This window comes from Paenalcaligenes hermetiae (assembly GCF_039543645.1).
Lineage (GTDB): Bacteria > Pseudomonadota > Gammaproteobacteria > Burkholderiales > Burkholderiaceae_B > Paenalcaligenes > Paenalcaligenes hermetiae.
Window position 1 is genome coordinate 172,812 of record NZ_BAABKD010000009.1, and the last position, 57,138, is coordinate 229,949.

Annotated in this window: 54 protein-coding genes, 2 tRNA genes and 1 pseudogene (1 of these 57 cut by a window edge); 26 read left to right on the top strand and 31 right to left on the bottom strand. The window is 47.7% G+C overall.

Annotation, left to right across the window (positions count from 1 at the left end):
* On the bottom strand, positions 1 to 1,493 hold the 5' portion of the coding sequence (locus tag ABD980_RS06530; RefSeq protein WP_345370469.1) for an autotransporter assembly complex protein TamA. It extends 298 nt beyond the left edge of the window; 1,493 of the gene's 1,791 nt are visible here — the first part of the coding sequence; the start codon lies at positions 1,491 to 1,493; its stop codon lies beyond the left edge, outside the window.
* Positions 1,494 to 1,514: 21 nt separating this feature from the next.
* A complete protein-coding gene (gene apbC / locus ABD980_RS06535; RefSeq protein ID WP_345370471.1) occupies positions 1,515 to 2,600 on the bottom strand; it encodes an iron-sulfur cluster carrier protein ApbC in 1,086 nt (361 codons plus the stop codon).
* An 87-nt stretch (positions 2,601 to 2,687) separates the two neighbouring features.
* Here apbC and ABD980_RS06540 point away from each other — a divergent pair, with 87 nt between their 5' ends.
* From ABD980_RS06540 to ABD980_RS06555, 4 genes are all read left to right on the top strand, one after another.
* Complete coding sequence (locus ABD980_RS06540; RefSeq protein WP_300647202.1) at positions 2,688 to 2,972, top strand: hypothetical protein; 285 nt, start codon at positions 2,688 to 2,690, stop codon at positions 2,970 to 2,972.
* Between the two features lie 152 nt (positions 2,973 to 3,124).
* The gene (gene metG / locus ABD980_RS06545; protein ID WP_300647200.1) at positions 3,125 to 5,197 is read left to right on the top strand and encodes a methionine--tRNA ligase; all 2,073 of its coding nucleotides are present in this window, start codon (positions 3,125 to 3,127) and stop codon (positions 5,195 to 5,197) included.
* A gap of 99 nt (positions 5,198 to 5,296) precedes the next feature.
* Positions 5,297 to 6,202, top strand: a complete 906-nt coding sequence (locus ABD980_RS06550) for a cation diffusion facilitator family transporter (RefSeq protein WP_345370474.1) — start codon at positions 5,297 to 5,299, stop codon at positions 6,200 to 6,202.
* Positions 6,199 to 7,074 carry a PaaX family transcriptional regulator gene (locus ABD980_RS06555; RefSeq protein ID WP_345370476.1) on the top strand — a complete coding sequence of 292 codons (876 nt, stop codon included), beginning with the start codon at positions 6,199 to 6,201 and terminating at the stop codon, positions 7,072 to 7,074. The genes ABD980_RS06550 and ABD980_RS06555 overlap by 4 nt, the downstream gene beginning before the upstream one ends.
* Here ABD980_RS06555 and ABD980_RS06560 read toward each other — a convergent pair.
* The gene (locus ABD980_RS06560; RefSeq protein ID WP_345370478.1) at positions 7,071 to 8,408 is read right to left on the bottom strand and encodes a carboxylesterase family protein; all 1,338 of its coding nucleotides are present in this window, start codon (positions 8,406 to 8,408) and stop codon (positions 7,071 to 7,073) included. The two genes, ABD980_RS06555 and ABD980_RS06560, sit on opposite strands and share 4 nt — an antisense overlap.
* The gene (locus tag ABD980_RS06565) at positions 8,405 to 9,598 is read right to left on the bottom strand and encodes an acyl-CoA dehydrogenase family protein (protein WP_345370480.1); all 1,194 of its coding nucleotides are present in this window, start codon (positions 9,596 to 9,598) and stop codon (positions 8,405 to 8,407) included. Before ABD980_RS06565 ends, ABD980_RS06560 begins: the two co-directional genes overlap by 4 nt.
* Before the next feature lie 288 nt (positions 9,599 to 9,886).
* Here ABD980_RS06565 and ABD980_RS06570 point away from each other — a divergent pair, with 288 nt between their 5' ends.
* Genes ABD980_RS06570 through ABD980_RS06580 form a run of 3 tightly spaced genes read left to right on the top strand, consistent with a single transcriptional unit; the run spans position 9,887 to position 12,199 of the window.
* A complete protein-coding gene (locus ABD980_RS06570; RefSeq protein ID WP_345370482.1) occupies positions 9,887 to 10,402 on the top strand; it encodes a flavin reductase family protein in 516 nt (171 codons plus the stop codon).
* Positions 10,403 to 10,438: 36 nt separating this feature from the next.
* Positions 10,439 to 11,485, top strand: a complete 1,047-nt coding sequence (locus ABD980_RS06575; protein WP_300647320.1) for a 2,5-dihydroxypyridine 5,6-dioxygenase NicX family protein — start codon at positions 10,439 to 10,441, stop codon at positions 11,483 to 11,485.
* 51 nt (positions 11,486 to 11,536) lie between these two features.
* Positions 11,537 to 12,199 (top strand): EthD family reductase, encoded by a 663-nt coding sequence (locus ABD980_RS06580; RefSeq protein ID WP_345370486.1) that lies wholly within the window; start codon positions 11,537 to 11,539, stop codon positions 12,197 to 12,199.
* 18 nt (positions 12,200 to 12,217) lie between these two features.
* Here the strand turns inward: ABD980_RS06580 and ABD980_RS06585 are convergent.
* Positions 12,218 to 12,291, bottom strand: a tRNA-Gly gene (locus ABD980_RS06585).
* A gap of 67 nt (positions 12,292 to 12,358) precedes the next feature.
* On the opposite strand from ABD980_RS06585, the gene trmB reads away from it, so the two are divergent.
* From trmB to lysM, 3 genes are all read left to right on the top strand, one after another.
* Positions 12,359 to 13,084: a tRNA (guanosine(46)-N7)-methyltransferase TrmB gene (trmB, locus tag ABD980_RS06590; RefSeq protein ID WP_345370488.1), complete on the top strand. Its 726-nt coding sequence runs from the start codon at positions 12,359 to 12,361 to the stop codon at positions 13,082 to 13,084.
* Complete coding sequence (gene thiS, locus ABD980_RS06595; protein WP_345370490.1) at positions 13,085 to 13,282, top strand: sulfur carrier protein ThiS; 198 nt, start codon at positions 13,085 to 13,087, stop codon at positions 13,280 to 13,282. It abuts the gene before it with no gap.
* 111 nt (positions 13,283 to 13,393) lie between these two features.
* Complete coding sequence (lysM, locus tag ABD980_RS06600) at positions 13,394 to 13,840, top strand: peptidoglycan-binding protein LysM (RefSeq protein ID WP_345370492.1); 447 nt, start codon at positions 13,394 to 13,396, stop codon at positions 13,838 to 13,840.
* Between the two features lie 84 nt (positions 13,841 to 13,924).
* Here lysM and ffh read toward each other — a convergent pair whose 3' ends face one another.
* A complete protein-coding gene (ffh, locus tag ABD980_RS06605) occupies positions 13,925 to 15,421 on the bottom strand; it encodes a signal recognition particle protein (protein ID WP_345370494.1) in 1,497 nt (498 codons plus the stop codon).
* A gap of 99 nt (positions 15,422 to 15,520) precedes the next feature.
* Between ffh and ABD980_RS06610 the strand changes: the two genes are divergently transcribed.
* From ABD980_RS06610 to ampD, 3 genes are read left to right on the top strand one after another with little or no spacing between them, the layout of a single operon-like run.
* Positions 15,521 to 16,372: a cytochrome C assembly family protein gene (locus tag ABD980_RS06610; protein WP_260649389.1), complete on the top strand. Its 852-nt coding sequence runs from the start codon at positions 15,521 to 15,523 to the stop codon at positions 16,370 to 16,372.
* On the top strand, positions 16,365 to 16,601 hold the full coding sequence (locus ABD980_RS06615; protein ID WP_260649390.1) for a PP0621 family protein: 237 nt from the start codon (positions 16,365 to 16,367) through the stop codon (positions 16,599 to 16,601). The genes ABD980_RS06610 and ABD980_RS06615 overlap by 8 nt, the downstream gene beginning before the upstream one ends.
* Positions 16,601 to 17,176, top strand: coding sequence for a 1,6-anhydro-N-acetylmuramyl-L-alanine amidase AmpD (gene ampD / locus ABD980_RS06620; protein WP_345370498.1), 576 nt, complete (start codon positions 16,601 to 16,603; stop codon positions 17,174 to 17,176). The genes ABD980_RS06615 and ampD overlap by 1 nt, the downstream gene beginning before the upstream one ends.
* On the opposite strand, the gene ABD980_RS06625 is transcribed toward ampD, so the two are convergent.
* From ABD980_RS06625 to htpG, 5 genes and pseudogenes are all read right to left on the bottom strand, one after another.
* Entirely contained in the window at positions 17,173 to 18,285 is a 1,113-nt protein-coding gene (locus tag ABD980_RS06625) for an alpha-hydroxy acid oxidase (RefSeq protein WP_345370500.1), read from the bottom strand. The genes ampD and ABD980_RS06625 overlap by 4 nt on opposite strands.
* Positions 18,285 to 18,965, bottom strand: coding sequence for a Fe2+-dependent dioxygenase (locus ABD980_RS06630; RefSeq protein WP_345370502.1), 681 nt, complete (start codon positions 18,963 to 18,965; stop codon positions 18,285 to 18,287). Before ABD980_RS06630 ends, ABD980_RS06625 begins: the two co-directional genes overlap by 1 nt.
* Positions 18,966 to 19,029: 64 nt before the next feature.
* Positions 19,030 to 20,178: pseudogene (locus tag ABD980_RS06635) on the bottom strand (TonB-dependent receptor); the annotation flags it as partial.
* Positions 20,179 to 20,243: 65 nt separating this feature from the next.
* Positions 20,244 to 21,161 (bottom strand): TonB-dependent receptor, encoded by a 918-nt coding sequence (locus tag ABD980_RS06640; protein WP_345370504.1) that lies wholly within the window; start codon positions 21,159 to 21,161, stop codon positions 20,244 to 20,246.
* A 168-nt stretch (positions 21,162 to 21,329) separates the two neighbouring features.
* Positions 21,330 to 23,234, bottom strand: a complete 1,905-nt coding sequence (gene htpG, locus ABD980_RS06645) for a molecular chaperone HtpG (protein WP_345370506.1) — start codon at positions 23,232 to 23,234, stop codon at positions 21,330 to 21,332.
* A 158-nt stretch (positions 23,235 to 23,392) separates the two neighbouring features.
* Between htpG and ABD980_RS06650 the strand changes: the two genes are divergently transcribed.
* On the top strand, positions 23,393 to 24,577 hold the full coding sequence (locus tag ABD980_RS06650) for an RtcB family protein (RefSeq protein ID WP_300647316.1): 1,185 nt from the start codon (positions 23,393 to 23,395) through the stop codon (positions 24,575 to 24,577).
* A 1,421-nt stretch (positions 24,578 to 25,998) separates the two neighbouring features.
* Here ABD980_RS06650 and lhgO read toward each other — a convergent pair.
* Genes lhgO through ABD980_RS06665 form a run of 3 tightly spaced genes read right to left on the bottom strand, consistent with a single transcriptional unit; the run spans position 25,999 to position 28,566 of the window.
* Entirely contained in the window at positions 25,999 to 27,186 is a 1,188-nt protein-coding gene (gene lhgO / locus ABD980_RS06655; protein WP_300647314.1) for an L-2-hydroxyglutarate oxidase, read from the bottom strand.
* 31 nt (positions 27,187 to 27,217) lie between these two features.
* Entirely contained in the window at positions 27,218 to 27,877 is a 660-nt protein-coding gene (locus ABD980_RS06660; protein ID WP_300647313.1) for a GntR family transcriptional regulator, read from the bottom strand.
* The gene (locus ABD980_RS06665; RefSeq protein WP_345370509.1) at positions 27,874 to 28,566 is read right to left on the bottom strand and encodes an MBL fold metallo-hydrolase; all 693 of its coding nucleotides are present in this window, start codon (positions 28,564 to 28,566) and stop codon (positions 27,874 to 27,876) included. The genes ABD980_RS06660 and ABD980_RS06665 overlap by 4 nt, the downstream gene beginning before the upstream one ends.
* Positions 28,567 to 28,760: 194 nt before the next feature.
* Between ABD980_RS06665 and ABD980_RS06670 the strand changes: the two genes are divergently transcribed.
* From ABD980_RS06670 to ABD980_RS06680, 3 genes are all read left to right on the top strand, one after another.
* Positions 28,761 to 29,735 (top strand): TRAP transporter substrate-binding protein, encoded by a 975-nt coding sequence (locus ABD980_RS06670; protein ID WP_300647311.1) that lies wholly within the window; start codon positions 28,761 to 28,763, stop codon positions 29,733 to 29,735.
* Between the two features lie 64 nt (positions 29,736 to 29,799).
* Positions 29,800 to 30,351 (top strand): TRAP transporter small permease, encoded by a 552-nt coding sequence (locus ABD980_RS06675; RefSeq protein ID WP_300647310.1) that lies wholly within the window; start codon positions 29,800 to 29,802, stop codon positions 30,349 to 30,351.
* Entirely contained in the window at positions 30,351 to 31,652 is a 1,302-nt protein-coding gene (locus tag ABD980_RS06680) for a TRAP transporter large permease (RefSeq protein ID WP_345370512.1), read from the top strand. The genes ABD980_RS06675 and ABD980_RS06680 overlap by 1 nt, the downstream gene beginning before the upstream one ends.
* 500 nt (positions 31,653 to 32,152) lie before the next feature.
* Here ABD980_RS06680 and ABD980_RS11190 read toward each other — a convergent pair whose 3' ends face one another.
* Genes ABD980_RS11190 through ABD980_RS06705 form a run of 6 tightly spaced genes read right to left on the bottom strand, consistent with a single transcriptional unit; the run spans position 32,153 to position 37,666 of the window.
* Positions 32,153 to 32,317 carry a helix-turn-helix domain-containing protein gene (locus ABD980_RS11190; protein WP_377536119.1) on the bottom strand — a complete coding sequence of 55 codons (165 nt, stop codon included), beginning with the start codon at positions 32,315 to 32,317 and terminating at the stop codon, positions 32,153 to 32,155.
* Between the two features lie 3 nt (positions 32,318 to 32,320).
* Positions 32,321 to 33,145, bottom strand: coding sequence for an IclR family transcriptional regulator domain-containing protein (locus ABD980_RS06685; protein WP_345370514.1), 825 nt, complete (start codon positions 33,143 to 33,145; stop codon positions 32,321 to 32,323).
* The gene (locus ABD980_RS06690) at positions 33,142 to 33,933 is read right to left on the bottom strand and encodes an aspartate/glutamate racemase family protein (RefSeq protein WP_345370515.1); all 792 of its coding nucleotides are present in this window, start codon (positions 33,931 to 33,933) and stop codon (positions 33,142 to 33,144) included. The genes ABD980_RS06685 and ABD980_RS06690 overlap by 4 nt, the downstream gene beginning before the upstream one ends.
* Before the next feature lie 19 nt (positions 33,934 to 33,952).
* Complete coding sequence (locus ABD980_RS06695; protein ID WP_300647304.1) at positions 33,953 to 34,714, bottom strand: SDR family NAD(P)-dependent oxidoreductase; 762 nt, start codon at positions 34,712 to 34,714, stop codon at positions 33,953 to 33,955.
* A gap of 13 nt (positions 34,715 to 34,727) precedes the next feature.
* The gene (locus tag ABD980_RS06700) at positions 34,728 to 36,662 is read right to left on the bottom strand and encodes a TRAP transporter large permease subunit (RefSeq protein WP_300647303.1); all 1,935 of its coding nucleotides are present in this window, start codon (positions 36,660 to 36,662) and stop codon (positions 34,728 to 34,730) included.
* A complete protein-coding gene (locus tag ABD980_RS06705; protein WP_300647302.1) occupies positions 36,659 to 37,666 on the bottom strand; it encodes a TRAP transporter substrate-binding protein in 1,008 nt (335 codons plus the stop codon). The genes ABD980_RS06700 and ABD980_RS06705 overlap by 4 nt, the downstream gene beginning before the upstream one ends.
* 345 nt (positions 37,667 to 38,011) lie before the next feature.
* On the opposite strand from ABD980_RS06705, the gene ABD980_RS06710 reads away from it, so the two are divergent.
* Positions 38,012 to 38,096, top strand: a tRNA-Leu gene (locus ABD980_RS06710).
* 34 nt (positions 38,097 to 38,130) lie between these two features.
* Here the strand turns inward: ABD980_RS06710 and argE are convergent.
* From argE to ABD980_RS06740, 6 genes are all read right to left on the bottom strand, one after another.
* The gene (gene argE, locus ABD980_RS06715) at positions 38,131 to 39,300 is read right to left on the bottom strand and encodes an acetylornithine deacetylase (protein ID WP_345370519.1); all 1,170 of its coding nucleotides are present in this window, start codon (positions 39,298 to 39,300) and stop codon (positions 38,131 to 38,133) included.
* Positions 39,293 to 39,970: a DUF1028 domain-containing protein gene (locus tag ABD980_RS06720; protein ID WP_300648142.1), complete on the bottom strand. Its 678-nt coding sequence runs from the start codon at positions 39,968 to 39,970 to the stop codon at positions 39,293 to 39,295. Before ABD980_RS06720 ends, argE begins: the two co-directional genes overlap by 8 nt.
* Positions 39,971 to 39,983: 13 nt before the next feature.
* Entirely contained in the window at positions 39,984 to 40,409 is a 426-nt protein-coding gene (locus ABD980_RS06725) for a RidA family protein (RefSeq protein WP_300648140.1), read from the bottom strand.
* 23 nt (positions 40,410 to 40,432) lie between these two features.
* A complete protein-coding gene (locus tag ABD980_RS06730) occupies positions 40,433 to 41,719 on the bottom strand; it encodes a flavin-containing monooxygenase (protein WP_345370522.1) in 1,287 nt (428 codons plus the stop codon).
* Between the two features lie 105 nt (positions 41,720 to 41,824).
* The gene (locus tag ABD980_RS06735) at positions 41,825 to 43,234 is read right to left on the bottom strand and encodes a sodium:solute symporter family protein (protein WP_345370524.1); all 1,410 of its coding nucleotides are present in this window, start codon (positions 43,232 to 43,234) and stop codon (positions 41,825 to 41,827) included.
* A 20-nt stretch (positions 43,235 to 43,254) separates the two neighbouring features.
* Positions 43,255 to 43,461, bottom strand: coding sequence for a DUF3311 domain-containing protein (locus ABD980_RS06740; RefSeq protein WP_345370526.1), 207 nt, complete (start codon positions 43,459 to 43,461; stop codon positions 43,255 to 43,257).
* 187 nt (positions 43,462 to 43,648) lie between these two features.
* On the opposite strand from ABD980_RS06740, the gene ABD980_RS06745 reads away from it, so the two are divergent.
* Positions 43,649 to 44,587: a LysR family transcriptional regulator gene (locus ABD980_RS06745; RefSeq protein WP_345370528.1), complete on the top strand. Its 939-nt coding sequence runs from the start codon at positions 43,649 to 43,651 to the stop codon at positions 44,585 to 44,587.
* A gap of 74 nt (positions 44,588 to 44,661) precedes the next feature.
* Here the strand turns inward: ABD980_RS06745 and ABD980_RS06750 are convergent, their stop codons facing one another.
* Positions 44,662 to 45,321: a peroxiredoxin gene (locus ABD980_RS06750; RefSeq protein WP_300648132.1), complete on the bottom strand. Its 660-nt coding sequence runs from the start codon at positions 45,319 to 45,321 to the stop codon at positions 44,662 to 44,664.
* A 226-nt stretch (positions 45,322 to 45,547) separates the two neighbouring features.
* On the opposite strand from ABD980_RS06750, the gene ABD980_RS06755 reads away from it, so the two are divergent.
* Genes ABD980_RS06755 through ABD980_RS06765 form a run of 3 tightly spaced genes read left to right on the top strand, consistent with a single transcriptional unit; the run spans position 45,548 to position 48,384 of the window.
* Positions 45,548 to 46,552: a DctP family TRAP transporter solute-binding subunit gene (locus ABD980_RS06755; RefSeq protein WP_300648130.1), complete on the top strand. Its 1,005-nt coding sequence runs from the start codon at positions 45,548 to 45,550 to the stop codon at positions 46,550 to 46,552.
* A 60-nt stretch (positions 46,553 to 46,612) separates the two neighbouring features.
* Positions 46,613 to 47,089, top strand: coding sequence for a TRAP transporter small permease (locus tag ABD980_RS06760; RefSeq protein WP_300648128.1), 477 nt, complete (start codon positions 46,613 to 46,615; stop codon positions 47,087 to 47,089).
* Positions 47,086 to 48,384 carry a TRAP transporter large permease gene (locus ABD980_RS06765; RefSeq protein WP_345370531.1) on the top strand — a complete coding sequence of 433 codons (1,299 nt, stop codon included), beginning with the start codon at positions 47,086 to 47,088 and terminating at the stop codon, positions 48,382 to 48,384. Before ABD980_RS06760 ends, ABD980_RS06765 begins: the two co-directional genes overlap by 4 nt.
* Before the next feature lie 76 nt (positions 48,385 to 48,460).
* Here the strand turns inward: ABD980_RS06765 and ABD980_RS06770 are convergent, their stop codons facing one another.
* The gene (locus ABD980_RS06770; RefSeq protein ID WP_345370533.1) at positions 48,461 to 50,515 is read right to left on the bottom strand and encodes a TonB-dependent copper receptor; all 2,055 of its coding nucleotides are present in this window, start codon (positions 50,513 to 50,515) and stop codon (positions 48,461 to 48,463) included.
* Positions 50,516 to 50,556: 41 nt separating this feature from the next.
* The gene (locus ABD980_RS06775; protein ID WP_345370535.1) at positions 50,557 to 50,979 is read right to left on the bottom strand and encodes a DUF2946 family protein; all 423 of its coding nucleotides are present in this window, start codon (positions 50,977 to 50,979) and stop codon (positions 50,557 to 50,559) included.
* 143 nt (positions 50,980 to 51,122) lie between these two features.
* On the opposite strand from ABD980_RS06775, the gene ABD980_RS06780 reads away from it, so the two are divergent.
* Both ABD980_RS06780 and ABD980_RS06785 read left to right on the top strand, forming a co-directional pair.
* Entirely contained in the window at positions 51,123 to 52,538 is a 1,416-nt protein-coding gene (locus ABD980_RS06780; protein WP_345370537.1) for a GntP family permease, read from the top strand.
* A gap of 112 nt (positions 52,539 to 52,650) precedes the next feature.
* Positions 52,651 to 53,898: an O-antigen ligase family protein gene (locus tag ABD980_RS06785; protein ID WP_300646945.1), complete on the top strand. Its 1,248-nt coding sequence runs from the start codon at positions 52,651 to 52,653 to the stop codon at positions 53,896 to 53,898.
* Here the strand turns inward: ABD980_RS06785 and ABD980_RS06790 are convergent.
* On the bottom strand, positions 53,858 to 54,427 hold the full coding sequence (locus ABD980_RS06790; protein WP_300646944.1) for a DUF3617 domain-containing protein: 570 nt from the start codon (positions 54,425 to 54,427) through the stop codon (positions 53,858 to 53,860). The genes ABD980_RS06785 and ABD980_RS06790 overlap by 41 nt on opposite strands.
* 73 nt (positions 54,428 to 54,500) lie before the next feature.
* Here ABD980_RS06790 and ABD980_RS06795 point away from each other — a divergent pair, with 73 nt between their 5' ends.
* Both ABD980_RS06795 and ABD980_RS06800 read left to right on the top strand, forming a co-directional pair.
* A complete protein-coding gene (locus ABD980_RS06795) occupies positions 54,501 to 55,037 on the top strand; it encodes a DUF2478 domain-containing protein (protein WP_300646943.1) in 537 nt (178 codons plus the stop codon).
* An 84-nt stretch (positions 55,038 to 55,121) separates the two neighbouring features.
* A complete protein-coding gene (locus tag ABD980_RS06800; protein WP_300646942.1) occupies positions 55,122 to 55,940 on the top strand; it encodes a sulfite exporter TauE/SafE family protein in 819 nt (272 codons plus the stop codon).
* Here the strand turns inward: ABD980_RS06800 and ABD980_RS06805 are convergent.
* The gene (locus tag ABD980_RS06805; protein ID WP_300646941.1) at positions 55,909 to 57,060 is read right to left on the bottom strand and encodes an ABC transporter substrate-binding protein; all 1,152 of its coding nucleotides are present in this window, start codon (positions 57,058 to 57,060) and stop codon (positions 55,909 to 55,911) included. The genes ABD980_RS06800 and ABD980_RS06805 overlap by 32 nt on opposite strands.
* Positions 57,061 to 57,138 lie beyond the last annotated feature (78 nt).

Genomic DNA, 57,138 nt, shown 5'->3' on the forward strand with positions numbered 1-57,138 from the left:
GAACGGGCTCCCCCGGTTCTAAAACCAAAACCCATTGGGATACGATCGGCATTAGGCCATACTTTCCCAGCCTCTGCACGCAACATAAATACATCATTTTTCCCAATAGGAATCCACTGTTGCGCGCGCAACCCCGCTCGATATAAGGTTTTTTTACCCCCGGACAAAGGGTAGTTAACCCCAATATCCATATCAAATAAATTTCCCTCTCGTGGATCATATTTATTGTCCACATTGCGGCGCAAAACTTGCCAAGTCGCTTCTAATGAGGTGCCGCGCTGCGTAGCCGGCTCACCACTGACCTTGCTTTCATCCCACACCCCCATCAAACTCCATTGCGTTTCATAGTCAGCGCGGGTATTGGTATCAAACTCATATTTACTTTTTATCCCCGTCGCGGCACGGGTTTGCTTTAAGCCTTCAATATCCTGATGTTCATATAACACCCCAAAACTATTTTTAAATCCCTTATAAGTAGGGGGAAAATGCACATCAGAAAAAAACCGCTGTCGGTCTTTATCCACCCCTAGACCGGTTTCCGTCCAAACGGGCTGACCAAAAACAATATTCTGCCGATAAAATGCCTCTAAGCGAGGCCCATGATCACTATCTACCCCCAGAGAACCCGTGAAGCGTCGCGCTGGTGCCTCGGTAACACGAACGGAAACGGGCATTTCCACCTCGCCATCAGCACGAACTCGCTGCCCTTGCGCCTGCTCATCAAGCGTGACAAAAGCTCCCCTAAAAAATGTCGTAGATTGCAAAGCCTGCTGCCAATCATCCAACTTATCTTGATCATAAGGCTCGCCCGGCTCATAGCGAACATAACGCCGGATAAGCTTTTCTGGGACTCGTTTTAGACCCGAGGTATAGAGCTCCCCCATGCGCACTCGCGGACCACTACGAATCGCTAAATCCAGATCAGCGGTATTTTTATCGGCAGTAACAGTGGCTTGGGTGTGGGTATACCTCGCATAATAAAAATCTTTAGATTTAACGCTTTGAAGCAAGTCTGCTTTGGCATCAGACCAGTCCTTATTTAAGAACACATCGCCTTGATTTAACGGCCATGCCTCGCGAATTTTTTGTACTCGAGGGGCGAACTCAGGCTCGTTGATTTGACCACTAAAACTCAAATCCACGTGCCGAACTCTCGTTTGCTCCCCCGGCTCAATCAGAATATCCCACGTTTCCCCCTGGTAGTCCTCTCCTACCTCTAGGGTCACAATCGGATCATAATAGCCTTGAGTTTGCAAAGCCGAAACCGTGGCATCGTGCGCACGCCGCCGCAAGCGCGATATTTCGTCAAGATCCTGATCTTCCGCTAGCCGCGTAATAGCATCCACAGCGCCATATATGGCTTTTAAGGCCTGAGGACCTACCCCGCCTGGATCAATCACCACCTCTGGGGTGGACGTTGTTTCAGAGCTGGTTTCTGCCCACCCGATAACAGGCACCAAGCACAATATCGCAATTAGGGCGCGCACACGCATGCATTATCCCTTTAAATCAAATTACAAAGGACGAGGAACGACTTTAGGACGCTGCCAAGAGGTGTCCGCGGGTAAGGTGGCAATATGCGCAGCGACCTTGGTAGCAATTTCATGGTAGAGCTTCGCTTCAGTACTATCTGGCGCGGCCACCACCGTGGGATTGCCGGAATCAGTCTGTTCACGAATAGCCATCGCCAAAGGCAACGCACCCAACCACGGTACGTTGTATTTCTCAGCCATTTCACGCCCACCATGCTGACCAAAAATAGCTTCAGCATGCCCACAGTTGGTACAAATGTGCATCGACATATTTTCTACGATACCCAATACAGGAACATTCACCTGCTGAAACATTTTGAGCCCTTTACGCGCATCCGCTAATGCCATATCTTGCGGGGTTGTTACGACCACGGCTCCCACCAACGGGATTTTTTGTGCCATCGTTAAAGCAATATCACCTGTTCCGGGGGGCATGTCTACGATCAAATAATCCAAATCATGCCAGGCTGTTTGCGTAATCAATTGCGTTAGTGCCTGTGTCGCCATAGGACCACGCCAAATCGCTGGTGCATCCTCTTGCATTAAAAAACCCAGCGAGTTTGTCTGGATGCCATGCGCTTCTAGGGGCTTCATGGATTTACCATCAATAGAGCGTGGGCGCTCGTTAATTCCCAGCATGATTGGCGCACTCGGACCATAGATATCAGCGTCTAAAAGACCAACCTTAGCACCTTGTTGGGCTAAGGCTAAAGCCAAGTTCACAGAAGTTGTACTTTTACCAACCCCCCCTTTGCCCGACGCCACAGCAATGATATTGCGTACATTCGGTAAAGGGCGCAAACTATCTTGTACGGCGTGCGTTTGTATACGTGCATACACGCTGAGCTTAGCGACTTCCAAACCTAATGGAGTAACCGCCTCTTGAATTCGTTGCTTTAATACCCCATCTGCATCATATAGCGGATAAGATAATGTTAAGCTTAATGTCAGCTTGTTGTCCGTTAACTGAATTTCACAGCTCTGCGAGGACACATCCAGCTTTTTATGGGTATTGGGATCAATTACCGCAGCAACGGCAGATAAAATTTGTTCGTTAGTTACATTCATTGGTTAACAAACCCTAAAAAAATGACTAACACGCTAAAACTAGCGTACTAGAGGAATTATCTTCTTCAAAAAGTGTCATACACTATTATGAATACATTTAATCAGATTCTACGCTCTATCCTCTTCTTTGTATTAACGCTTGTAGGGATGTTCATGGCGGCTATCTTTATGGTGTCTACCGCCATTGCTGTCGCTATTTTATACATTGTAGCGCGCATCAGCGGGCGTCCTTTTGCGTTCAAATCCTACTGGGAAAAACGTCGTCCCCGTCGTTATAGTCCCTCTTCATTTAGCCCAAAAACGGCGGCTCGCGCCACAACGGCACGTAGCCCCCAAAACGTGACAGACATAGAAATGCGCGAAATTCCTTAAAAAACTAACGGTTTTTCGCGGCATCTGCTATGCTTGCCTAGCATAGGTTAGGCGAACTTACATCAGTCGCTACCTAGCTGTCATATATTTTTACCATTTTGTTTGATTGGCTCGCCTTTGGCGGGCTATAGCCCTTTATAGGTTTTAGATTTATGTCGCGCACGATATTCGTTACTACCGCACTCCCATATGCTAATGGTTCCTTCCACATCGGTCATATTATGGAATACATCCAAGCCGATATCTGGGTGCGCTCAATGCGAATGTCCGGCCATACAGTGCATTTTGTTGGGGCGGATGACGTTCATGGTGCGCCCATTATGCTCAAAGCCCAAAACGAAGGGATCACTCCAGAAGAGCTGGTCGCTAAAGTCGCAGCCGAACGCCCTTTGTACTTGAATGGCTTTCATATCGAGTTCGATCATTGGCACCGTACCAACTCCCCTGAAAACGTTCAACTCTCACACGAAATCTACAATAAGCTCAAAGCCGCTGGCTTTATCGAAAGCCGGGTTATCGAACAGTTTTATGACCCCGTCAAGGGCATGTTCCTGCCCGACCGTTATATTAAGGGCGAGTGCCCTTCATGTGGCGCCAAAGAGCAATACGGTGATAGTTGCGAGGCCTGTAGCTCTGTTTACTCGCCCACCGATCTCATCAACCCTTATTCAACATTAAGCAACGCACGTCCCGAACTACGTAGCTCCGAGCATTTTTTCTTTAAACTCTCGGACCCTCGTTGTGTGGCCTTCCTCCAAGAATGGACCACAGGCACCGACCCAAACGGACGTCCACGTTTGCAGTCCGAAGTTCTCGCCAAAACTCGCGAATGGCTAAGTAACGAAAATGGCGAAGCTGCTCTATCTGACTGGGACATTTCCCGCGATGAACCGTATTTTGGGATTCCTATCCCCGATGCCCCCGGCAAATACTTCTACGTTTGGCTAGATGCTCCCGTTGGCTACTTGGCCTCGCTCAAATCCTACTGCCAAGAAAAAGGCTTAGATTTTGACGCTTTAGTCGACCCAAACGGCAATACTGAGCAAGTCCACTTTATCGGCAAAGATATTGTGTACTTCCACGCCCTATTCTGGCCCGCTATGCTTAAGTTTTCTGGGCGCAAAACACCAGACTCTTTACGCGTACATGGCTTTATCACTCTAAGCGGCGAAAAAATGTCTAAAAGCCGCGGTACCGGCATTTCACCATTACGCTACTTAGAGCTTGGTTTAGATGCGGAATGGATGCGCTACTATATTGCTGCTAAGCTTAACTCCCATGTGGAAGACGTAGACTTTAACCCCGATGACTTTGTGGCGCGTGTTAATAGCGACCTGGTGGGTAAATACGTCAATATCGCCAGCCGAGCCGCTAACTTTATTGGTAAGTTTTTCGATGGCCAGCTCGGTTATGTTGGGGACACCAGCGCCATGCAGGCCGAATTCAAAGAGCTTGCCCAAACCGTTAGCCATAATCTAGAGATTGGCGAATACGGTCGTGCCGTTCGTCAAATCATGGGCTTAGCCGATAAGATCAACCAGGCTTTTGATAATGCCCAGCCGTGGGTTTTAGCTAAAGGCATTGCCGAGGCTTCTGAGCAAACCAAAGCCCAGTTGCAAGACATTTGCTCGCGCGCCATCGCCGGGTTTAAAGCCTTATCCGTAATGCTTAGCCCCATTGTGCCCGCGTTAACCCAGCGCGTTGCTACCGAACTCTTTGGCATGGATCGCCGCTTTGTCTGGGCAGATGCCGCTACCCTCCCCACATCGATCGCTCGCTTTAAGCACCTTTTACAGCGGGTAGATCCCAAGCAAATGGATGCCCTTTTTGAGCCGGCAGAAGTTGAAATGGAAACCCCTACTCCAGGCGGTGAAGCCATTGCCGAGACCATCGACTTCAAAGACTTCATCAAAGTCGATTTACGCGTAGCAAAAATTGTAGAGTGCACAGAGGTCGAAGGCTCTGATAAATTATTGCGTCTCATGTTAGATGCCGACGAAGGGCGCTTACGCCAAGTTTTTTCCGGTATCAAGTCTGCCTATAAACCCGAAGACTTAGTGGGCAAGCTCACTGTATTGGTGGCCAACCTAGCTCCTCGTAAAATGCGTTTTGGCGTATCTGAGGGCATGGTCCTAGCAGCTAGCCACGCAGATGAAAAGGAAAACCCGGGGCTCTACATACTGGAGCCGCACAGCGGCGCCAAACCTGGCATGCGAATTAGCTAATAATCATTCTCATTCAAGGCACTAATAAAAATTAGTGCCTTTTCTTTTACCACCATCGCCTCTGGCATTGATTGTTTTCTATTTATTCTGAATTACACCATGGAAAAAATCCGTACCCAAGACCTTAAACGCACGCGCGCAGCCACGCGCTCAACCATGGTTAGCGTAGTCGTCAACCTCATTTTATCGCTGCTCCAATTACTCATCGGGTTATTTGCCAAGTCACAAGCCTTAGTCGCCGATGCAATTCACTCCCTTTCCGATTTGGTGTCAGATGGCATTGTGTTAATCGCTAATAAACACAGTGCCAAAGGCCCGGATGAGAACCACCCCTACGGTCATCGGCGCTTTGAGACCGCCGCCACGTTAGCTGTTGGTGTCATTCTTTTACTGGTCGGAGCAGGCATGCTCTGGAATAGTTTTAGCAAACTACAAAACCCAGACCTGATTGAAAAAGTACACCTCATTGCCCTACCGGTCGCTATTATTGCCTTAGTCGCCAAAGAACTCCTATTTCGCTACTTATTACGGGTAGCCAAAAACGTACGCTCCACCATGCTTGCCGCTAATGCTTGGCATGCTCGCTCTGATGCGGCCTCTTCTTTAGTTGTTGCAATCGCCATTGTTGCTAATGTAATGGGCTTGCCCATTGCTGACCCGCTCGCCGCTCTAGTGGTTGGCTTAATGGTATTTAGAATGGGCTGGCGTTTTTCTGTGGACGCTTTTAAAGACTTAATGGATCAGGCCGTAGACGATGAAACCGAAGCTAAAATTAAACAGTTAATCCTAGAAACACCGGGGGTACTTGGTCTGCATGATCTGAAAACCCGTAAGCTCGGTGATATGATTTGGGTAGAAGTGGATTTAGAAATGAATGGCCAACTCACTATCTACGAAGGTCATGATATTGCTGAAGCCGCACGTAAGCGTGTGATGGAAGCTTTACCCGTATTAGATGTCATGACGCACTTTGATCCTGTAGAACACTATCAATCCTCAAAATGAACACCTCTACTGCTATTGATGAGTTTATTGCTGGGCGAGAAAGCTGGGGGCAAGAACAGCCAGCCCACCACCGCCATATTATTACCCTGTTTGGGTTATTTGGGCGTCCAGCGGGCAAAGCTTTTCCTGTTGCCGCCATTGTGCATCTTATTCATTTATTAGGTGCAGAGCCATCTAGCATACGCTCTTCGATTTCCCGCTTGAAAAAAAAAGGGGTTTTGGTCAGTAAAAAAACCCATACAGGTAACGGTTATGCCCTAAATGAAGAGCTAGAACCCCATCTTCAAGCAGGGGATGTACGTATTTTTACACCGACCTCAGCCAGTATTGGTGACCCCTGGCTCTTGGTCTCATTTTCAGTACCCGAAACCGAGCGCAAAAACCGTCATAAAATTCGTACAGGCTTATCACGTATTGGCTTTGGGGCGGTGGCCTCGGGCCTATATATAGGTCCAGCCCGTCTCAAAGCCGAAATCTCGGCCTATGTACGCGAACATGGGCTCTGGGACTATATGAATTTTTTTATTTGTCAGCCCAGTGGTTTAATGGATTTAAAAAACAAAATCCCTAAATGGTGGGACCTAGACGCCATAGCCCACGCTTATCAAGGTTTTGTGGATCAATATCAACCCGCTATTGCTCTATGGCAAGACAAAGTCAAACAAGGCCAAGTAGACCATGCAGAAGCCTTTAAGCTTTACTTGCCCATGATGACGCAGTGGCGTCGGCTGCCTTATTTAGACCCGGGCTTACCCGCGGAACTGCTGCCCCAGAACTGGATAGGGTTTGCAGCACGTAAAGTCTTTAATGACTTATATCGTTTACTGCAGGCACCCGCTACCCAGTATGTCATGCCGCTTATTACAGCTTAATCGTTGTCTTGCCCCCGCACAAAATCCACCAGATGCGTTCGCCATTTTTGCGACTCGGCTTCAAAAATCTCTGGGCTCAAGCCCTGTAACATAGGAGCATCAGCCCAATCCGCCCAATTACCAAACTGAAAAGGCAAATCAAAACAATGCCCACTATAAAAACCAGCAAGTGGGCTCTCTAGGGTAAAAGGCTGAAATACAACCCGTTTACCTTGGGCGCTTAATGCCTGCGCATACTGATAAGGAAAACGCTGAAACTGACGCCATGACGAGGCTTTTACAATCTGTCTGTAAGGGGTTAAACCCGATGCGGCACCCGCGTACTTGCCCTGTTTTTTTAACACAGGCGGTAAATCCTGCAATGACCAATGCTGTAACACCTGGTCCACCTGCTCTTGGGTTACGGTTTTGTAATCATCCCTGTCAAAGAAAAATGCAGAAGACTCATCCGCCGTGTAGCGAATATACCAAGCTTGAGCATGACTATGCTGCGCCGCCCACTCCGGCTCCAGAAAAGCAGGAGGAATATCAGGCCCTTCTGTAGGTAGAAAAGCAGAAGGAGCATAACCCAACTGAAATGGGTGCTGCGGTAAAGCCTGCATGCCTAGACGAAGAAGCGTTGTGGCAGAGCAAGCCAAAACATCCACGCCTGTCTGATTCATCCCATGCCAAACCGTTTGCTGCTGCGACACCGTCCAGGGCGCCCTTGTCCCCATACTTAGTAAAGCCACGCGATCGATCATGCCCTTGAACTCTGGCAAAGTCGAGAGTAAATGCGCATACCAGCCCCCTGCAGACTGCCCTGCCACACACAAGCGAGTCGGATCCCCCCCAAAGCCAGCAATGTGCTTGACCACCCAATGCAAACCTAGACGTAAATCATCAACGGGTAACGACCCTATTGCTGTGGTTTGTGCATGAGCTAAAGCACCAAGTCTATAGCTGACATTCACAACAACAATTCCCTGCGCAGCTAAACGCGCACCCTCGTACCATGGCATGGCACCGCCCCCAGTCAGCCAGGCGCCCCCATGAATAAAGACCAGCACTGGTAAACGCTCTGCCTGTGCAGGGGCCCAAACATTAACAAAAAAAGCATCCTCTGACTGGGGGTTAGCTTTAGCTGTTCCCATAGAGCTAGCTAAACGGCTCGGCAACTGCGGAAAAATGGGCACATCATGCAGCTGGCTCACTGCCAGCTGTCCCGACGCAGGGACAGCCGGTTGAAACCGTTCCGTGAGCTGCGCAAAGCGCACGCCATACCAACCATTTACCGTAACACCATCCAATACTTGCGAGGCGGATACTTGTGGGGAAAAAGGGCTAGGGCTCATAGCTTAGTGGAAATAAAAGGGGTCTCGGTGATAGCATTACCATGCAGCTCGTACCCCATAGGAGCCGTAATGGACGCATGGCGAGTGCCTGTATTCACATCGCGCCACATCCGCCCCAATACACTGTTCTCAGCAAAAGCGGCCGTACCGTGTAACCAACATAACTCATTCATGGCTGCGACAAGCTCATGACCAGCATGTCCAATACCAGCTCGGTGCCGCGCTCTTTGCTCTAAAGGCATTGGCTCATGCCCAGACGCCGCACGATCAATGGCCGCTGCGGAGCGCTCTAACAGCAACCGAGCCCCATCAATTTTAATACTTGTCGCACCCAGATTTTGTACAAACGCCCCCGAGTCAGACTGCTTTGTATAGTGTGTATACGTAATGCCGCGCTTATTAGCTAAGCCTGCCGTGTAATCAAACCCTGCATACGCTGCACCAACCGATGGGGCTTGAATGGTCGTAGACATGGTTAAATGCGGTGTTAAGCGTCTACCAAACGTTTCTTGCGCTTCGCGCTCGGGGTCCATGCCCATTAATGCTTCAAACGTAATGACTCGGTTATGCGGTACCCACAAGTCTTCTGCAATCATCGTATTTGATCCTGAGCCACGCATACCTATGGTGTACCACGTGTCTTGAATTTCAAACTCATCACGACGCATTAACACAAAACCCACTCGAGAGGTATCAGGGTCCTCGGCACTACGCTTGATATATAAAATGCCTAATGCCCAATGTGAATGATTACTATTCGAAGCAAAAGGCCATTTTCCTTTAATGCGCCACCCCTGTCCATCAGGCACCGCAGTTCCTTGAGGCTGAGCAAAAATAGAAGCAGAGCGTATCGGCCCATTCGCAAAGACTTCATCAAGCACTGCATCCTCATAGCGGTTCGTCAACATGACGGAGCCATTAGAAATCACCACACACCACGCGGCACTGGGATCGTAATAGCCAATAGTTCGCGCCACCTCAAAGAGCATTTGCGCCCCGCCCTCATAGCCACCATAACGCTTCAATGTAGAAATATCCCAAGCACCTATTTGCTCCAGCGCCTCGACCGAGGCTTGGGGCAATAGACGCTGACGATCGGCAACCACTGCCTGCTCTCTAAGCAAAGGGCCAATTTCGTGTACCCGCTGCACCATTTGCTCTACTTCTTCACGCGCAGGTGGCTGTGACATAACAATTCGATTATCAGTGGCTAAAAGCGACATTATCTTCCCCTAATAAAAACATGCAAAATATATACGACCGTCTGTTATATGCAATATTAGAACAAGATAGACAGATTCTATTACTATGGTTTTCCCTCAAATCTTTATTTATCAGTAGACCCAACTCCCCTTTAAGCATAAAGGTTTTCCCTAGGTTTGTTGCTATTTTCTGTTGATCGCACAATACTTGCACTATAAACCTATTAAAAACCTGTTTACTTTGAGCGCAATCGTTTTGGCATGAAGGATAAAGATATGACTGGAGACCACCACTTTGATCAGGCCCAACTACGCGAAGCTTTTGGACTGTTCCCATCGGGTGTAGCCGCTATTGCCGCACAACATGACCATGCACCGCACGTGATTGTGGCCTCTAGCTTTTCTGTGGGTGTTTCTTTACAACCACCTCTAGCGGCTTTCTTTGTTCAGAAGCACTCCTCTACTTGGCGCTTTTTACAACATGCGGAACGCCTAGGCGTATCCATTCTGAGTTATGAGCATGCACAGATTTGCCGTCAATTGGCAGGACAAGATAAAAACCAGCGCTTCGAAGGGGTGGATTATCACATCACAGCAACGGGTGCCATTCAACTCGCAAAAGCCCCCATTTGGTTTGAATGTTCTATTTACGATGTCCATCCTGCGGGGGACCATCTTTCTGTACAACTACTAATTCAAAAACTGAACATACAAAAAGACACCACCCCACTGGTTTATCATCAGTCACGCTTTTTCCCCTTAGACGCCACCACGACCGCCTTATCGGCCTAAATGTAATTTTATTATTGATAAATAGGAGACCGTCCCGTGCTAGTAGAACGTATCGAAGGTAAATGGATTGCTGATTTTGTAGAGGTTTTTCAATTATGCCAAGTCAAACCCGGTGAAAGCGCGGCGATCTTATCCGAATCCCAATCACGCCCTATCTTGCCTCAGCTAGCGGAACTGGCGCTTAGCCAACTGGGAGCGCAAGTCTTTCATATCACAATCCCATCACCCCGTAATCACGAGGCTGTACCCTTACGTTCTACAGGCACCTCGCTGGCTTTAGCTAATCACCCTTCTGTCATACAGGCATTAGCGCATACTTCCTTTGTCGTGGACTGCACTGTAGAAGGGTTATTGCATGCCGTAGAAAGAAATGCGCTATTAGCTCATGGTGCACGTATTATGATGATTAGTAACGAGCACCCAGAAATTCTTGAGCGTGTTAAACCCAGCCTAGAAGTCCACAAAAAAAGCCAAATCGGCGGGCAAATGATCAGTACTGCCAGCACCATGCATGTTAGCTCTGCAGCCGGCACCGACTTAACCGTGGATTTAACAGATGTTGTAGGAAGAGGCAGTGCAGGCATCGCCGATAAACCAGGCAGCTTTGGGTATTGGCCTGCCGGTCTTTGTATTTGCTACCCAAGCAACGGCAGCGTCAATGGCAGGGTCGTCTTAGACCGCGGGGATCTTAATCTAACGTTTAAGCGCTATCTGGAATCCCCCGTCACGCTCCATATAGAAAACGATTTTGTGGTGCATATTGAGGGCACAGGCGTGGATGCCGAGTTGATTCGCTCCTATTATGCCAACTGGAAAGAACCCGATGCCTATGCCGTCAGCCATGTCGGCTGGGGTATGGCTCCCGCAGCACGTTGGGACGCCATGGTCATGTATGACAAACGTGATACCAATGGCACCGAACAACGTGCTTTTGCAGGCAACTTTTTAATCTCTACGGGCGCTAATCCTGCCGCGAACCGTTTTAGCTCATGTCACTTTGATTATCCCATGCGTAACTGCACGGTGCGCTTAGACGATACGATTGTTGTGAAAGAAGGGGTGTTGCAAGGAGAGCTGGCGTAACCTTTTGCTTAAGCGTTTTCTTTAACCGCCTTTTTTACTATTCACCTTTGTATGTCTACTCGATATCGACTACTTAGCTTTCATCAAAGCCAAAGCTCAAGGCCTGCGTTTCTATCTCAAATGCGCAGCGCAACACATCAGCGCGACATGATATTACGCGCCACTTCTGCCCACGCCCTGCAATGGCGTTACGCTAGTGTTAAGACGGAGCACAGTGCCTTACCCAGCATCGCCCACTGGGTCAATGAGGTTGATTTTGCATCGCTTGCCCATGCCCATGCGTGGGCTGATGAAATTAAGCAGCTACCGATTTTGGCCTCGAGCTTAGTGTTCTACGCCATCGGAGAGGTGCTGATACCAAAACAACCCGATAACCACTCCACCCCACCGCTTTTGGTGTTTCGCTTTGCCAAAAAATCCGCTTTGCTGAACCATACCCAATTTAGTCAATACTGGCGTGACACCCATGCGCCCATAGCTTGTGCTAGCCCACATTTACAACGCTATGAACAAGTCCATACCATCGCGTCATCAGATTCAGCATGGCATTGGGACGGCTTTACGGTTTCGTGTTTTAATGGCATTGAGGAAATGCATCAGCATGCACAACACCCAGCAGGACAAGCAGCGGCATACGATACAAAGCATTTTTTAACGCCAACCGCCCAACCCTATGTGGTGAGCCACAAAGAAGGACAAATTCAGCTGGGTTAAGTAGGAAGATTAAGAAGATGGAGCGGGTGAAGGGGATCGAACCCTCGTCTCGAGCTTGGGAAGCTAGCGTTCTACCATTGAACTACACCCGCACTGATGATGCCTGCTAAAATAAGCAGTTAATTCAACCATTATAGCGCAAAGCCAACTAATTGCATCATGAATTCTGAAAAAAACCCAAAAAACTTTGGTCATATTAAAAGTTTTGTCTCTCACCGTGCCCACATGACGCCGAGTCAGCGCGATGCGTTTGAGCGACTTATGCCTGTATGGGGGCTTCCCTATCAGGATCACACCCTTGATCTCGAAGCCACCTTTAAACGCCAAGCCCCTACTATTCTTGAGATTGGCTTTGGCATGGGGGAAACAACCCTAAAAATCGCTCAAGCCCGCCCCGAGGATAATTTTCTCGGCGTGGAAGTTTTTCCTTCTGGTGTGGGTGCTTTACTAAAGCGCATCGAAGAACACCAGGTCGAAAACATTCGTATTATCCAACACGATGCGGTTGAAGTCCTGCGCGATATGATCTTGCCCGCTACACTTGCGGGCGTGCATATTTATTTCCCTGACCCGTGGCCTAAAAAGCGTCACCATAAGCGGCGCCTAATCCAGCCTCCATTTGTGCAACTACTAGCAAGTCGCCTAGCTCCTGGTGGCTACATTCACTGCGCTACAGATTGGGAAAACTATGCAGAGCAAATGTTAGAGGTCCTCTCGCAAAGCCCGCTACTTACCAATCAGCATGATGGCTTTGCCCCCCGTCCAGACTATCGCCCTCAAACTAAATTTGAGACCCGCGGGCTACGTTTAGGTCATGGCGTATGGGATTTGATCTTTACCCGAAACCAACACCCCAATCCCGACACCCTCATCTTGGAGAAATAGATGAACATCATTCTCAATGGTAAAAACCACCAAAGTCAGGCTGCAACCGTTTTTGAGCTCATCGAAGAACTCGGCTACGTGGGAAAGCGTATTGCCGTGGAACTTAACGGTGAAATTGTCCCCAAAAGCCAGCATGCAACCACGGCCTTAAACGAAAATGACCAATTAGAAATTGTCGTAGCAGTCGGGGGAGGCTAAGCGTCTCTAACAATCATTAACAATACCTCTGTAACACTTTTAACACAGAGTGCGCATAATAGTAGGTAATGGCGTTTTCACTAACGCCCCACCCACAATTAGGAGTCCATAATGAGCGTTTTTAGCTTTTTAAAAAATGTTGGCGCCAAAATCCTAGGTAGCTCTGATACCACACCTGCCACCCCCGATGAGCTCAAAAAAGAACTCGCCAAACACCAGCTCGATGCAGAGGGCATCGAAGTACAAGTCGACGGCGACAAAGTCACTGTAACAGGCCCCGCCGCCTCTACCGAACAAGCAGAAAAAATCGTCCTCGCTCTGGGCAATACCATGGGTGTTTCCTCCGTCGAGAACAAACTAGATGTTGCCCAACCTGCTGCCGAAGCGCGCATGTATACCGTAAAATCCGGCGACACACTATGGAAAATTGCCGAAGAAATGTACGGTAAAGGCAATGGCGCCAAATACAATGTCATTTTTGAGGCCAACACGCCTATGTTGTCCCACCCAGATAAAATCTATCCTGGACAGGTTTTACGTATCCCTGAACTTGGCTAATTTTTGTTTTACCCCTCGGATTTCAGGTGTAAAAAAACCCCAATCGTCTAAAGCGAACTGGGGTTTTTTATTAAAGGGCAGCCTTTAGCGGCGACGCTTGCCTTTGCCTTTGCCACGGCCACCACGCCCACCGCCTAGCAGGCCGCCAAGCCCACTCATCATGCCACCGCCCATGCCGCCCCCGGCTAAACCACCCAAACCGCCTAGGCCACCCATGGCGCGCATCATTTTTGCCATACCGCCGCCCTTCATCTTTTTCATCACACCTTGCATTTGCTCAAACTGCTTTAACAGCTGATTGACCTCTTGGACGGGCACGCCCGCTCCCATTGCAATACGCCGTTTGCGCGATGCTTTGATTAGCTCCGGTTTGGCGCGCTCTTCGGGCGTCATCGAATTAATGATGCCCTCGGTGCGACGAATGTGCTTGTCTGCTTCACCACCTTGTAATTGCTCGGCTGCAGAAGCAAATTGTGCGGGCAGTTTTTTTAGTAATGAGCCCATATCGCCCATTTTTTTCACTTGTTGAAGCTGATCTTTAAAATCATTCAAATCAAACCGGTCACCCGCTTTGATCTTTTGGGCCATTTTTTCAGCTTCAGCAATGTCAATATTGCGCTGAGCTTGCTCGACCAAGCTCACAATATCGCCCATACCTAAAATGCGCTGCGCCATGCGCTCTGGGTGAAAAGGCTCTAGACCATCTAGCTTTTCTGACACCCCAACAAACTTCAGAGGCTTGCCGGTGATATGTCGAACAGATAGCGCCGCTCCCCCACGCGAATCACCATCTAGCTTAGTGAGTACCACCCCGGTTAATGGCAATACCTCGGCAAAAGCTTTAGCCACATTCACCGCATCCTGCCCCTGCATGGCATCCACCACAAACAGGGTTTCAATGGGATTCACCGTGTCATAAAGCAGGCGTATTTCCTGCATCATGGCCTCATCAATACCTAAACGACCGGCCGTATCCACAATCAACACATCATAGTGATGGCGACGTGCATGATCCACGGCGCGCAGAGCAATCTCTTTAGGTTGCTCGGAAGAGCTGGAAGGCAAAAAATCCACGCCAACCTGTGCCGCTACGGTTTCCAGCTGATCAATCGCGGCGGGGCGATACACGTCCGCACTCACGACCAGCACTTTCTTTTTGCCCGTTTTACGGCCATTTTGTACATGACCGCCATCGGCGAGCCATTTAGCAAGCTTACCCGTTGTAGTGGTTTTACCCGCCCCTTGAAGCCCTGCCATTAAAATAACAGCAGGAGGCTGGGTGGCAAGGGATAACTCAGCGGCCTGCTCGCCTAAATCCCCTCCCATTAAGCTTGTCAACTCTTTATGAACCATCCCGACCAAAGTTTGGCCAGGGTTAAGAGAATCAGCGACTTCTTGCCCCAATGCCTGCTCTTTGACGTTCGCAATGAACTCTCGCACCACGGGCAGCGCTACGTCCGCTTCTAAAAGCGCCATGCGGACTTCGCGCAGCATCTCCTGCGTGTTAGATTCAGTCAATCGGGCTTGTCCACGCATTGTTTTTACAACACGTGCCATGCGCTGGGTAAGATTTTCAAACATAAGTCTGGTTTCGCTTAAACTATAGAATAGAGGAGACAGATTAAATATGGTTTACTGTGGCATCGTGCCTGAAAACTTTTACCTACCCTGTCAATAAATATGTCTGCAAGTATAGTATTTCATGGATTGGCGGCCATCGCCTATGCTGTATTGGCTTTGTCGTTGTGGCTGCCTATACAAAAATACCAACGCTCTCCAAAATTAGACCGTACTTTTAGAGCCGGCCTATTAGCCGCTATTATCATCCATGGTACGGGCTTGTTGTTAACCATTATTTTGCCACATGGGCTACATATTGGCTGGGCTTTAGCCCTATCCGCAGGGCTCTGGCTAGGTATGGTGGTATTTTGGTTTGAAAGTTTATATCTGCGGCTAGATAGTTTGCTGCTTATATTACTACCTACTGCCGCCCTCGTCAGCCTTATTGCCACCTTATTCCCAGAAGGCATTGTAGTCCATCATGCCAACAGCGAATGGCTACGTGTGCATTTACTGATCGCCTTATGTGCTTATGGCCTGGCAGGCGTAGCCGCTATGCATGCTATTTTAATTACCGTATTAGACCGACAGCTGCATCGTCCCGTCCAGGCTGCCGGTCAGCAAAACACATGGTATCGTGCATTGGACAGTATGCCCCCCTTAATGGTCCAAGAGGATTTACTCTTTAGACTGATTCGTATCGCTTTTTTTGTCCTAACCCTTACCGTAATCACAGGCATGGTTGTATCATTACGGTTAGCGAATCAGCTTATCCCTCTAGACCACAAAACCCTCTTTACCTTGCTTTCTTGGGTAACCTTTGGCGGGCTACTTATCGGGCGCCAGCTTCGTGGTTGGAGAGGGCGTATTGCACTTCGCTGGACGCTGGTGGGGTTTAGCTTTTTACTATTGGCCTATACCGGCAGCCGTTTTGTGTTAGATGTTATTTTACAGAGAGGTCCTTTTGGCTAAATTGCTGTTGTGGGTGGTAGTCATTATTGCAGCCCTGCTTGTCACTCGAATGATTACCCATAAAAAAACACTCGGGCAACGCCCTAAAAAACCCGTTTCTCGACACCAAGCCGAGCCCATGGTACGCTGCGCCCATTGCGGTATTTATCTTCCTCGCTCCGAAGCTCTAATGAGCAATGATCACACGTGGTGCAGCTTGGACCACGCTAAGCTTGGTCCCCGTCACTAATGCGTTATATCGATCGTCACGGCTGGCTCTGCCCCCAACCAGGCATACGTCACGCCCCCTCGCCTAATGCAAATGCTCGCCCTTCCGGCGTCGATCCTTATTTATTGGTGATTCACAATATCAGCCTTCCCCCCAATCAGTTTGAGGGGGACGCCATCATTCGTTTTTTTCAAAACCAGCTAGATTTTGATGCCCACCCATGGTTTGAACACATACGTGGGGTTCAGGTCTCGGCTCACTTTTTAATTCGACGAGATGGTGAAATCATCCAGTTTGTTTCTACCCTAGATCGGGCCTGGCATGCTGGGCAGTCTTTTTTTCAGGGAAAAGAAAACTGCAATGATTTCTCTATCGGTATTGAGCTCGAGGGTACCGACACCATCCCTTACAGTGATAGCCAATACGAACGCTTAGCCTGCCTGACCAACATACTGAGCCAGCGCCACCCGCTGCGAGCTGTCTATGGCCACGAGCATATCGCACCAAAGCGTAAAACGGACCCTGGCCCTGCTTTTGACTGGTGGCGCTACGCTAAGCTTTGTCAGCTGCCTTTGCGTTGTTTTGCGCTCGACTAATATGCGTCCCCCAAACAATCACGCTGTATAGCATCCAGGTTATGACACCCCGCTAAAGCCATTGTCACCTCGAGCTCTGTGCGCAAAATATGTAGCACATGCGCCACCCCTGCGGCTCCTGCAGCGGCTAACCCATACATATACGGGCGGCCAATCAACACCGCTTTTGCACCAAGCGCTAAAGCAATAAACACATCTGTACCACGCCGAATCCCACCATCAACCAATACCGGTATCGACGCCCCCACAGCCTGCACCACAGCAGGTAAAGCCTGTAATGGCGTAGGAGCAGTATCCAAAACACGCCCCCCATGATTAGACACCACAATACCCGCAGCGCCTATTTCCAGAGCCTGTCGTGCATCACCGGGGTGCAGTATGCCTTTTAAGAATACAGGCAAGGGGCAATCTTGGATAAACTCCGCCACCTGTGCCCACGTTGGTGCCGTCTGCAAAAAACCCGTACCAAACAATGGACTTTGCCCCGCTTGCGACACCAAAGCTGGCTGCGGTGCAAAACCACGTAAATTCACTGCCTCCACCCCTGCAGGCAAACAAAACTGGGCTCGCTGCTCTCTGTTACGTACCCCATTAACTGGCGCATCCACCGTTAATACGATTGCCTCGACACCTAACTGCACCGCCTGCGTTAATAAGCGTGCGCTCGCTTGTTGATCTGGTTGCCAATACCATTGCAGCCACTGCGGGCCAGGTGCTTGAGCAGCCAAAACGGCTAAATCCGTGGAAGACTGCATACTAACCACAAAAGGGGTTTGCATTGCCGCCGCCGCTAAAGCGGTGGCTAGCTCGCCCTCGGGATGCGCCAAGCGCTGATAAGCGACAGGCGCTAAGAAAATAGGATAAGCGTATTCTTTCCCTAACAGGCTCACTCGGGTATGGGCGGCAGTTAAATCACGTAAAACGCGTGGCCAGATCTGATAACGCTGATAAGCCGATTCATTACGGTGCAATAAACGCTCATCGGCCGCCCCCCCTGTTAAATAAGCCCAAGCTTGGGGCGTCATACGTGCCTGAGCATAAGAAATATAATCAGCAACCGTCACAATCTCTGCCGGAATCTGACTCAAAGGTGCTAAAGGAGTCGTCATCACAGCTCCGCCCACTCACGTAGTAGGTTATGGTAAACGCCACTTAATACCGCAAGCTGCGGATGCTGGCTATTCGTGGCGGCTATCGCTTGAATACTCTGATCCAAATCCCACAACATACGTCGCCGGTGCGCTTGGCGTACCATACTCTGCGCCCAAAAAAAGGAAGCCAGCCTCGTGCCAGCAGTTACTGGGTTCACTCTATGCAAACTGGTCCCTGGATACACCACCATATCGCCCGCATTTAATTTAATCGACTGTGTCCCATAGGTATTTTCAATCACCAGCTCTCCCCCCTCGTATTCATCGGCATCGCTCAAAAACAAGGTAGAAGATACATCAGTGCGTAAACGCGCCTCTGTGCCCGCAATAGGAAAAATAGCGTTGTCAATATGATTCCCATACGTACCACCCCCCTGATAGCAATTAAATCGAGGGGGCAGTATTTTTGCAGGCAAAGCCGCCGCAATATAAGTGGGGTTATTTTGCAAAATATGCAGTAAAAACTGCCCCACTTGCAAACCTACCGGACTGGTTAGCGGTAACTGTAGATTAGCTTTAACATGTTGTGCTAAATAGCCGGCTGTTTTTTTTCCGTCCTCCCATTCAGCGCTGAATAATGCCTGTCTACAATCTTGCACCTGCTCAGGTGTTAAAACATGTTTAATGGTGATCAGCATGGCTTTCCCTTAATGCAAAAGCCGCCCCAGATGGGGCGGCGTCTATGCGGTATCAATGCACGATTTACTCAAAGCGGTAGGTCGCATTCAACATATAAGAACGACCTGGCCCCACATTCGCAAATAATCCCACATGCGAAGCATCATACACCCGTGTGTTAGTGATGTTATTGACATTAAACTGGAGATTAAAGTTTTTAGTCACATCATAACGCACCATGGCATCATAAACCGTGTGCGATGGGAGTTGTAATACGTTAGCATCGTCAACAAAACGTTTACCCACATAAGTCACACCACCCCCAACGGTCCAATCAGGCTGGACTTTATAGGTTGTCCACAAAGAGGCGCTGTTTTTGGCAATGAATTTAATTTGGTTGCCATCATAAACGGCTTCTTTATTGCGGTATTTTTTGATCTTAGGATCTAAGTAAGTATAACCTGCCCAAATATCCCACTTGGGCGTGATCGCGCCTGTGGCACTCAGCTCCAAGCCGCGAACCCGATTGCTTCCAGATAGCGAGACATCCCCCGTAGCCGGATCGGTAGAACGCGCATCCGTTTTATCGGTCTGGAAAACCGCCGCGGTCAACGACAAACGCTCGTCCATCACATCCCATTTTGTACCGAGCTCCCAAGAACGACTTTTCTCGGGTTTTAAATCATGCAGTTGTGCCCCGCCCGCTGGACCATCGGCTCCACCAGCCTGCCCAAAGTTTTCCCCCGCTGGGTTAGCTGAAGTACCGTAGGACAAATAAATAGCACCATTTTGAGCAGGCTTATACACCACCCCCGCCTGATAGCTCCAAATATTGTCATCACGAGCAATATGTTTCTTTGTATCAGCGACTTTAAACTTATCGTAGCGCACGCCCCCATTCAGTGACCACTGATCATTTAGCTCAATCGTGTCAAAAACATACAGGGACTGCGTTTTGATATGGCCATCTTTTAGTTTAGGGCCGTAATTAATCTGGCTGTTATATTGACGATGAGGATTCGGATGCCAGAACGAGTCGGTATCCCCGCCTGGGCCGCCTTCCATGGCTTTAGAGTAAATTTCTTCCTTGCTGAACTCTAAACCAGCCGCAAAATTATGCTTTAGTGACCCCGTAGTAAAGGAGCCAAACAAATCCGTCTGATTGATCAAGGACTCACTTTTACGCCAGCGCATACGATCCGCTCGGGTAAACTGCAAGCCAGCGTCTTCAGTAGCACAAGAACCACCCGCACCCGCGGCACAATTATCAAATGAAGGACGCGTATAAAGGTAGTGGTTTAAGCTTGTGCCGTAGCGGTATCAAATTTATTTTCACGAAAATCCACCCCCGCACGGCCGTAGTAGTTATCACGATCCACCTTAATGGGAGTGACACGATCTGGATTTGCCGCATTACGGAAAGGAATCCCCCAATCTGGGGTATCTTTGTTTTCAATATGCGCGTAGCTAAGAGTCACACGTGTAGGTGTACCCAAACCGAAAGCAATAGAGGGCGCAACCCCCCAACGATCCATTTCTACTTCGTTACGCCCAGGCATATCCCCCCCTGTGCGCATCAGGTTCAGACGCACGGCCCCTGTGTCCGAAAACACGTAGTTCCCATCCAGCGTTAAGCGATGTTGACCGCCATTGCCCACACCAGCTGTCGCTTCCGCAAAATCCTCTAGCTTAGGCGATTTGGTCACAAGGTTGATGCTGCCGCCGGTGCCCCCGCGCCCCGTGTATGCTGAGCTGGGTCCTTTTATAACTTCGACAGACTCTAGATTAAAGGTTTCGTGGGAGCCACGCGCATAATCGCGTAGCCCATCAATAAAAATGTCCGTGCTGGCTTCGTAACCACGAATAAATGGACGATCGCCCGTAGGGGTACCGCCCTCGCCAGAACCTAACGTAATGCCAGGTGTGGTGCGCAGCACATCTTGTAGCGAGGTCGCGCCGCGATCTTTAATCACCTCTTCAGGAATCACATTGATAGTACGTGGTGTGTCTAACAACGGTGCCGTCATTTTAGGCGAAGTCACCTCATGCGTTTGGTAGCCATCGATTGCCTGCCCCTGTACAGAAATAGTTTGTAACTGCTGTACCGTTGTATTTTCTTCGGTTTGTGCTATGGCAGGCATGGTTAGTGCACTGCAAATAGCGGTATACAGCATAGACTGACGAAACGATATCACCGTTTGACGGGGGTTAGACATGAGGCTTCTCCTATGAGCGAAACAAAGCATTTGTATAAATCGTGACAAATGATAATCATTATCATTAGCAAACGCAAATGGAATTCGATTCGCTCTCTTTTTGTTGTGAGTAGCCAACAAAAAAGCGGTGCCTAAGCACCGCTTTAATCACTATATAATTATTTGAAACTATTGTTGTAGCAACAAACGATTCAAGCGCTGAACAAAAGCGGCAGGCTCATCCAATAAAGCCCCCTCTGCGAGCATGGCTTGTTCTAAAAGCAAAGTAGCCCAATCTTCAAAATCCGCCTCGTCGACCTCGCTAATACGACGCACTAATTGATGATCCGGATTGATCTCTAGAATTGGCTTCACATCGGGGGTAGGTTGGCCGGCGGCTTGCAACATGCGCAGCAAATGTGGACTCATTTCATGCTCATCCACCACCACGCAAGCGGGCGAGTCCACCAACCGCCCAGTGACCCGCACTGATTTCACTTTTTCTCCTAGCGTTTTCTCAAGACGCTCCACTAGCGGCTTGAATTCCTCAGCGACCTTTTCTTGCTTTTGTTTTTCCTCTTCATCGGCCAGCTCTGCCAAATCTAAACCACCTTTGGCTACGGATACCAATGTTTTCCCATCAAACTCGGTAAGAAAAGACAGCATCCACTCATCCACGCGCTCACTCAGCAGCAAGACTTCAATGCCCTTTTTGCGGAATACCTCTAGGTGCGGGCTGTGTTTAGCTGCCGCGTACGAATCAGCGGTAACGTAGTAGATTTTGTCTTGCCCCTCTTTCATGCGCCCAATGTAATCGCTCAGTGACACATCCTGCACACTGCTGTCATTGTGGGTGGAGGCAAAGCGCAATAAGCCAGCAATGCGCTCTTTATTTGAGGTGTCCTCGCCTACCCCCTCTTTAAGCACTTGACCAAAAGTCTGCCAGAACTGTGTGTATTTATCTGGCTCGTTTTCGGCCAAGTCCTCGAGCAAAGAAAGCACTCGGCGTGCGGAGCCATCACGTATTGCACGTACATCTCGACTCTCTTGGAGAATTTCTCGTGAAACGTTTAAAGGCAAGTCGGCCGAGTCAATGACCCCACGCACAAAACGCAAATAATTCGGTAACAGCTGCTCGGCATCATCCATAATAAAGACGCGCTTCACATACAACTTGACACCACGTTTTGCGTCCCGGTCCCATAAATCAAACGGAGCGCGCTTCGGAATATAAAGTAACTGCGTGTACTCGGTACGCCCTTCAACACGGTTGTGGGTCCAAGCCAATGGATCTTCAAAATCGTGCGCAATATGTTTATAGAACTCAATATATTGCTCATCTTCGATGTCGTTGCGCGCACGTGTCCACAACGCATTGGCTTGGTTTACGGTTTCCCATTCATTGGATTTGATTTGCTCTTGTTTTTCAGCATCCCAATCCTCTTTACGCATCTGAATGGGCAAAGAAATATGGTCCGAGTAGCGGCGTAAAATAGCACGTAAGCGCCAGCCATCGGCAAACTCAGCATCTTCTTCACGCAAATAAAGGGTAATAGCGGTACCGCGGTCCGCTTTTTCGGCGGGCGCTACACGAAAATCCCCTTGACCCTCAGATTCCCATAATACCCCTTCGGTTTCTGGGGTACCGGCGCGACGGCTCAGCACCGAAACTTTTTCAGCCACAATAAACGACGAATAAAACCCAACCCCAAACTGGCCAATTAACTGGGCATCTTTTTGCTTGTCACCGGTGAGTTGACTAAAAAACTCCTTAGTTCCCGAGCGGGCAATGGTACCTAGGTTTTTCACCGCCTCATCGCGGCTCATACCGATCCCATTATCCGAAATGGTAATAGTGCGTTGCTCTTTATCGTACTCCACACGAATACGCATCTCGCCATCGCCTTCGAGCAAATCTGGATTATCGATGGACTCGAAGCGCAACTTATCGCACGCATCCGAGGCATTAGAGACCAGCTCGCGCAGGAAAATTTCCTTATTGGAGTACAACGAGTGAATCATCAACTGTAAAAGTTGTTTGACCTCTGTTTGAAAACCAAGGGTTTCCGCATTTTGTTGTTCGACTTGACTCATGATGACTCTTTCTAAACAAGTGGGTTAATCACATTGCTTAGCTAAATGGGGGTGATTCGATACATTTCAAGGCTACGTTATACTGTAGGCTTCAATGGGTAGCTGCAACAACAATAAAAAGCGCACCCTCCTATCCCTCTTGATTCATCCATAAAACCATGAAACAGGTCATTCAAGAACAAAACGCGCGCCCCATTAAAATCTGGACTCATGACATTGATCCAGCTGCACTCGAGCAATTAAAAAACATCTCTAAACTCCCCTTTGTTCATAGCCATGGGGTTGTCGCCATGCCGGATGTACACGTAGGTATTGGTGCCACCGTGGGCAGCGTGATTGCAACGGATAGCGCCGTAATTCCGGCGGCCGTTGGTGTGGATATTGGCTGTGGCATCAATGCGGTGCGCCTCTCACTCAAAGCCACTGATCTGCCTGACAACCTCGCCCCTATCCGCCACCAAATTGAACGTGATGTGCCTTTAGGAGCAGGAGGCGCGCACAAACATAAGAACATGCCAAAATTTGATCCCGAGCTGGCACAGCGCCTTCAGCAAATCACCACCAAACACCCGCGCTTAGAAAAAAATAACGCCCAAAAACAAATCGGAACGCTAGGTTCAGGCAATCACTTTATTGAAATCTGCTTAGATCAAAATGACGATGTCTGGGTCATGCTGCACTCAGGCTCACGTGGCATTGGCAATCTGATTGGACGCTACTTTATCGAAAAAGCTAAAAAGCGCATGGAAGCATTTGGTATCCAGCTCCCTGACAATGATTTAGCTTACCTACCCGATGACAGCGATGATTTTAAAGACTACGTAGAAGCAGTCCAATGGGCTCAAGATTACGCTTTTGAAAACCGACGTGTCATGATGGAAAAAACCATCGCCGCCATGCGCCGTCATATAAAAAAACCGTTTCAAATCACCCAAGAAGCCATTAACTGCCATCATAATTACGTCGAGCAAGAGAAACATTTTGGCCGCAAATTGTGGGTGACTCGCAAAGGGGCCATTCGTGCTCGCGAGGGCGATCTGGGTGTCATTCCAGGCAGCATGGGGCAGCGCAGCTACATTGTACGTGGCAAGGGGAATCTTGACTCCTATTGCTCTTGTGCCCATGGGGCGGGGCGTAAATTTAGCCGTAGTGCTGCACGCAAACATTTTTCTGTAGACGATTTACGCGCACAAACCGAAGGCGTGGAATGCCGCAAAGACGCCGCCGTCCTTGATGAGCTGCCAGCCGCCTACAAAAACATTGACGAGGTCATGGATAATCAAAAAGACCTCGTCGAAGTGCTACATGTTTTAAAACAAGTGGTATGTGTTAAGGGCGCTTAAAAATCCACTGTCATGCCAACAAAATAACGGCGACCATCTACCGCATGTGCCTGTGGAATATAATGGCCGTGGCATCACTATTTATATCGTCTTGGGTGATAAGCACATACTTAAATACTTAAGTAGTAACATGGATAATGCGTTTGCTGAGGAAACGGCTTCACGCAGTTGAACGAAAGTATCGAGGTCTACTACTTGAAGAGAGTCAACACCTAAGCTGTTTTATACAACTAATTGTTGCGCTAACAAAGGGTCCAGCCCTAGTTTTAGCTTTCAGCTGCCAGAGCCTCACTAAACAAGTCTCAATAGGCAGGACTGCTGCTACTTAAGGCAGCAATGATATGTAGTTGAGCCTCGTCATTAACCCAGCAAGCGGTGCCCAACGACCTGAAAAGGGTGTCGATAGTTGAATGCAGAGTAGAAGATACGGTTAATCGAGTATAAAGCCCTACACATCCAGTGTCCACGAATACAGCCGTGTTCGGCATTACACATCCGATAGAAGTGGCGGAAAAGGCGCTGCTTAAGAAGTGAAATGGTTGTTGGGTAGCGATTGAGCGCCGAGGGCTAGAGCTGACCGAGCCTAACAGAATTTATCGAATGCACGTGATTGGCTGGATGCCCATCAGCAGATGAATAATGTGCAGCAATGGAGCAAGTTGAATGCGCAGTTTCATAACTGTCTATATACACCTTCAATAAGGTAAGTTAATTTGTAAACACGTGACCGAAGCGGCTGAACATGAACGCTCTTATCAGGCACATTTGAAAATGCTAACAGCCTATAAAGACGGTTATGCAACCCGTGCTGCGAACTTGTTACATAAGGTAACCCTCAGGAACGTCCCACATCATGCATTAAGCCTGTTTGAAATACAGGTGTACTCTGCATGCATCGACAGGATCAGCCCTCAATATGCTGTTGACGTATTGGATGTGAATCCCACTGGCAAATAAGAGTTCAATAATGCGAGGAAATACCATTGGCCAATAATGAGCAAAGACCAAGCAGGCATCGATCAAGTTTAGCAGTCCATCACCGCGGCGCCAATGAAGCGTACCTAGAGTCGCTCAACCTTATCAAAACTATTCATATACTTACTAAGCGACCAAATGCAATGCCCCATTAAGATAATCCGCCCACCCAGATTGGCGCAAAGTGTCTGCAGTTAGATATGCACAAAATTGGTATAAGTAAGGCCTGATTACTGATCTTTGCCCAGCATAACAGCCTTGAAATACAGTCATTGCACTTAAGGGTAAATCCAAATAGGAATGCCTTCAAAAAATGGCAGGCACAAAAAGACACAGCGCACATTAAGGATAACCGCACCATACGCACAAAGGTAGTGGTGGGTGATGCAGAAAGCAAAATGGCGTGTAGAACATTCTACACGCCATTTTGTCCTGTTGCTAATTGCTTACAGACCCAGCTCGTCTGCAATATAACGTGCAATGGGTATAGCACCTGTTGCAGCAGGAGACGGCGCATTCAAAATAGCGGTAAGGCCGCCTGAATGATTAATCAAAAAGTCATCCACTAAGGAACCATCGGGGCGTACGGCTTGAGCGCGGTTAGCGCTGCGGTAAACACGTAGGTCAGACAAGATCACAGAGGGACAATACTTACGCACAGCATCCAGATAGACTTGCTTGAACAATGAGCTTTTAAGCTCATTCCAGACGGCACGTGGGTGTTTGGCTAACATTTTCCACAGACCAGAGTAGCTCAAGGCAGACCACGCGTCGCGCATGTCTACACTGAAATGACTGTATTTTTCTCGCGCCAAGGCCAAAACAGCGTTGGGGCCTACGGTGATAGTGCCATCAATCATAGGTGTAAGGTGTACTCCTAAAAATGGCAAGGTGGGGTCGGGTACGGGGTAAATCAGACTGTGTACAACGTTGTTTAGGTGTGGTGGCAACACAAAGTATTCGCCACGAAACGGCAAAATCCTAATGCCTGGGTCCAGGCCCAGCATGCGGGCAACGCGGTCCGAAGCTAACCCCGTACACGCAATAATGTGCCCTACTTTGATATGCTGATTACCGGCTTGTACACTGTAGGCCGAACCCACTTGGGAGACGGATGTCACCGGGGCGTTAAGCAGCACCGTGCTGCCCGCGTTTTCTACATCGGCCAGTAAAGCTTTGGTGATGCTCGCGTAGTCAGTAATGGCAGTTTCTGGAATACGTAGTGCGGCCAACCCAGTAATCGCGGGCTCTAACCTACCTAAGTCAGCTTGGGTAAGTTGTTCGGTGTGCACCTCGTTTTCGATGGCGCGCTGCTCAAGCTTGTACAGATTTTCTTGTTCTTGAGGTGTCGTTGCTACCAACAGTTTGCCGCGAGCTTCATAGCCAATATTACGGGCTGCACAGAAGGCTTTGATTTCACCTAACCCTTCTCGACAAAAACGCGTTTTTAAGCTACCGGGGGTGTAGTACACCCCAGAGTGCACTACGCCACTGTTGCGGCCTGTTTGGTGAAACGCCGGTTTGGCTTCTTTCTCGGCCACCAACACTCGGACTTGGGGGCGGCGTTTGACGATTTCAGCAGCCAGCGCAGATCCAACAATGCCTGCGCCAATAATGAGGTAATCGTATTTCATAGGTGGGAGATTCCTGTGACATTCTTTGTGCTTAGCTTTGGCCGCGCATGGATTCCCAACGTCGTCGTGTGGGCTGCATGTGTTCTACGACAAGATGGGCCAAGGTGGTGCGGTCTTGCTGCTCAATGGCATTTACCATGGCTGCGTGCTCAGAAGTCGCTTGTTCTAACCACTGTCTATCGGTCATACCGTAAGAGCGTATGGGGTTAGATGCCTCGGTGTAAAAAGCAATGGCTTTGCACAGGGTTTCATTGCCGCACAGCGCAAAGATCTGGCGATGGAACTCATCATTCATTTGATGAATAAGCCGAGGATTCGCCCCAACCGATACGGCTGCTGCGTACTGTATGTGTAACGTTTTCAATGCATCTAACTTGGCAGCAGGCACAGGAAACGGCATGATCATGACGGCTTCTTTTTGCAGTAAAGCGCGCAGGTGGTACAGCTCTTCTACTTCTTGAGTTGTGAAGTCTTTAACGCGGGCAGAACGAGAACGTGGTTTCACCACGATTTGGCGCGCCACCAGTTCTTGAATGGCGGCGCGCACAACATGACGTTTGGCGTCAAAGCGTGCCATCAACATGTCTTCAATCAACTCTTGATGAGGCCGCAGATGGCCGAAAATAATATCGGCCTCCAGTTCTTGGACGATTAGCTCTACAGAAGATGGGGCAGGGGTTTCAGTACTCATCGGACAATCAATTCCAGCGTCGAGGGTTGGTTCCAGATCCAGCCGTGTGGTGTGCGATGCAGTTCAGGAAAATGTCCTGGCACGACAATGTCGGCGTTATCGGCGATCCACTGCAGTGTTTTACTGGATTGGCGGCCTGGGTCATATTCATTAGCAGCCGACAGTGTAACCAGTTCGCGGTAGGTTTTACAGGCATCGCCCGCTAAGACTACACGTTTATTTTCTGGGTTTACAAAGTGCAATAGATAGCTGCCTGTGGTATGACCGGGGGCTTGTCTATAGAACAGGCCGGAGGCCAGCTCACCTTCAGGCTCGTGGATGAGTTGCAGGTTTTGGCGCTGCAGGTATTCGTTCATGCCCTGACTGCCAAACACATCTTCAGAGGGAGGATGTTGGGAATAGGCCCATTCGGCCGAGCTGACGTAAATGGTGGCGTTAGGAAATAGATCAATGTTGTTGATGTGATCGAAATGCAAGTGCGACAAAAACACTGTTTTGATATCAGCAGGTCTAAGGTTGCGTTCTGCTAACGCACTCAACAACAGCAGTCGGGTGGAGTGATGGCCGGTATCAAACAAGATAGGGCTGTGGCCATCTACATTGACTAACACCACAGCCGAAAAACCAAAGAATCCACCTTTAAAACTGAGACAATTTCCTTCAACAAGAATGTCATGTTGCACAGTCATTTGCTCTCCTTATTATGATGACTTACCAATTATCAATATTACTATCAATATCTATATATTTACTCTAGATTTTGTCTATTTTAGGGTTTATTCTAATATATACATTGCATTTAAAGCATATTACACTACGATTCATATTATCAATAATATTATTAATAATATTAAAGATCGACTTTCCATACAACGGAGGAACCATGAACGCCTATAAAAGCATGGTCGCAGGTGCAGCATTGGCCCTAGCCTGCGCCACTACATATGCAGCAACAACGTGGCAGATGGCCACCCCTTATCCTGATGTTAACTTCCACACTCAAAACATCCAGCAGTTTGCTAAAGATGTGGAAACTGCCACAAACGGCGAGCTGAAAATCAATGTGCACCCCGCGGGTTCATTGATCAAGCACCAGGAAATCAAAAATGCGGTTCGTTCGCGACAGATAGAAATGGGTGAGTTCATCATTTCTAATTTGGCGAATGAGAACCCTATGTTCGCGTTGGACTCCATACCATTTGTAGCGGTCTCTTTTGATGACGCAGCCAAGATGTACGTGGTGTCCAAGCCTGAACTGGAGCGCCTGTTGGGTCGCCAAAATCTGAAAGTATTGTTCTCGGTAGCGTGGCCTCCACAAGGGCTGTACACTGATCGCCCTATCGAAAAGATAGAAGATCTGAAAGGTATTAAAATGCGCGCGTACAGCCCGCAAACCGAACGCCTAGCACAATTGGCGGGTGCGGTGCCTACACAAGTAGAAGTGCCTGATTTAGCACAAGCATTTACCACAGGCCGTGTGAACGCGATGATTACGTCCACTTCTACTGGTGTGAACACCACGGCGTGGGACTACCTGACGCACTTCTATGATGTGGCGGCATTCTTGCCTAAGAACATTGTGGTGGTGAACCAGCGTGTGTTTGATGGCTTGGATGAAGCCACTCAGAAAGCGGTGTTAGATGCGGCTGCTGCTGCAGAAAAACGCGGTTGGGAAATGGCTGAAGCCGATCACATTGCACAGCGTAATGTATTGGAACAGCACGGTATCAAAGTGAGTGCAGGCTCTGATGAGCTGAATGCTGCCCTACATAAAGTGGGTGAGCAGATGGCAGCAGAGTGGGCGAAAGAAGCCGGCGACGAAGGTGAAGTCGTGCTTGAGGCTTACCGCGCAAACTAACTTCTGACTGTAATTCGCCAGCGCAGTAATTCCTGCGCTGGCACCTTGATGTGGGCAAACTGCCATGCGCAAAATCTTGGATGGCCTTTATACGATCAGTACAGGTTTAGCCGCACTGTCGTTGGCGAGCATAGCCGCTATTGTTTTTGGTCAGGTGATCTTCAATACGATCGATTACGTGGCTCTTCGTTTCTTTGATCAGAGTTTTGGCTTGCTGATCCCTTCCTATTCGCTGTTTTCAGGTTATGCACTGGGTTTTGCCACGTTTTTATCCTTGGGTTTGGGGTTACGCAAAGCCGTACATATACGGGTGACCTTGCTGGAGTCCAAGCTGCCTTCTCCTATACGTAGAGGCACACTGACCATCATCGCGCTGTTAGGGGTAATGATGGGTGTGTTGTTTACCTATAGCTTGGGTGTATTGGCCTACGAGTCCTTTTTGTGGGGCGACCGTGCCAGCGGTTTAGTCAAAGTGCCTTTGTGGATACCGCAAAGCGTGTTGTGTGTGGGGTCGGCTGTCTTTTTGGTCACGGCACTGGACACCCTGCAGGAAATTATACGTACAGGTCACAGCGATGCGCTGGCGGCGGATTCGGTTGCTGAGGAGGCGCTGTAATGTCTGATGTAACCATGTCATTGATTATGATGGGCGTGCTGTTGGGCTGCCTAGCCATAGGACTGTGGGTGTCTATAGCACTGTTTGTGACAGGCATAGTGGGCATACTGCTGTTTTCCAATGCCCCTATTGTGAGTGTGTTAGCAACCAATATTTGGAGTTCGTCAGCAGAATGGTCACTTGCGGCCTTGCCCTTGTTTATCTGGATGGGTGAAATTCTATTTCGCTCACGCATGTCGCAAGACTTGTTTTCAGGGTTAGCACCGTGGATGCGGTCGCTACCGGGTGGTTTAGGGCATGTGGGAATTTTAGCGTCAGGAATTTTTGCGGCGGTAAGTGGTTCGTCGGCGGCAACATGCGCCACAGTGGCCAAGGTCGCTGTGCCTGAACTCAAACAGCGTGGCTACGATGAAAGCTTGATTTTGGGAACGATTGCAGGCTCTGGCACCTTAGGCTTGTTAATACCACCCTCCATTATTTTGATTGTGTACGGTGTGGCTGCCGAGCTGTCCATCGCCCGCTTATTTATCGCTGGTGTGGTGCCCGGTGTATTGGTGATCTTGCTGTTCATGACCTATGTCGCCATTTGGTCTACCAAGAATAAAGACAAAGTACCGGCCAAAGATCCGCCCATGAGCTTTGCTCAAAAAATGAAAGCCACGCGTACGTTGTTACCCGTGACGCTGCTCATTTTGGGTGTGATTGGCTCTATTTATTCTGGTTTGGCTAGCCCAACCGATTCGGCTGCTGTGGGTGTAGTGACTGCATTGCTGCTGAGCTGGGTTTTTGGTGATTTGAACTGGAAAACCTTCAAAGACGGTCTGGTCGCTGCCACCTTGTCATCGTCCATGATTGCGTTGATTTTGGCAGGTTCGGCGTTCTTGACCATTGCGATGGGCTATTCCAACCTGCCTATGAATTTGGCACGCTGGATTGGTAATTTGGGCTTGAATAACTACGCGCTGTTGGCGGCATTAACGGTGTTCTTTATGGTACTAGGTTGCTTCCTAGATGGTATTTCCATCGTGGTGTTGACCAGCGCAGTGCTGCTGCCAGCAGTGCAGGCCGCAGGTTTAGACCCAATTTGGTTTGGCGTGTACTTGGTACTGGTCGTGGAAATGGGGCAATTAACCCCACCAGTAGGTTTAAATTTGTTTGTACTTCAAGGTATGACGGGCAAAGATATTTTATTCTTATCCAAAGCGGCATTGCCATTCTTCTTAATGTTACTGCTAACAATCTTGCTGGTGGTGATGGTGCCTGACATTGTATTGGGCTTGCCCAAAATGATGTACAGTTAATTAGCATCAAACCACCTATTAAATGGTCTATGCCCCTGATAAATTTGTGGTCCAGCTATTATGTAAGCGATAGCTAACTTTTTCGTGACTACACGATAGCCATAGAGATTTCCTAATTATAATGGGTATGGGAGCTGTTTATCATGGATATCGTAACTAACCTGTCACAGAGCAAGAGAATAGGAACCAAAAGTAGAAAGCTTCATAAAACACAGCAGAGTAAAAGACAACGATAAAACGATTACAACCTCGCAAGCTTAAGCAAATTTTGCAAGCCGTAATATCCGACTCTATCCTGTTAGTTTTGCTGCTCTTGCAGTTCTCCTCATATGGGGGCTTTAAGATCAGTGTCAGGCTGATCACAATGCGTTAACTCTATCTACCTAATACCTGGTGTAAGTAAGCACAATAGATTATTTTCGGGGTTAGGAAAATGTACTACCACGAACATCACCAGCACCTGTTTTTTACACTAGCTGGGGTTACGTACACCGTACTTTTTAACTCCTCTGAGGGCCTACACGTTTTACCGTTGTGCGATGTATTCCTGTCGCACGGCTAAGCTCACTAATCGACGCGGCCCCTAAGGCAAATGTACTCAACGCTTGCAACAGCGCTAAACCTCTCGCTAGACTTTGTGCTTTTTTATAGGAAGGGCTGCGCATCTCTTAATCACGACGCCGAGGCCACCCGTAATTTTCTCCTAGGGGCAAATCATGAAGCTCACGTTCAATATCTCGTACGCATTCATGCAGGTAGCCCAAGTAGCGTTCTGCAGCTTTAATAGGGGTCATCGCACGACGAAAAAACATGATATTAATCGCTCCGACAACACGATTACGCCAACAAACAGGTGAGGCGATAGCACTAATATTCGGCTCTGTGCCCCCCGCTGACTCTGCATACCCCCGCGCTCGTGCAATTTGAATACTTTGCATCAACTGAGCATAATGATCTTCTTGTGTTAGCGGCTCATTCGTCACTAGCTCTGTTAAGTTAAGAATTCGTTGGCGACTATCGTCCGACACCATACTTAAAATAGCAATACCTAAAGCGGAGTGCAGTAAAGGGCGAGCCTTACCAATCATTCCCCGGTTGACCGACATAGGGCTAAACCGGTGCGTAGACTCCTGAATCACAATATGGCCACCCGTAAACGTTGCAAAATCACTGGGCCATTGTACTTGGGACAACAACCTACCCAAATAAGGACTAATCACTTGGGCGATCCAGTCCTCATCTTTGACCCCATCGGCTATGCTACGAATACGAGTCGTTAAACAATAATGGCTGTCTCCAGGCCGGCAATGAACATAGCCGTTGGCTTCTAGGGTATGTAGTAAGCGATAAACAGTAGCGCGATGAATTCCTGTTCGCTTGGCGAGCTCGCCAGGACTTGTCCACCCTGTCTCCCCAAGCACTCGAATTAACTCAAGCCCACGCTCTAAAGCGCGGACTCGAGGATAAATAGACTCTTGATCTTGCTCTATCATTCTAAGCTGGCTGGATATAGTTTTAAGAGTTCTGGACTTGGCTTGCGATAGTGCCATTGCCGCCCTGCATGCAGACCCGTTAATTTATGTAAGCGAGCTAACATTTCTGCATACATCAGCGGGGCTCCAACACCATCTAAAATACTAACCCCATCCACCTCAAAAACATCATTAGCTGCTAGAACCTCAGCGACCAGCCCCTCAGCAGGGATAATTAAATCCGCGCCTTCCTTAATGGCTCGCCTTGCTGTATGTAAAAATGCTTCAATATAGTCCGTGGGATTTAAAAATACAGCATCCATTTCCCGCTCGGGCAGTTGTGGCTCAATCACATAGATGCCACTCACTCTCCCCTCAAACTGATGACGATGCATCGCATTTTTCAAAAACCACAAGTTTTCATCATTTAAAGTCACCAGACCAATTTTTGTTGCCATAGAGCAGCTGATCAATACAGTGCTTTCAGGCATAGAGATCACAGGGATATCGACTAAAGACCGGCACTCTCGCAATAGTGGCTCCGTATAGGTACCGATGACAAAAGCATCATAGCCTTCTTGCTCAGCCCGATATACATTATGCAAAAGCTGCCCACTCATTGCTTTATGGTATGCGTAAGGCACGCGCATGACCTCGCTCGGTGACATGCCATGCCACATTTGCTCCGGTACGCCGTGCAAATGAATCTCTGTGCCAGGCGATGCTACTTTAGCATAATGTTTCGCTAACGAAGCCTTATAAACGGGATAGTTTTCTAAGTCCACACTGGACTGATGCCAAATTTTCACCTCTCTCTCCTCTACATGGCTAAACCATGTAATACCCACCATTCACATCTAAAGTTGTACCTGTTACATAACCAGCTTGCTCTGATAGCAAATAGGCAATCGCAGCAGCAACCTCTTCAGCCTGTCCAATTCGAGCTAAGGGAACAAGCTCCACAGCCTGCTCATCATTCTCTGGCTTCACCCCCACGCGTAACATAGGTGTTTCAATTAGCCCCGGCGCAACAATATTGGCAGTCACATTCAAAGGTGCTAACTCACGGGCCAAGGCTTTTGTAAAGCCAATTACCGCGGCTTTACTTGCCACATAGGCGGTACAAGACTGATACCCCCCTAATTGAGCGGCGGTAGATGCTAAATTAACCACACGCCCATGCTGAATAGCACGCCCCTTAATATGCGCCATGAACTCTCGACTCAAGGCATAAGTACCATATGTATTCACCGCAAAAACCTTCTCCCAAAGATCAGGAGTGGTGTCATATAACAACAACCGGCCCCCATTTTCAGAAAAAGGGGAAATCGCTGCCGTATTAACTAAACAGGACAAAAACAACTGACGCTCTGTTAAATTAAGAAACATATTCTGTACGGCAGAATAATCACTAATGTCTAAGGCCTCATAATGCACTACCGCGTCCCCAATGGACTCCGCCACCTCAGCAAGCAAAGACAAGTTTTGATCCGCTAAAACCAACTCATATCCTTGCTCCGCTAGTAATCTCGCCGTAGCTGCACCAATACCTCGACCTGAGCCTACGACTAAAACTCGTCTTTTACTCATTGCTCTACCTTTACTAGGAACTTAAAAGGCTAGGTAGCCATAATGTAATAATAGGGAAGCATACTAATAAAGTGATGCGCACTAAGTCAGCCAACAAAAAGGGCACTACACCACGGAAAATCGTCGCTAGCTCTAAGCGCTCCCCAACAACGCTACGCATAACAAAAACATTCATTCCCAATGGTGGTGTGATCATGCCAATTTCTACCAAGGATAAAGTCACTACACCCCACCAAATCAGGTCATACCCCATCCCTAAAATTAACGGTACAACTAGTGGCGTAGTAACTAAAACGGCGGCCAATGTATCAAATACTGTCCCAAGTAATAGATAAATCAAAACCAGAGCAAGTAGAATTAACCAGTGGGGCGTTGTTTCTAAATTCACTAGATCTAATATCAGGCTTGCCACATCGCTAAAACTCATAAAGCTAGCAAAGATATTGGCTCCCATAAAAATCACATAGATCGCACCCGAATTAATTGCTGTATCAATTAATGATTCTTTAAATTTAACCCACGTGAAGTCGGGCGAAGTCACTGCAAAAAAGAAAGCGAGAATAGCTCCTACTGATGCGGCCTCTTGTGTCGTGAAAATTCCACCATATAACCCACCCAGCACTAACAAAAACAGTAGCGTAGGACGCCAAGCCTGAATTAGCGCCTTACGTGCATAGGGCCAATCAAACTTATCCACGTTAGGAGCAAGCTCTGGTTTTAGGCGCACGGCGATCATGATCGCAATCACATACATACTCAAGGCAAGTAGCCCTGGTAATAACGCTGCCTGAAAAGCGACCTGAATGGACTCTTCAACCACCACACAGTAAACAATTAACACGACGGAAGGTGGTATTAAAGCCCCTAATGTTCCCCCTGCCGCTATACAGCCAGCAGCAAGACTATGAGCATAATTACGCTTTTCCATTTCCGCAAAAGCCACTTTGCCAAAAGTAGCCGTCGTAGCAATCGATGAGCCACTAATAGCCCCAAACCCACCACATCCCGATACGGAGGCAATGGCCAAACCACCACGAGTTGAACCTACTAAAGCGGTACCAGCTTTAAAAATATCACCAGATAACCCTGCCCATGTCGCAAAATTCCCCATTAACAGAAATAAGGGAATCGCGGCCATATCGATACTTGTTAATGCTCTGCCGACTTCATTTTGCGCAATAACTAACGCCTGCTCTGCTCCTAAAGTCAAAGCTAAGCTTGCCACGCCTAATAAAGCTAACGCCACACCGATTGGCACTTGAGCAGCAATGAGGATATATAAAGCTAAAAACCCAATTCCGGCTTGGGTGCTAGGACTTGTATCTTCGTTTAAATACAGTACAAGCAATAGAGCCGCTAAAGCAAAAGCACCGATAATGACACTTAAACTACGCCAAAAGCCTGGCACAGCATAAGCCTTAGTTGCAAAGAGACGTCCCCATTGAGCGATATGCCTTATAACTGCTAATAACGCGCCTATCGACATAACAACGCAAGCCGTTACCCACAGTCCTGTGGTGGACCAGCCTACAACCATGGTTTTTTCCCCATACTCGTAAGCATCCCAAGCACGGAATCCTAAAACCACCGCTAGCCCAACAAAAACAACGACCTCACTTAATGCACAAATAAGCTGAACACCTAACTGGTTGTCTCCTGCCACTTTCCGCATCACATCAACACGGATGTTACGGCGCTGCAAAAAAACCAGGCTCATCAAACCCGCAATAATAATGGCCATAAATAGACCACTCAGCTCAAACAATCCTCGAACGGTATAAGAGCTAAAAGCGCGTAATGCAATGTCCACTAAGGTGGCAGCAGCCAGCACAATCAAGCCAACTAAGACGATGATGGCTAAAAAAAGGCTCAAACGCATTAAAGCGGAGCCATTCCCTTCAAGCACCAAGCGCCGTAAGCGCTCGGTGTTCTCCTGTATTACTTTCATTGTTTAGCTCGTACATCTGCAATCGTCTGGGTATATACTTCCCAAACACGCTCACCTTCAGGGATAGTAGTGATCCATTTTTGTACTACGGGTGCAACAGCGGCTTTCCAACGATCAATGTCCTCTTCACTTGGCGTGATGATAACGTGATCATCACGCTTAAGTAGCTCTTGCTTTAATCGCTCATTCTCATTACCCAAACCCTCTGACCATCGTGCTACAAAATTTTTGCCGCCATGCTTCTGTAAAGAGGCTTTAGCTGCCTCGGGTAAACGGTCAAATTTTTTCTTATTAATAACAACAAAGACTGAGCTTGACCCTAATGGCGCATCAATGTGCCATTTAACAAAGTCCAAAACTTGCCAAGTAAATACAGCATTCCAATCGTTTAAACTACCCGTTAATGTACGCTTAGATAAATTTTCTGCCGTTTGCGGCACGGGCAAACCAACAGGGATAATACCTAACGCCTCAACTGAAGCGGATGCCAAGGGTCCAGCGGCACGAATACGCTCCCCTTTAAAATCATCAAGACTTTTTATCTCTTTGACAGAGTGTGCCGTCAGAATCCCAGAGGAAACCATTCCAAACACATACACATCATCAAAGCCATCCATCAGCCCATTTTCATATAAAGCCCACACACCTGATGAGGCCTCAAGAAGCGTCTTTGCTTCAAATGGAATCTCAGGAATATCCGCCACTTTAAAACGTCCTGGAGTATAACCAGTAACTCCCCATGCCATATCAACGAGACCTCGACGTACAGCGTCAAATGAGTCTTCGGCTTTTACTAAACTTCCACCCGAGTACATTTGAATTTTAAGTGTGCCCTCGGCGTCTGCCTCAATGTCTTTAAACAAGGGCTCAAACATCCCTTTAGTTAAATAGGCTGTAGGCCCCGCAAAGTTAGAAAACTTCAGTACAGTCGGCTTCGTAGCCAGCGCTGGCCCACTAAATCCAACCACCAATGCACCAATACAAGCAGCGACAAAGCGTTTCATGTACACCATCTCCAATTTAAATGCAGTTATCTACCCTAACTGAACCCTTCAATCAGGGAAATAAAATGACTAGGTCTTATAACTCTTAGATTACACACCTCAGAGAAAGCGGTTAACAACAAAAAAAAACAAGGCGTTCAACACATGAACAAGCACCTAGAGTTAACCCTAACTTTTTTTCCATTAGTTAGACAGAAACCCCAAAAAGTTTGTAGTATGAACACACGCAGAGCGTGGGCAATACCGTGGCGACGCTTTGTTCTTTATCAGCAAATCTTTCTTGCTTATTTTTCCCGCAACCCATATAATTACGTCTTTAGCTGCTACCAAACACATGCAGTACGTGCCCAAGTGGTGGAATTGGTAGACGCGTCGGACTCAAAATCCGATCCCGAGAGGGGTGCCGGTTCGATTCCGGCCTTGGGCACCACCGAATACAAAAAAGACCGCTTTTGCGGTCTTTTTTATGTGGTTTTTGGGTTAGTTAAATAAATGATAAGCCGCTGTAGCATTTGATCGCAACGCGCTAGTTGCTCTATGCTGACGAACTCGTCTGGTTTGTGACCTTGGTCCATACTCCCAGGCCCACACACCACCGTGGGGATCCCTGCTTGATGAAAAAGCCCGCCCTCTGTACCAAAAGCCACTGTCCCGAATTCCTCAGATTCACATAAGCTTGCGATTAAAGCCGCCACTTCGCTATCTTTAGCCGTAACTAATCCTGGGTAAGCGCTTAACTCTTCTAGCACAATATGCGTGTCAGCTTGAACGGCGCGCATTTTGGGTAAAAGCTCTTGTTCGGCATAGGTTTGTAAAGTGTGCGCTACCGTTTTTGCATCAAAATCAGGTAACGCTCGTACCTCAAAATCAAACTCACACTCCTCTGGCACAATATTCAACGCGCGCCCACCCTGGATCAATCCAGTTTGAATGGTGGAAAATGGGGGATCAAATCGCGAATCGTGATATTGCGGCTGCGCCCGCTCGGCTGCTATCTCTCCTAGTTTTCCAATAAGCTGAGCGGCATATTCAATCGCATTTACCCCATATGGGGCATATGCCGAATGACACGCTGCCCCTTTTACTTGGCAACGCATGGCTAATTTGCCTTTGTGTCCCAGTACAGGCTTTAACTGCGTAGGCTCACCAATCAAGCACATTTTAAAAGCTAGATCACGCTGGGCTAAGTTTGCTAGCATGGGGCGAACACCCAAACAGCCCACCTCCTCATCATAAGAAAACGCCAAATGCACAGGCCACCGCAACGAGCTTTGTACTAAATCCGGCACTGCAGCAAGCACACAAGCGATAAAGCCTTTCATATCGGCGGTGCCCCGCCCATAGAGCTTACCATCCTGCTCTGTCAGCGCAAAAGCAGGCACAGTCCACTGCTGCCCATCCACAGGCACCACATCGGTATGACCGGACAAAATAATACCGCCTTGATCCTCGGGACCTATCGTGGCAAATAAGCTAGCCTTGGTCTTTTCTTCATTATAAAAAAGCTCGCTCTCTACCCCATACGTTGCCAAATAATCACGTATAAACGCAATTAAAGCCAAATTAGAATCTCGGCTAACAGTAGGAAAAGCAATAAGCCGCGCTAATATATCGCGGCTAGTCAGCCTATTCATCTCCGGGTACTCCGTAACTGGGGGCTGCCGTAGGATTTAAAGCGCGTGTTAAATAATCCTGCATCTGGGGTTTATAGGCCTTCCATAACTGAGCTAACTGCTCAATAGGTTGCACATCCGCCCAGTCCACACGCAAGTCCACCATTGGCCAAGACTCGTTGCCAGCTATTTTTAATGCGGCGGAATGCACCGGTCCCGCTTCGCCGCCCGCCGCCAAACCAGCTTGCAACGCTTCTAATAACCGATCTCCTAAAAGCCCGGTTGATTTTTCAAAGGCGTGTACCATTACCTCTATGACCGCATGGCTCGCTAGCATATTGCCTGCCGCCACACACTGGTCCCCTTCTACCGCATGATAAATACCCAGAGCCTTATCCCCACTATGCACAGCCGTTTTGCCTTGGCCATCAACAACAGTTACCTGTCTATAAGCATTCCACTGATCGGTAAGTAAGGCTTTTTCCAGCGCTTGCGCAGCCGTTAGCGCTTCTTTCTCTAAAAGATCTAATGTTTGTTGACCAAGTGCTGGCAGCGTGACATTTTGTGTAGCGACCACACCCACGCCAGCACGCACCCACGGGCATCGGGCCCCGACAGCAATACTGGAAGAACTAATAGCAACCCCAAGCTGACCGGTTTTTTCACAGCGCCCAACAACTGAAAATGTCATCTCTATTCCTTTTCTATTTTGTATCCCAACCCTCAGGAATCACCGCAATTACATCAATCTCCATTAACCACTCTGGCTGACCGAGAGCAGTAACAACCAGACCAGTGGAAATGGGATAAACCCCCTTTAGCCATTTGCCTACCACTTGGTAAACCGGCTCCCGATAACGCGGATCAATTAAATAAGTGGTAGTTTTAACAATATGCGATAAGTCACTACCGGCTTCTTCTAAAAGCTGCTTGACGTTTTTCATGGCTTGCTCGGCCTGCGCTGCAGCATCTCCCAGTCCTACTAGATTGCCATCAAAATCCGTCCCCACCTGACCCCTTACATAAACGGTATTTCCAGCCCGTACAGCCTGACACAAATCATTATTTAATGACTGATTTGGGTAAGTATCTTTGGTGTTGAACATTCGAATACGTGTATGCGTAACCATGTTTTCCTCCTTTATTCTAAAAATCAAAAACTAGAGCTAGTGGCAAGTTCTTTATTTTGTGTGCTGGTTTCATAAAACTCATACTTACGGCGAATCGCAATCTGGTCAGCAACGTGCTTGGCATCATGCCAAACCCCCCATATAAATGATGAGCCCCGACGAGATAACCAAGGTAACCCCAAGAAATACACATCCGGTTCAATCGAGACCCCACGTTGGTGTACCGGACGCCCTTTTTCATCAAAAGCATCCACTTCTAACCAGCGGTAATCCACCGCATAACCAGTCGCCCAAATAATGCTCGTAATCCCCGCTTCCTGCATATCTAACGCTAAAATCGGGTTTTTCATGCATTCAGGATCAGGCAAAATATGACGCGCTTCCGGCTCTTCGGGTAAGTCCAAGCCATTACGCTCTACGTATTCATCCGCTGCATCCAATAGCGCTAAATAATTCGCATCACCATTATTGATATTGGTCACAAGATCCGCATGGAAATGCACTTTTTCCCCTTCAAAAGACTTTGTGACGCCAACCAAATTCATGCCTTTGGCTGCTAGCTGACGAAAATCAATGGTATAGCCGCCGTGTGCTCCACTCACAGCAATAGTTACATGCTCCTTACCAGGTTCGGCAGCGGGCATATCCCATAATCCCAACACGCCTAACCACCAGCAAAAATCACGATTGCGATAACTACGAGGGGGACGATCATGAGGACCAACAGAGAGATAGACCTTTTTTCCTGCGCTTAACAGTTCCTCAGCAATTTGAACGCCAGAAGAGCCAGCCCCCACCACCAACACCGCACCCTCAGGTAACTGGTTAGGATTTTTATAATCAGCAGAATGAATTTGCATTAAACGGTCATTTTCTGGTGCAATCGCAGGAATCACTGGCGTTTGAAAAGGTCCTGTCGCCACAATAAGACGATTTGCTTCAATCGTGCCTTGAGAGGTCTCTACAGTAAACCCTTGACGCCCCTCATTACGCACGGCGCGCTTTACCTCTACCCCTGTACGAATAGGCGCTTCAATTTTTTGGGCGTATTTCTCGAAATAGTCGGCCACATCATCTTTCGCGACAAACCCATCTGGTCCCACCGTATCAAACGCTAGTCCTGGAAAACGGTCGTGCCAAGCTGGACCGTTCGCCACCAAAGAGTCCCAACGACCCGTACGCCAACGCTCTGCAATACGATCTCGCTCTAAAACCAAATGCGGGATGCTATGATGGCGTAAATGTTCACTTGCCGCAATTCCTGCTTGACCAGCACCTATTACCAAGGTGTCAATAAATTCTTTTTTCATTTGCTCTACCTTATAATATTTTTTCATCTGTATTTAAAAATAAGAAATCATCTTATTAAAAATACATTCATAATCTGGCCGCCCTTTTCAAAGCAGCCAAAATAATTAAAAATCAGCTTTTAGCTTATAGGATGAATTTTCCTGCTTTTGGGTAAAAACACTAACTACAAAAACCGTCAAGCAGTTTAAAGCTAGAGCCATTAACCCGATATTTACAGAATAAAAACTAAAATCCGTAAAATACATTAAGAAAACAGCTGCAATACCAACAATCAAACCAAAAAGAACGCCGGATGCAGTTGCACGCTTAAAGAACAATATAGCGAGTAGACCGGGTAACATTTGACCAAACCCAGCATAAGCTGTATTCATTAAGTTAAGCATTAGGCTAGGCAAAGCAACTGTCAGCACCATTGAAATAATCAAATAAACCAGTATCACGATTTGCGATAAACGTTTCTGCGACTCAAAAGGAACATTACTTACAATATTTCTAGTAAATATCCCACCTACAGATAGTGAAATAACAGATATTAAAATCAAACCTGATAAAGCGGCACCAGCTGCAATAAATCCAATAGACCATTCTGGAAGCACATCAATCGCTGTAGCAATAAACGCATGATTTGGACTTTTTAAGTCAGGAATAGCAATCATCGCATAATATGCAGCAGCAATTAAAAAAGGGAACATCAACATATAAAGCGGCATAAATCGCTTAGCACGCTTAATCCCACCTTCAGACTTGCTTGTAAAAAGAATAGTGATCATGAATGGCAAACAATAAAATGCCATGGATTGAAAAATAATCGTTGATAATGAGAACACCACCTCATCCTGATTCGCATAGGCAATCGATGCACCTTGATCTCTTGCAGCCGCAAACAATGGCTCTACCCCACCGAGCTTATGAAAAGCAGCCCAGCCCACGCTAACGATGGCGCCAAAAAGTAAAATGTCTTTTAGAACAGCAATCATTGCAGGAGCTTTAACGCCCGAAATTGAGATATAAACAAAAGCAATCGTGCCTGCAATAATTACAGCTAAGATAGGATCAATCTCATAGCCCAATGCATTTAATGCAACGATCAACCCTTGAAACTGCATCTGCGCCCAAGGCACTAAAAAAACCAAATAACATACCGCCACAACCAGCTCTAGTTTTCTACTAGAAAAATGACTTTTAAATAAGTCAGGGGCCGTCATCGCATCATAGGTTTTTCCAGCACGCCAGATTTTAGGTGCTAAAAAATATCCAACTGGATAAATAAGCAAAAGGAAAGCCATAAACCAAATACCATAGTTCACACCTTTTGCATAAATACTCCCCGGAAGTCCAATAACAGTAGCTACACTGTAAATTTCACCAACTGCCAGAAAGAAAAGAATGATGACACCAAAAGAACGACCACCTACTAAAAAATCAGCCACATCCCCTTTTTTTGCATTTCTATTGACGTAAAGCGCCAACAATAAAGAAAAAGCAATAATAGAAACAAATATAAAAGCTGCCATTTTTATCCCCTACCAAATAGTTATTCTTCTTCATAATCCGGCTTATCTATCATCCAAGCCACAGATATACATATTGAAGTTAGTATGAACCAAAGGAAAACCCAAAAATAAAGTGGTGGGAATCCAAAAATAAAATCAGTACTAAATCTAAAATAATAAATACCAAAAAATACAAACGCGTAAGGGATAACCAATCCTATAAGTAAGCTCAAAAAGCGTCTGCTCATGATGTCTCCTCTCCTTTTTACGATGACTAATGCTACCGCAAGGATCGTCAAAGCTTTAAACATAAAAATACTGATCGAGATATAGGAAAAATATTGCTAAGAACCGCAAGTTGGCATAGGATAAGGCTTAGACTCGGTTTTACAGCAGCCGTATTTTTTTGATGACTCAGGGAAAATCCTAGGTACGATGGCCTTTTATACGCTTAGACAACTTCATTATTTTGTGACTACGGTCAAGATGGGCAGTGTGGCAGGCGCAGCACGCCATTTGCATATTTCACAGCCCTCTATTTCAGCAGCAATTAAAAGCCTAGAGGATCATTTCAATGTAAAGCTCTTAATTCGCCACCATGCTCAAGGTGTCACCCTAACGCCTGTGGGCGAGCGCTTTTATCACAAAGCCGAAGATCTATTACGCGCTTCTTATGAGTTTGAGCAAAATGCTTTAGCGGAAAATGATATTGTGACTGGCGAAGTCGATATTGGTTGTTTTGAAACGGTCGCCCCGCTTTATTTACCGCAACTTATCGCCGAATTTAAAACGCTCTACCCAGGGCTAACCATTCGAGTACGTGATGGCGAGCAGCAAGAATTGGTCCAGGGTCTGCAAGCAGGGAGCTTTGATTGTATTTTTGTCTATAACCACGAGCTAGATAGTACTTTTTTGGTCGAACCCTTAATGCCGCCATCGCCTCCTTATGTGTTGCTCCCAGAGAACCACGACTTAGCTAAAGAGAAAACGCTATCTCTACGTCAACTTTATAAAGAGCCCATGATCCTCTTAGACGTACAGCCAAGTAGAACGTATTTTGTTAGTCTGTTTCACCAGCTGGGACTTACTCCAACCATTTTATTCGGCTCCCCCTCTATAGAAATGGTCCGAGGGATGGTAGCCCAAGGCTTTGGCTTTTCTTTATTAGTGACGCGTCCGCAACACCCTTATACCTACGATGGCAAACGTGTCGTCTGTATTCCAATTTCGGATAAGGTCACCCCTTCTGGGCTGGCTTACGCGCGCCTAAAACAAACCCCGCTCACTAAACCTGCTCAAATCTTTGTCAATTTCTGTCGGGAACGCTTACCCAGCCTGGCCAATGAGCCGTCGGTCACAACAACGACACGGTAATACATATCCAACAAAAAAACCCGCCTGTTATTAAACAAGCGGGTTTTAAAATAACGATTACGTCTTATTCTTTTTTACTTCGCATTTGGATCTTTAGTAAAACGCAAGTAAGGCAGTTTGATATCAATATCGCCAAATTTTTCTTTTGCTTGCTCATCGTTTAAGCTCAAGCCCACAATCACATCCTGACCAGGCTGCCAATCCGCGGGCGTCGCAATAGGCACACCATCTGTCGCTTGCACCGCGTCCAATGCACGCAAAATCTCAGCGAAATTACGCCCTACGGACATGGGGTACGACATAGTTAAACGAATCTTTTTATCCGGCCCAATAATAAATACGGTACGCACAGTCGCACTATCGGCAGGAGTACGACCATCAGGTAGGTAAGCTTCAGCAGGAAGCATGTTGTAGAGCTTCGCTACTTGTAAAGACGTGTCATCAATAATGGGGAAGTTAGCTGGCACCCCTGCAAACGCCTCAATATCGCGAATCCATTTTTTATGGTCTTCCACATCATCCACAGAAACGCCCATAACTTTAGTATTGCGTTTTTCAAACTCAGGGGCTAAACGAGCCACCGCACCGAATTCAGTGGTACATACGGGTGTGAAATCTTTTGGGTGAGAAAATAAAATAGCGTAGCTATCCCCCATCCAATCGTGCAGGGTAATTTCACCCGCGGTCGAGTCCGTTGTAAAGTTTGGTGCAACATCATTGATACGTAATGACATGATCATCCCCTTTAGTGTGAATTAAATAAAACGTCATTTTCATAGCACTATTTTCATGCTACCACACTCTATACGCTTTGCTTGATCTGTCTAGTTATATGTATTTAACCAAAGGTTTCAAACCAAGCGCTACGCTTCCGTTTTACTGTCCTTGCCTTGCCTAAAACCGCTTTCTACCACTACTATCAGTTTTTACGTTAGAAAATATGACAAAAGGAGTATATTCATGAAAATCAAACGCTGGCTTGCCTTTGGTGCCGCCTGTTTTGCTCTGAGCGCCACTACCGCCTTTGCACAAGAAAAGCGCGAGTTCTCGGTTTCCACCGTTTTATCAGATGCTTTTCCTTGGGGGCAAGCCGCTGAGAAATGGGCCGAGTTAGTCAAAGAGCGTTCTGATGGTCGCATCACTCTAAAAATCTACCCTAACGCCCAGCTCGTTTCAGGTGATCAAACCCGTGAGTTTTCTGCAATGCGCAGTGGCCTAATTGATATGGCTGTTGGCTCTACCATCAACTGGTCTACCCAAGTTCCCGAGGTCAACCTGTTCTCTTTACCCTTTTTAATGCCTGATAATGCAGCTGTTGACGCCATTACTCAGGGTGAAGCTGGTAAAATGGTCTTTGATGCTATCGAAAAACGTGGTGTAATGCCATTAGCATGGGGCGAAAACGGTTTTCGTGAAATCTCCAACTCCAAGCAGGCGATCACTAAACCCGAAGACCTCAAAGGCCTAAAAATCCGTGTGGTCGGATCCCCTTTGTTCCTAGACACCTTTAATGCCTTGGGTGCCAACCCTACCCAAATGAGCTGGACCGATGCGCTACCCGCGCTCACCACTGGTGCTGTTGATGGTCAAGAAAACCCCTTAGCTGTCTACGATGTCGCCCGCGCCGATCGCGCTAATCAAAAATACCTGACACTCTGGCACTACATGAATGACCCCCTCATTTTTGGTGTAAGCCAACGTGTTTGGAAAACCTTATCCGCCGAAGACCAACAGCTTCTAAAAGAAGCCGCAGTGGATGCTGGCAAATGGGAAATCGAAAAATCCCGTGCTGATCTAGAAAAAACTCTAGAAATCATCCGCGAGCGTGGTGTTGAAATCACGGAACTAACCCCCGAGCAACACCAAGCTTTTGTTGACGCTACACAAAGCGTGTACGAAAAATGGATTCCCCGTATTGGAAAAGATCTAGTGGATGCGGCTCAAAAAGCCATCGCTGAACGCTAAATCTTACATAACCAATGGGCGCAGTTTATCTGCGCCTTTGTTTTTTTAGTGTTGAATTTTATGTCTAAACCTAGAACCCGCATTGAGTCGTGGCTAGGAATTATCGCCTTAGCCGCTATTTGTATTATTAGCTTGGCCAATGTGGTGGTACGCTATACCACCAACGCCTCCTTTGCTTTCACCGAAGAATTCTCTGTTTTTCTGATGGTGATCCTGACTTTTGCTGGTGGCGCTGTCGCGGCCCGAAGCAATGAGCATATTCGTATTACGTTATTAGAACAAAAAGTCGGCCCGACCGGACGCCGTATCATTTACACCTTGCAATGGTTAGGAAGTGTAGCCGTATTGGGTTTAGTCATTTGGTATAGCGGCACCTTTACCTATCAAGAATACGAATGGGAATCATTATCCCCCGGCTTAGGCTACCCAACATGGATTTATTTAATTTGGCTACCCATTTTATCCATTGCTATTTTAATCCGCAGTACACAAAATTTTATTGGTCGTTTACGTCAAGGCGATGAGGAGCAGGCATGAGTCCCGATTTATGGATGTTAGTGAGTTTTGGGATTTGCTTGTTGATTGGTATGCCCGTCGCCTTTGCCTTAGGCCTAGGCGGTGCCATCGGAATTATCATGGGGCTATCCCCAGACATGCTCAGTACGCTGGGCATGAACACCTATAATAGTATTGCTAAATATCCCCTTATCGCGATCCCGTTATTTATTTTAACGGGGTTGATTTTTGAGCGCGCTGGGGTAGCGGCAAGCTTGGTGACCTTTGCTCAATCCCTTATTGGACAACGCCATGGTGGCTTAGCTCTAGTTGCGGTGTTAGTGTGCTTAATTATGGGTGGTATGAGTGGCTCTGGTCCTGCCGATGCGGCAGCCGTGGCCATGGTTATGCTGCCAAGTATGTCTAAAGCCGGCTACCCACGTCCCTTTTCTGCCTCGCTGATTGCCGCTGCGTCTTCCACTGCTATTCTTATCCCGCCTTCTATTGCTCTTATTTTATATTCTGTCATGATGCCGGGGTTGGACTTGCGCGCTTTATTTGCTGCGGGTCTTTTTCCTGGGATTTTAGCAGGTGCCTCATTATTAGTACCTGCCTACTTACTGGCTAAACGCAATGGGTGGGAAGCCGAAAAAACCGAGGAGCGCCCGCCGATCAAACAGAGCTTTGTTAAAGCACTCCCTGCGCTTTTTGCTCCAGTGATTATTTTAGGGGGGCTGCGCTCTGGCCTTTTCACCCCCACCGAAGCGGCTGTTGTCGCTGTGACCTATGGGCTAATTCTTGGCACACTAATTTACCGCCAGCTGACTTGGCGCGCACTCTTAGAGATGTTTAATGAGGCCGCCAAAATTTCAGGCGTGGTCTTATTGATTATCGCTCTAGCTGGTATTTTTGCTTGGGCGGGTACGACGTTAGGAACTTTTACCCGTCTTGCCGAAGCCATCTTATCAATTTCGGATAACTCGTGGACGCTACTGCTTTTAGTAATGATCTTAGTATTACTGGCAGGTATGCTTTTGGATGCAATTTCTATTTATTTAATCCTGACCCCAGTGCTTGTTCCCTTAATTAATCATTTTGAATGGAATCCGATTTGGTTTGGGATCTTATTAGCGATGAATATCGCTATCGGCCAGTTCACGCCCCCGGTGGCGGTTAACCTTATGGTGACCACAAAGGTCGCTAATATCCGTCTCGAGCATACCTTTGGCTGGGCCATGTTGTTTATGGTCACTATGTTTAGCGCCCTCATTTTAGTTATGATTTTCCCCGGTATTGCCCTCTGGTTACCGGAATACTTAGGATTTTCTATAGACTAGGAGCCAACTTAATCTCTATATGCTACCTTGGCAGCCCCTATAACGCTGCCAAGGTCTTTATCAGTTCACTCCTAAGTTAAAAATTCACATTTACGGTCGCCCATACTGTGCGACCAGGATCTTTCACAATAGTCGTGCCAGCATAACCAAAGCCAGCATTACCCGCTAGGTTTAAATGCTCGGCATAAGCTTTATCAAATACATTATCCACCCCTAAGGTAAAACGGACAGTCTTATTAGGCTGATAACCCGCATGGAGTGCTAATGTACTAAAGCCAGCACTAGCCCCAAAGTCTTTACCTACGACATTGCCTTGGTACCTCGCATAACGGGTTTGTTTTGCTACCACGCGCCACACAGCCCCCGCTGACCAACCATGACGCTCATAGTCCACATTGAATCGGGCCTCTAGTGGTGGCATTTGTGGCAGGGCTCGCCCGTCACTACGATTCTTACCCCACGCATAGGCGGCATTGGCACCCACTTTCCAATTAGGGCTCAGTACATAATCTGCTCCCATTTCTGCCCCCATAATGCGTGCCTGAATATTACGTGCCTGGCTACGCATCCCCATCATGCCGCCTGACAAATAATCAAATAAGATGTAATCATTGATCTGTCCGACGTAAGCAGATGCCCAAGCACTCAAGTTTTCTTTTTGATAGTTCAAGCCTATGTCCAACTGTGTGGTTTTTTCTGGCTGTATGGCCTCAAAAGCATTCACACTACCTGCTGGACCCATATTAGGAGAAATGAGCTCCCAATAATCGGGCATGCGCTGCACGTGCCCCACCCCTGCATATAGGGTTGTATGTTCCAAGTCTTGCTCATAACGGAAAAACCCACTCGGTAAGGTCTCATGGCGCTTTTTATCATGGGTAGGATTGGGTTTTAGCATATTCCCCATACCGGTATTCGCACGAGTATCCTGCACCGTCGCCCGATCAAAGCGCAGACCTCCAATCCAACGTTGCTGTTCGCTCATAGCCCATTGCATTTCAGCAAATACACCGGTATTCGTGAAATGGGCATCTTTCACACGAGGCTCGTCTTTATATGGCATGGCCCCCATACTGCGCCGTACACGATGACGACTATTTTGATAATCCACCCCTGCATCAAGCGTTACTGCAGCCCCCAGCTGCCACTGTCCAGCTACGCGGCCGCCCCAAGTGGCACGATCTACGTTGGAAACCATCGGCATCGCCATTCCCCCTGCCGGGTTAAAGTTACGTAGGGTAAAATTATCCATCACATGATCGGCATAATTATGATAGAGCTGAACACGAAGGCTTTGCCAGCGATCGCTGAGTTTTTCTTGCTCATAGCGCAACGCCACACTTTCGCGTCGAAATTTCGTCCCGTCCATGCCGCGCCCTGCATATCGGGCATGGCCATCCCCAACTCCGGCAGAAAGCTCCACCAAGCTGGTCTCATTCGGCGTTAGCCCGAGCGCCACATCACTATTCCATTTTTTCCACTTTGAGGGCACCTTATTTCCATCCCCATCCTTATAATCATTAGCCCGCGCATGATTCGCTGTGATACGGGCATAATATAAGGAATTACCTACCGTCACATCGGCCGACTGATCATTGCGCCCCCACGACCCTGCTGTCAGCGCTCCATCAAAAATGACCGTATTTTCCGTAAACTGGGGCGCATTACGATCAAAACGCACGATCCCCGCAGAAGCACCCGGCCCCCACAAAACGGTTTGCGGTCCTTTGACCACCACCAACTCATCAAAATTCTGAGGCGAAATATATGACGTCGGCGAATCCATACGTGAAGGACAGGCCCCCGGCATATACGTACCATTCGTTAAAATGGCCAAACGTGAGCCAAACATACCTCGTAACACTGGATCACTATTTGCACCGCCATTTCGAATCGCATTAAAGCCAGGAATCGTCGACAAATAATCGGATCCATCACTCGCTGGTAATGGCTGCCGTGGCTGTTTAGGGTGGGTCATAATTTGCGTTGCCGCACTGGGGCTAACCCCTTTAATAACGAGGGCGTCAAATTGCTGAATAGGGGTGGGCTGAGCCGAGAAAGCGGGCACCGAAAAAACACAAGCGAGTACAACGACCCCTGTCTTGGGTCGCAAACATAACGTAGTAGACATAATTAAACCTGTAATAACAAAAACAAAAGAAAAGTGCGTTATTACAGAATAGGCGGCGCTCGCGCACCCAGTGGGGGGCCACGAAGCCCATGCGCATTGGCCAATCCCGTTTTAGCCTGTCTCTGTACGACATAGCTATGCCATGTGGCGGCAGTAGGAATCAGAGCCAGCAATGGCAATAACGCCAATGCTTCATCATGAATAAAGCAACACGGACACGTCGCGTGTCCCGGTTGATCTGGGTGATGCTGGGGAATATCCAATAAATCTGCTAAGCGCAACGAAACCGGCGTACCATCCGCGGTACAGATGGTCATGGAGATTTGCCCTTGGCGCCATGCCTCTGGGTCGAGCATATAGCCCATGGGAATCATGCTGCGTAGAATCAACCCACACAACAGCGCCAGCACCCCAAAGCCGATGGCGCTACGCTGCAAAATGTGGATGAAAGCCGCCTTATGCATGTTTTATGCTGATTAATGGAGTTTTTGTATCATTTTGTTTGATCAAACCGGCCTAAGTATATAACAAATCCGAGTACAATCGCGCTTGGCTTTATCCCATGGTGGGCAGGCCTTATTAATTACTGTTTTTTGGAGCCTAAGCGATGTCTAGCACTTTGGCGATTATTGTTTCATTACTTTTACTGATGTTCCTCGCTTATCGAGGGATTACTGTTCTACTTCTCGCCCCTTTAATGGCTGCGCTAGCGGTCTTTTTATCTGGCGATATCGGTTTTTTACTACCTATTTATACCGATACTTTTATGAAAGCCTTGGGCGGCTATGTATTGCAGTTTTTACCTATTTTCTTGCTTGGTGCTTTATTTGGACAGCTCATGGCAGACTCCGGTGCAGCCAATACGATTGCGCGCTGGATTGTCAAACGCTTAGGACCAAAACACTCTTTAGCCACTGTGGTGATTGCCTGTGGCCTACTTACCTATGGTGGTGTGTCTTTATTTGTAGTGGCCTTTGCAATCTACCCCATCGCGCGCGATCTATTTAGGGCGGCAGATATTCCCAAACGGTTAATTCCCGCGACCATTGCTCTTGGCTCCTTTACCTTTACCATGACCGCGATGCCCGGTACTCCCGCCATTCAAAATGCGATCCCTATTCCTTATTATGGGACGAACGTGTTTGCAGCCCCAGGGCTAGGGCTAATCGGTTCAGCCATCATGCTATTAGGGGGATTATGGTGGCTACAAACTCGCGTTAACAAAGCCAAAACCGCAGGCGAAGGGTATGGGGACCATGAAAGTGATCAGCATATCCCTATCGATGATGGCAGTACCGTCTACGCCACGGGCCCCTTATCGACCATGCCTTTGTTTTTAGCGTTCTTACCATTGATTTTAGTTATTGGCGTGAATGCGCTATTTACTTATTGGATCTTTCCTCAGACAGATTTTTCAGCGTTTGCCGATAAATTTCCTCACGTCGAACCCGCCAAAATGAAAGGGCTCTGGGCTTTGATTATTGCTCTGGTAAGTGCCTGTTTTACCCTTATTGTGACGCGATTAGGTCGTTGGGAAAACCTTAAAGAAACCGTCAACCAAGGTGTGTTCGGTTTTATGCTGCCTTTATTTAATACCGCATCAGAAGTGGGCTATGGTGCCGTGATTGCCGGCTTAGCCGGTTTTGCTCTGATTCGCGATGCCGTGTTAAACCTGACCCCCAGCAACCCCCTCATTTCCGAAGCCATCGCCATGAACGTATTAGCGGGCATTACCGGTTCCTCGTCTGGCGGGCTAAGTATTGCTTTACAAACCTTAGGCGCCGATTATTTAGCCATGGCTCAACAGGCCGGCATTAGCCCAGAACTCATGCACCGCGTTGCTGTCATGGCCGCGGGTGGATTCGACACCCTGCCCCACTGCGGCGCTATTATTACGCTTCTAGCTATTTGTAAGCTCAATCATCGTCAGTCCTATATGAATATCGCTATGGTAACAATGGTAGCCCCATTATTTGCCATCATTACTGTCATTACACTAGGGACCATATTTGGTAGCTTCTAATAAAAACGCTCCTCAAAGGGAGCGTTTCATTACACTTCTTACGAATAATATAGCAAAGCCTAGCCTACAATATTATTTCTTTTTCTACTCATGAATTACTACGACTGAACTGATGTCAACTCATCCAGCTTCTATTTACTGTGGAATCTCGATTTTTCTTCTTGGTTGCCTTGCATTAATTGCACCTAGTGGCTACTCCATCAGCGGCCTATTATTACTAGTAGGAGGCCTCTACATACTCAATCAACCTAAATCACCACTCAACTCAGCGGACAAATGGCTTCTTACCACCCTAGCCCTCTTTACCCTTGAGGGTATTTTTAATGGACTTTGGCATCAGCTAAGCAGCCAAAACTATGACAAAATCATACGATTTATTTTAGCTATTCCTATCTTTTTTTATATTCGATGGGCTAAGCCTTCTGTTTCTTGGGTATGGGGTGGGTTGGGCATCGGCGGAACTCTCATTGGCTTTCAAGCCCTCTATGAACGTATGGCACATGGCGTAGAGCGAGTCAGCGGCTATACCCATGCCATACAGTTTGGTAATCTCTCAATGCTCACAGCCTTCTTCTGTCTGGCAGGTTTAGGGTGGAGTCTGTCACGCTCCCCAAAGAAACGCTCTGCATTTACATGGCTACTCATATTTGGCGCCATAGGTGGGATATTGGGCTCACTACTTTCTGGCAGTCGGGGGGGCTGGGTTGGACTACCTTTGGTACTCCTTGTGCTTTATCGCGCCTACCACCCCTTTTTTTCATTGCGTCTCAAACTAAGCCTAGGAATCTTGGTAATAATTACAGGGTTAGTTGTGTTCTCTATTCCACAACTTAACGTTCAGCCTCGCATCCAAAGAGCCTTTGAGGACATTGCGCTTTATCAGAAAGGCAATAGCAATACATCACTAGGGGCTCGTTTTGAAATGTGGCAAGGTGCGATCCAGCTCACTCAAACTAAACCACTGTTTGGTTGGGGCAAAGATCAATATCAAAACGGCATGGTTGAACTTGCCGAACAAGGTTATGCAAATCCAGTTGTTAAAACATTCAGCCATGCTCATAATGAGTTCATTGATCGTACCGCCAAACATGGTGTGGTTGGCCTGATCGTTTTGCTCCTGCTGTATGGAGTACCGCTTTGGTATTTTAACCCTTATCTCAAAAATCCTGATTTAAGTATACGAGCCCTCGCTGTTAGCGGTACGATTCTACCTGTCGCTTACATTGATTTTGGTTTATCACAAACCTTTTTAAGCCATAACAGTGGGGTCATGATGTATGCGCTCTGGCTGGTCATCTGGGCTGCCTGTTTACGCAATACTATCGAGGCAAGCACGTCGCCTGCTGCCACTGAGCCTTAAACTCATTACGAATTTGTACCTCGGGCTGTATTTTGCCAATCAAAATTAACTGTATCGGGGGCGGTAGTGTCCCCAGGCCCTCTACGTAACCCGAGGCATGCTGGCTGCTCTGATAGTGCAAAAACCCTTTTACTTGCCCAGAAACACCATGTTTAGGCGCATGACAAACACCACTAAAATGCAAATGATCCGTGTCCTGCTCGTCCAGCTGTAGCTCACAATCCCCTAGCGCCTGTTGCAAAAACGATAAACTCTGTTGTGGATCACGCAAAACGGCAGCTTGCTTTGGTGTTAAACACTCTGTAAAGCGGGCAGGATCATAATTTTCCAGTTTTTTTAATTGCTCTGGCTTTAATAGGGCCGCCGCCTGCTGTTTGATTAACTGCAACTGTGGGCCAATGTCTTTACCCTCGGCAAAAGTTTGTGTGGTAATCTGCCATTGACCCGCCTGAGGTGCAACAGAAAGCGGAGCCGCCAAAACAGCCCCTGCACTCAAGCTCAAAACCATACTAAAAAAATATCGCTTCATACGCCTACCTATTTATATGTAGCCATCTCAATGGACGACCTCTTTTTCCAACATTAGCACAGCTAGGTTTCTCATGGATCATTTTGAAAATTTGTTACCTATCGGTGCCATTGTGCACCAAAATGCCGATGCTGCCGATGCCCATTTGGCCGCTTTTATCCAATCGCTCCAAGAGCAAGGTAAGCGCGTATTAGGCGTTATTCAAGCTCCCGAAGAAGTCAGCTACGCTTATGGCAGCCAAATGGGTATTATTAACCTAGATAATGGCGCCTATACTTCTATCGCCCAAAAATTAGGCAAGCATAACACCAGTTGTTGCTTAGACTCAGCAGCTGTCAGCCAAGCCTGTACGATTTTGCAGCACGCTCGTGCGCAAAACCCCGATCTTATTGTCGTTAACCGCTTTGGCAAGCTTGAAGCAGAAGGGGAAGGCTTTGCCAGCGAGATGCTCGAAATCATGAGCCTCGGCCTGCCTATGATTACGGTTGTAGCCGATCGCTTTCTAGATGAATGGCGTGTTTTTTCTGGCGGTTTAGCGCAAGAGATTCCTGCGCAGCTCTCAGCTATGCAAAGCTGGTTTGAACAAGCTAACGCTCTCCATACTTCCTAGTCTGCTTTACGACCAACCATATGAAATAAAGTAATAAGCATATAAGGTTATAATATAAACATCTTTTTCTTATGTGCTTAAAAAATGATCAGCAGCATTCTTGGTTTTATGGTGGGGCTCACCCTTGGCCTCACAGGAGCAGGTGGCGGGATTTTAGCGGTGCCCGCCTTGGTTTTAGGGGTGGGACTAAGTATGACTACGGCCGCCCCTATTGCGCTTATTGCCGTTGGGTTAGCGGCCCTAACTGGTGCCCTCGACGGTTTGCGGCGCCGGATGGTACGTTATAAAGCCGCTTTACTGATGTCGGTAATTGGGGGGGTTGTCTCCCCTTTTGGGGTGTGGCTTGCACAGCGTTTACCTGAGTTCTGGTTAATGGTGTTATTTAGTGGTGTGATGTTTATTGTTGCTGCACGCATGTTTAACCAAGCACGCCGCAGCCAAAAATCCGGGCAAGCGGACACCCCAACAACGCCCAAAGCCTGCATGATATCGGAAACCACGGGTAAATTTATCTGGAATAAAACCAGCACCCTCACACTTGGTAGTATTGGTGCGGTATCTGGCCTATTAACCGGCCTACTTGGCGTGGGTGGTGGTTTTATTATTGTGCCAATGCTCAAACGTTTTACTAACTTAAAGATTCACAGTATTGTCGCCACCTCATTGATGGTGATCGCATTGGTTTCCGCCGTCACAGTGCTCAATGCACTCACATCTAGCTCAGCCCTGCAGCATCCGGCTACTTGGCCTTTTGTTGGCTTTGTGGTGGCAGGAATGATCGGTGGTCGTATTGTGGCCCCGAAAATTCCCCCTACCTATATACAAATCGGCTTTGCATTGCTATGTGCTTTATCAGCATGTATTGTGCTGTTTAATGCACTCGCTCCCATTGCCCATTTTTAACCGTCAATAACTCGACCCCGCGCTCATCAAACCCACTATGATCGTCGGGGGTCATGTTGTAAATGCCCTGCGTGCCTGGCAGCTCCTTAATGTTTTCTAGCGCGGTGCGCAGAGCTTGACGGAACGCTTCTGTACCTGGCTGCGCTTGCTCAGCCGCTACCGGCAATGCTGCGACCAATAACAACCCAGCATCATACACATTCCCCCCAAAGGTCGCGGGCATATGACCGTACTTTTCGTTATAGCGCTGCATATAATCCTGAGCAATGGCTTTAGAGGGGTTGTCATCTTCGATTTGTTCAGGCACCAACATCAAGCTCCCACCTAAAATGGTTCCCTCAACGGCTTTACCCCCTAAACGCAGGAAGTCGTTCATCGCCGCCCCATGTGTTTGATAAACCGTGCCAGCATAATTGCGCTCATATAAGCTAGCTTGGGGCAATACCGCCGGCCCGCCAGGCGCCGCCACTAATACCGCATCGGGATTAGCACTCATCAGTTTTAACACTTGACCGGTTACTGAGGTATCCGGGCGCTTGAAGCGCTCATTGGCTACTAAGCGGATTCCATACTGCTCCAATCGCTCGGTCATGACACCGTACCATGTTTCACCATATGCATCGGCGGTGCCAATAAAACCTAGTGTTTTCACCCCATTATCTTGCATATGCTGCAAAAGCTTATCTGCTACTAAACCATCATTTTGCGTGGTTTTAAAAACCCATTTTTTCTTTTCATCCATGGGCAACACCAATGAGATAGAACCCACAGGAGCCAATAATGGAGTTTGAGCCTCGCTGACCAAATCAATCAAAGCAAGCGCATGTGGCGTGCCCGAAGGCCCAATAATGGCATCGACTTTTTCTTCTGTGATCAGTTTTCTAACCGAAGTCACCGTATTATTTGGCTCACTGGCATCATCTAGATGAATATATTGAATGCTTAAATCCCCAATCTTTTCAGGTAGCATCATCGCGGTATTACGCTGAGGAATCCCAATAGCAGACACCACACCCGTGGAAGAAGCAATGGTTCCTATTTTTACTTGCGCCCATGACAATGTGCTGAGCCCAACCCCTACCACCACCCCAAAAACACATGCAATTTGTTTTAGTTTCATGCTTTTTCTCATCTTAGTTGAACCATAAAAGATGCCTTACTTTACTGTCTTAAGGAGCAAAACATAGGAGGGTTTACG

Bases quoted from the DNA above. Each gene is read 5' to 3' on its own strand.
- ABD980_RS06770 (WP_345370533.1), bottom strand. From the start codon at position 50,515: ATGTCTACTACGTTATGTTTGCGACCCAAGACAGGGGTCGTTGTACTC.
- ffh (WP_345370494.1), bottom strand. From the start codon at position 15,421: ATGTTTGAAAATCTTACCCAGCGCATGGCACGTGTTGTAAAAACAATG.
- trmB (WP_345370488.1), top strand. From the start codon at position 12,359: ATGAATTCTGAAAAAAACCCAAAAAACTTTGGTCATATTAAAAGTTTT.
- ABD980_RS06790 (WP_300646944.1), bottom strand. From the start codon at position 54,427: ATGAAGCGATATTTTTTTAGTATGGTTTTGAGCTTGAGTGCAGGGGCT.
- ABD980_RS06765 (WP_345370531.1), top strand. From the start codon at position 47,086: ATGAGTCCCGATTTATGGATGTTAGTGAGTTTTGGGATTTGCTTGTTG.
- ABD980_RS06785 (WP_300646945.1), top strand. From the start codon at position 52,651: ATGTCAACTCATCCAGCTTCTATTTACTGTGGAATCTCGATTTTTCTT.
- ABD980_RS06660 (WP_300647313.1), bottom strand. From the start codon at position 27,877: ATGAGTACTGAAACCCCTGCCCCATCTTCTGTAGAGCTAATCGTCCAA.
- ABD980_RS06665 (WP_345370509.1), bottom strand. From the start codon at position 28,566: ATGACTGTGCAACATGACATTCTTGTTGAAGGAAATTGTCTCAGTTTT.
- ABD980_RS06780 (WP_345370537.1), top strand. From the start codon at position 51,123: ATGTCTAGCACTTTGGCGATTATTGTTTCATTACTTTTACTGATGTTC.
- ABD980_RS06680 (WP_345370512.1), top strand. From the start codon at position 30,351: ATGTCTGATGTAACCATGTCATTGATTATGATGGGCGTGCTGTTGGGC.
- ABD980_RS06540 (WP_300647202.1), top strand. From the start codon at position 2,688: ATGAATACATTTAATCAGATTCTACGCTCTATCCTCTTCTTTGTATTA.
- ABD980_RS06675 (WP_300647310.1), top strand. From the start codon at position 29,800: ATGCGCAAAATCTTGGATGGCCTTTATACGATCAGTACAGGTTTAGCC.
- lhgO (WP_300647314.1), bottom strand. From the start codon at position 27,186: ATGAAATACGATTACCTCATTATTGGCGCAGGCATTGTTGGATCTGCG.
- lysM (WP_345370492.1), top strand. From the start codon at position 13,394: ATGAGCGTTTTTAGCTTTTTAAAAAATGTTGGCGCCAAAATCCTAGGT.
- ABD980_RS06580 (WP_345370486.1), top strand. From the start codon at position 11,537: ATGTCTACTCGATATCGACTACTTAGCTTTCATCAAAGCCAAAGCTCA.
- ABD980_RS06630 (WP_345370502.1), bottom strand. From the start codon at position 18,965: ATGCTGATCACCATTAAACATGTTTTAACACCTGAGCAGGTGCAAGAT.
- ABD980_RS06565 (WP_345370480.1), bottom strand. From the start codon at position 9,598: ATGTCACAGCCACCTGCGCGTGAAGAAGTAGAGCAAATGGTGCAGCGG.
- ampD (WP_345370498.1), top strand. From the start codon at position 16,601: ATGCGTTATATCGATCGTCACGGCTGGCTCTGCCCCCAACCAGGCATA.
- ABD980_RS06560 (WP_345370478.1), bottom strand. From the start codon at position 8,408: ATGAGCCCTAGCCCTTTTTCCCCACAAGTATCCGCCTCGCAAGTATTG.
- ABD980_RS06735 (WP_345370524.1), bottom strand. From the start codon at position 43,234: ATGGCAGCTTTTATATTTGTTTCTATTATTGCTTTTTCTTTATTGTTG.
- ABD980_RS06705 (WP_300647302.1), bottom strand. From the start codon at position 37,666: ATGAAACGCTTTGTCGCTGCTTGTATTGGTGCATTGGTGGTTGGATTT.
- ABD980_RS06555 (WP_345370476.1), top strand. From the start codon at position 6,199: ATGAACACCTCTACTGCTATTGATGAGTTTATTGCTGGGCGAGAAAGC.
- ABD980_RS06750 (WP_300648132.1), bottom strand. From the start codon at position 45,321: ATGTCATTACGTATCAATGATGTTGCACCAAACTTTACAACGGACTCG.
- ABD980_RS06795 (WP_300646943.1), top strand. From the start codon at position 54,501: ATGGATCATTTTGAAAATTTGTTACCTATCGGTGCCATTGTGCACCAA.
- ABD980_RS06730 (WP_345370522.1), bottom strand. From the start codon at position 41,719: ATGAAAAAAGAATTTATTGACACCTTGGTAATAGGTGCTGGTCAAGCA.
- ABD980_RS06720 (WP_300648142.1), bottom strand. From the start codon at position 39,970: ATGACATTTTCAGTTGTTGGGCGCTGTGAAAAAACCGGTCAGCTTGGG.
- ABD980_RS06640 (WP_345370504.1), bottom strand. From the start codon at position 21,161: ATGTCTAACCCCCGTCAAACGGTGATATCGTTTCGTCAGTCTATGCTG.
- ABD980_RS06550 (WP_345370474.1), top strand. From the start codon at position 5,297: ATGGAAAAAATCCGTACCCAAGACCTTAAACGCACGCGCGCAGCCACG.
- htpG (WP_345370506.1), bottom strand. From the start codon at position 23,234: ATGAGTCAAGTCGAACAACAAAATGCGGAAACCCTTGGTTTTCAAACA.
- argE (WP_345370519.1), bottom strand. From the start codon at position 39,300: ATGAATAGGCTGACTAGCCGCGATATATTAGCGCGGCTTATTGCTTTT.
- ABD980_RS06610 (WP_260649389.1), top strand. From the start codon at position 15,521: ATGTCTGCAAGTATAGTATTTCATGGATTGGCGGCCATCGCCTATGCT.
- metG (WP_300647200.1), top strand. From the start codon at position 3,125: ATGTCGCGCACGATATTCGTTACTACCGCACTCCCATATGCTAATGGT.
- ABD980_RS06700 (WP_300647303.1), bottom strand. From the start codon at position 36,662: ATGAAAGTAATACAGGAGAACACCGAGCGCTTACGGCGCTTGGTGCTT.
- ABD980_RS06625 (WP_345370500.1), bottom strand. From the start codon at position 18,285: ATGACGACTCCTTTAGCACCTTTGAGTCAGATTCCGGCAGAGATTGTG.
- thiS (WP_345370490.1), top strand. From the start codon at position 13,085: ATGAACATCATTCTCAATGGTAAAAACCACCAAAGTCAGGCTGCAACC.
- ABD980_RS06800 (WP_300646942.1), top strand. From the start codon at position 55,122: ATGATCAGCAGCATTCTTGGTTTTATGGTGGGGCTCACCCTTGGCCTC.
- ABD980_RS06670 (WP_300647311.1), top strand. From the start codon at position 28,761: ATGAACGCCTATAAAAGCATGGTCGCAGGTGCAGCATTGGCCCTAGCC.
- ABD980_RS06775 (WP_345370535.1), bottom strand. From the start codon at position 50,979: ATGCATAAGGCGGCTTTCATCCACATTTTGCAGCGTAGCGCCATCGGC.
- ABD980_RS11190 (WP_377536119.1), bottom strand. From the start codon at position 32,317: ATGCGCAGCCCTTCCTATAAAAAAGCACAAAGTCTAGCGAGAGGTTTA.
- ABD980_RS06570 (WP_345370482.1), top strand. From the start codon at position 9,887: ATGACTGGAGACCACCACTTTGATCAGGCCCAACTACGCGAAGCTTTT.
- ABD980_RS06695 (WP_300647304.1), bottom strand. From the start codon at position 34,714: ATGAGTAAAAGACGAGTTTTAGTCGTAGGCTCAGGTCGAGGTATTGGT.
- ABD980_RS06760 (WP_300648128.1), top strand. From the start codon at position 46,613: ATGTCTAAACCTAGAACCCGCATTGAGTCGTGGCTAGGAATTATCGCC.
- ABD980_RS06805 (WP_300646941.1), bottom strand. From the start codon at position 57,060: ATGAAACTAAAACAAATTGCATGTGTTTTTGGGGTGGTGGTAGGGGTT.
- ABD980_RS06725 (WP_300648140.1), bottom strand. From the start codon at position 40,409: ATGGTTACGCATACACGTATTCGAATGTTCAACACCAAAGATACTTAC.
- ABD980_RS06650 (WP_300647316.1), top strand. From the start codon at position 23,393: ATGAAACAGGTCATTCAAGAACAAAACGCGCGCCCCATTAAAATCTGG.
- ABD980_RS06745 (WP_345370528.1), top strand. From the start codon at position 43,649: ATGGCCTTTTATACGCTTAGACAACTTCATTATTTTGTGACTACGGTC.
- ABD980_RS06755 (WP_300648130.1), top strand. From the start codon at position 45,548: ATGAAAATCAAACGCTGGCTTGCCTTTGGTGCCGCCTGTTTTGCTCTG.
- apbC (WP_345370471.1), bottom strand. From the start codon at position 2,600: ATGAATGTAACTAACGAACAAATTTTATCTGCCGTTGCTGCGGTAATT.
- ABD980_RS06685 (WP_345370514.1), bottom strand. From the start codon at position 33,145: ATGATAGAGCAAGATCAAGAGTCTATTTATCCTCGAGTCCGCGCTTTA.
- ABD980_RS06740 (WP_345370526.1), bottom strand. From the start codon at position 43,461: ATGAGCAGACGCTTTTTGAGCTTACTTATAGGATTGGTTATCCCTTAC.